Origin of the sequence: Streptomyces sp. NBC_01775 (genome assembly GCF_035917675.1) — a bacterium.
Taxonomy (GTDB): Bacteria; Actinomycetota; Actinomycetes; order Streptomycetales; family Streptomycetaceae; genus Streptomyces.
Window position 1 is genome coordinate 8,886,851 of the sequence record NZ_CP109104.1, and the last position, 54,382, is coordinate 8,941,232.

59 protein-coding genes and 1 pseudogene (2 of these 60 cut by a window edge) are annotated in these 54,382 nt (G+C 72.0%); 27 read left to right on the forward strand and 33 right to left on the reverse strand.

The annotated features are described in order from the left end of the window. On the forward strand, positions 1-577 hold the 3' portion of the coding sequence (locus OHB04_RS39395) for a hypothetical protein (RefSeq protein WP_326809320.1). Its footprint begins 140 nt before the window's first position; 577 of the gene's 717 nt are visible here — the last part of the coding sequence; its start codon lies beyond the left edge, outside the window; it ends in the stop codon at positions 575-577. 93 nt (positions 578-670) lie between these two features. Here OHB04_RS39395 and OHB04_RS42065 read toward each other — a convergent pair. After that, a pseudogene (locus tag OHB04_RS42065) lies at positions 671-834 on the reverse strand (diaminobutyrate--2-oxoglutarate transaminase); the annotation flags it as partial. A gap of 1 nt (position 835) precedes the next feature. Here OHB04_RS42065 and OHB04_RS42070 point away from each other — a divergent pair. From OHB04_RS42070 to OHB04_RS39410, 3 genes are all read left to right on the forward strand, one after another. Then, positions 836-1,024 carry a hypothetical protein gene (locus OHB04_RS42070; RefSeq protein ID WP_405802644.1) on the forward strand — a complete coding sequence of 63 codons (189 nt, stop codon included), beginning with the start codon at positions 836-838 and terminating at the stop codon, positions 1,022-1,024. Between the two features lie 38 nt (positions 1,025-1,062). After that, positions 1,063-2,253, forward strand: coding sequence for an MFS transporter (locus OHB04_RS39405; protein ID WP_326809602.1), 1,191 nt, complete (start codon positions 1,063-1,065; stop codon positions 2,251-2,253). A gap of 159 nt (positions 2,254-2,412) precedes the next feature. Next, positions 2,413-3,417: a metallophosphoesterase gene (locus tag OHB04_RS39410; protein WP_326809321.1), complete on the forward strand. Its 1,005-nt coding sequence runs from the start codon at positions 2,413-2,415 to the stop codon at positions 3,415-3,417. A 393-nt stretch (positions 3,418-3,810) separates the two neighbouring features. On the opposite strand, the gene OHB04_RS39415 is transcribed toward OHB04_RS39410, so the two are convergent. Next, entirely contained in the window at positions 3,811-5,418 is a 1,608-nt protein-coding gene (locus OHB04_RS39415) for an alkaline phosphatase D family protein (RefSeq protein WP_326692410.1), read from the reverse strand. A gap of 305 nt (positions 5,419-5,723) precedes the next feature. On the opposite strand from OHB04_RS39415, the gene OHB04_RS39420 reads away from it, so the two are divergent. Further along, positions 5,724-8,798, forward strand: a complete 3,075-nt coding sequence (locus OHB04_RS39420; protein WP_326809322.1) for a hypothetical protein — start codon at positions 5,724-5,726, stop codon at positions 8,796-8,798. 100 nt (positions 8,799-8,898) lie between these two features. Here OHB04_RS39420 and OHB04_RS39425 read toward each other — a convergent pair whose 3' ends face one another. Then, positions 8,899-9,777 (reverse strand): alpha/beta fold hydrolase, encoded by an 879-nt coding sequence (locus tag OHB04_RS39425; RefSeq protein WP_326692412.1) that lies wholly within the window; start codon positions 9,775-9,777, stop codon positions 8,899-8,901. A 147-nt stretch (positions 9,778-9,924) separates the two neighbouring features. Here OHB04_RS39425 and sigJ point away from each other — a divergent pair, with 147 nt between their 5' ends. After that, positions 9,925-10,845, forward strand: a complete 921-nt coding sequence (sigJ, locus tag OHB04_RS39430) for an RNA polymerase sigma factor SigJ (protein WP_326692413.1) — start codon at positions 9,925-9,927, stop codon at positions 10,843-10,845. A gap of 44 nt (positions 10,846-10,889) precedes the next feature. Here the strand turns inward: sigJ and OHB04_RS39435 are convergent, their stop codons facing one another. After that, on the reverse strand, positions 10,890-11,663 hold the full coding sequence (locus OHB04_RS39435; protein ID WP_326692414.1) for an SDR family oxidoreductase: 774 nt from the start codon (positions 11,661-11,663) through the stop codon (positions 10,890-10,892). Positions 11,664-11,856: 193 nt separating this feature from the next. Here OHB04_RS39435 and OHB04_RS39440 point away from each other — a divergent pair, with 193 nt between their 5' ends. Then, positions 11,857-12,615, forward strand: a complete 759-nt coding sequence (locus tag OHB04_RS39440) for a GntR family transcriptional regulator (RefSeq protein ID WP_326692415.1) — start codon at positions 11,857-11,859, stop codon at positions 12,613-12,615. An 82-nt stretch (positions 12,616-12,697) separates the two neighbouring features. Here OHB04_RS39440 and OHB04_RS39445 read toward each other — a convergent pair whose 3' ends face one another. Further along, on the reverse strand, positions 12,698-13,867 hold the full coding sequence (locus OHB04_RS39445) for an ROK family protein (protein WP_326692416.1): 1,170 nt from the start codon (positions 13,865-13,867) through the stop codon (positions 12,698-12,700). Positions 13,868-13,999: 132 nt separating this feature from the next. Between OHB04_RS39445 and OHB04_RS39450 the strand changes: the two genes are divergently transcribed. Beyond that, positions 14,000-14,410, forward strand: coding sequence for a hypothetical protein (locus OHB04_RS39450; protein WP_326692417.1), 411 nt, complete (start codon positions 14,000-14,002; stop codon positions 14,408-14,410). Between the two features lie 51 nt (positions 14,411-14,461). On the opposite strand, the gene mug is transcribed toward OHB04_RS39450, so the two are convergent. The 7 genes from mug to OHB04_RS39485 form a co-directional block, all read right to left on the reverse strand. Next, complete coding sequence (gene mug / locus OHB04_RS39455) at positions 14,462-15,016, reverse strand: G/U mismatch-specific DNA glycosylase (RefSeq protein ID WP_405807212.1); 555 nt, start codon at positions 15,014-15,016, stop codon at positions 14,462-14,464. Then, positions 15,013-16,443, reverse strand: a complete 1,431-nt coding sequence (gene purB / locus OHB04_RS39460; RefSeq protein WP_326809323.1) for an adenylosuccinate lyase — start codon at positions 16,441-16,443, stop codon at positions 15,013-15,015. The genes mug and purB overlap by 4 nt, the downstream gene beginning before the upstream one ends. A gap of 24 nt (positions 16,444-16,467) precedes the next feature. Continuing rightward, positions 16,468-17,259 carry an SGNH/GDSL hydrolase family protein gene (locus OHB04_RS39465; RefSeq protein WP_326692420.1) on the reverse strand — a complete coding sequence of 264 codons (792 nt, stop codon included), beginning with the start codon at positions 17,257-17,259 and terminating at the stop codon, positions 16,468-16,470. Between the two features lie 70 nt (positions 17,260-17,329). Further along, positions 17,330-18,340 (reverse strand): hemolysin family protein, encoded by a 1,011-nt coding sequence (locus OHB04_RS39470; protein ID WP_326692421.1) that lies wholly within the window; start codon positions 18,338-18,340, stop codon positions 17,330-17,332. Further along, a complete protein-coding gene (locus tag OHB04_RS39475) occupies positions 18,337-19,701 on the reverse strand; it encodes a hemolysin family protein (protein WP_326692422.1) in 1,365 nt (454 codons plus the stop codon). The genes OHB04_RS39470 and OHB04_RS39475 overlap by 4 nt, the downstream gene beginning before the upstream one ends. A gap of 224 nt (positions 19,702-19,925) precedes the next feature. Then, entirely contained in the window at positions 19,926-20,354 is a 429-nt protein-coding gene (locus tag OHB04_RS39480; protein ID WP_326692423.1) for a GNAT family N-acetyltransferase, read from the reverse strand. Between the two features lie 73 nt (positions 20,355-20,427). After that, positions 20,428-21,315, reverse strand: a complete 888-nt coding sequence (locus OHB04_RS39485; RefSeq protein WP_326693121.1) for an LLM class F420-dependent oxidoreductase — start codon at positions 21,313-21,315, stop codon at positions 20,428-20,430. 231 nt (positions 21,316-21,546) lie between these two features. On the opposite strand from OHB04_RS39485, the gene OHB04_RS39490 reads away from it, so the two are divergent. From OHB04_RS39490 to OHB04_RS39500, 3 genes are all read left to right on the forward strand, one after another. Next, positions 21,547-22,896 carry an MFS transporter gene (locus OHB04_RS39490; RefSeq protein ID WP_326692424.1) on the forward strand — a complete coding sequence of 450 codons (1,350 nt, stop codon included), beginning with the start codon at positions 21,547-21,549 and terminating at the stop codon, positions 22,894-22,896. 81 nt (positions 22,897-22,977) lie between these two features. Continuing rightward, a complete protein-coding gene (locus OHB04_RS39495; protein ID WP_326809324.1) occupies positions 22,978-23,229 on the forward strand; it encodes a toxin-antitoxin system HicB family antitoxin in 252 nt (83 codons plus the stop codon). Continuing rightward, on the forward strand, positions 23,226-23,597 hold the full coding sequence (locus OHB04_RS39500) for a fic family toxin-antitoxin system, toxin component (RefSeq protein WP_326692426.1): 372 nt from the start codon (positions 23,226-23,228) through the stop codon (positions 23,595-23,597). The genes OHB04_RS39495 and OHB04_RS39500 overlap by 4 nt, the downstream gene beginning before the upstream one ends. Positions 23,598-23,647: 50 nt before the next feature. Here the strand turns inward: OHB04_RS39500 and OHB04_RS39505 are convergent, their stop codons facing one another. The 4 genes from OHB04_RS39505 to bioB all read right to left on the reverse strand — a co-directional run bounded on the left by OHB04_RS39505 (position 23,648) and on the right by bioB (position 27,651). Beyond that, a complete protein-coding gene (locus tag OHB04_RS39505; RefSeq protein ID WP_326809325.1) occupies positions 23,648-24,316 on the reverse strand; it encodes a class I SAM-dependent methyltransferase in 669 nt (222 codons plus the stop codon). 140 nt (positions 24,317-24,456) lie between these two features. Beyond that, a complete protein-coding gene (gene bioD / locus OHB04_RS39510; protein WP_326809326.1) occupies positions 24,457-25,230 on the reverse strand; it encodes a dethiobiotin synthase in 774 nt (257 codons plus the stop codon). Between the two features lie 11 nt (positions 25,231-25,241). Next, positions 25,242-26,579: an adenosylmethionine--8-amino-7-oxononanoate transaminase gene (locus OHB04_RS39515; RefSeq protein WP_326692429.1), complete on the reverse strand. Its 1,338-nt coding sequence runs from the start codon at positions 26,577-26,579 to the stop codon at positions 25,242-25,244. Further along, complete coding sequence (gene bioB, locus OHB04_RS39520; RefSeq protein WP_326692430.1) at positions 26,572-27,651, reverse strand: biotin synthase BioB; 1,080 nt, start codon at positions 27,649-27,651, stop codon at positions 26,572-26,574. The genes OHB04_RS39515 and bioB overlap by 8 nt, the downstream gene beginning before the upstream one ends. 150 nt (positions 27,652-27,801) lie before the next feature. Between bioB and OHB04_RS39525 the strand changes: the two genes are divergently transcribed. After that, positions 27,802-28,953, forward strand: coding sequence for an 8-amino-7-oxononanoate synthase (locus tag OHB04_RS39525; RefSeq protein ID WP_326692431.1), 1,152 nt, complete (start codon positions 27,802-27,804; stop codon positions 28,951-28,953). 52 nt (positions 28,954-29,005) lie between these two features. Here OHB04_RS39525 and OHB04_RS39530 read toward each other — a convergent pair whose 3' ends face one another. Together OHB04_RS39530 and OHB04_RS39535 are read right to left on the reverse strand one after the other, a co-directional pair. Next, positions 29,006-29,269, reverse strand: coding sequence for a DUF397 domain-containing protein (locus tag OHB04_RS39530; RefSeq protein WP_326692432.1), 264 nt, complete (start codon positions 29,267-29,269; stop codon positions 29,006-29,008). 13 nt (positions 29,270-29,282) lie between these two features. After that, positions 29,283-30,218 carry a helix-turn-helix domain-containing protein gene (locus OHB04_RS39535; RefSeq protein ID WP_326692433.1) on the reverse strand — a complete coding sequence of 312 codons (936 nt, stop codon included), beginning with the start codon at positions 30,216-30,218 and terminating at the stop codon, positions 29,283-29,285. A 322-nt stretch (positions 30,219-30,540) separates the two neighbouring features. Between OHB04_RS39535 and OHB04_RS39540 the strand changes: the two genes are divergently transcribed. Continuing rightward, on the forward strand, positions 30,541-30,972 hold the full coding sequence (locus tag OHB04_RS39540) for an ATP-binding protein (protein ID WP_326692434.1): 432 nt from the start codon (positions 30,541-30,543) through the stop codon (positions 30,970-30,972). A gap of 33 nt (positions 30,973-31,005) precedes the next feature. Here the strand turns inward: OHB04_RS39540 and OHB04_RS39545 are convergent, their stop codons facing one another. From OHB04_RS39545 to OHB04_RS39560, 4 genes are all read right to left on the reverse strand, one after another. Next, positions 31,006-31,479: a DUF6328 family protein gene (locus OHB04_RS39545; RefSeq protein ID WP_326692435.1), complete on the reverse strand. Its 474-nt coding sequence runs from the start codon at positions 31,477-31,479 to the stop codon at positions 31,006-31,008. 173 nt (positions 31,480-31,652) lie between these two features. Beyond that, complete coding sequence (locus tag OHB04_RS39550) at positions 31,653-32,144, reverse strand: hypothetical protein (RefSeq protein ID WP_326692436.1); 492 nt, start codon at positions 32,142-32,144, stop codon at positions 31,653-31,655. Positions 32,145-32,655: 511 nt separating this feature from the next. Beyond that, entirely contained in the window at positions 32,656-32,976 is a 321-nt protein-coding gene (locus tag OHB04_RS39555) for a hypothetical protein (RefSeq protein ID WP_326809327.1), read from the reverse strand. 16 nt (positions 32,977-32,992) lie between these two features. Next, positions 32,993-33,628 carry an ATP-dependent Clp protease proteolytic subunit gene (locus OHB04_RS39560; RefSeq protein WP_326809603.1) on the reverse strand — a complete coding sequence of 212 codons (636 nt, stop codon included), beginning with the start codon at positions 33,626-33,628 and terminating at the stop codon, positions 32,993-32,995. A gap of 109 nt (positions 33,629-33,737) precedes the next feature. On the opposite strand from OHB04_RS39560, the gene OHB04_RS39565 reads away from it, so the two are divergent. After that, positions 33,738-34,046 (forward strand): type II toxin-antitoxin system Phd/YefM family antitoxin, encoded by a 309-nt coding sequence (locus OHB04_RS39565; RefSeq protein WP_326692439.1) that lies wholly within the window; start codon positions 33,738-33,740, stop codon positions 34,044-34,046. 97 nt (positions 34,047-34,143) lie between these two features. Here OHB04_RS39565 and OHB04_RS39570 read toward each other — a convergent pair whose 3' ends face one another. Together OHB04_RS39570 and OHB04_RS39575 are read right to left on the reverse strand one after the other, a co-directional pair. Then, the gene (locus OHB04_RS39570; protein ID WP_326692440.1) at positions 34,144-35,100 is read right to left on the reverse strand and encodes a M28 family metallopeptidase; all 957 of its coding nucleotides are present in this window, start codon (positions 35,098-35,100) and stop codon (positions 34,144-34,146) included. A gap of 174 nt (positions 35,101-35,274) precedes the next feature. Then, on the reverse strand, positions 35,275-36,279 hold the full coding sequence (locus OHB04_RS39575; RefSeq protein ID WP_326692441.1) for an ABC transporter permease: 1,005 nt from the start codon (positions 36,277-36,279) through the stop codon (positions 35,275-35,277). 108 nt (positions 36,280-36,387) lie between these two features. On the opposite strand from OHB04_RS39575, the gene OHB04_RS39580 reads away from it, so the two are divergent. The 8 genes from OHB04_RS39580 (at position 36,388) to OHB04_RS39615 (ending at position 43,792) form a co-directional block, all read left to right on the forward strand. Continuing rightward, positions 36,388-37,071 carry a TetR/AcrR family transcriptional regulator gene (locus tag OHB04_RS39580; protein WP_326809328.1) on the forward strand — a complete coding sequence of 228 codons (684 nt, stop codon included), beginning with the start codon at positions 36,388-36,390 and terminating at the stop codon, positions 37,069-37,071. 114 nt (positions 37,072-37,185) lie between these two features. Then, on the forward strand, positions 37,186-37,488 hold the full coding sequence (locus tag OHB04_RS39585) for an urease subunit gamma (protein ID WP_326692443.1): 303 nt from the start codon (positions 37,186-37,188) through the stop codon (positions 37,486-37,488). 13 nt (positions 37,489-37,501) lie between these two features. Next, the gene (locus OHB04_RS39590) at positions 37,502-37,813 is read left to right on the forward strand and encodes an urease subunit beta (protein ID WP_326692444.1); all 312 of its coding nucleotides are present in this window, start codon (positions 37,502-37,504) and stop codon (positions 37,811-37,813) included. After that, complete coding sequence (locus OHB04_RS39595; RefSeq protein WP_326692445.1) at positions 37,806-39,527, forward strand: urease subunit alpha; 1,722 nt, start codon at positions 37,806-37,808, stop codon at positions 39,525-39,527. The genes OHB04_RS39590 and OHB04_RS39595 overlap by 8 nt, the downstream gene beginning before the upstream one ends. A 201-nt stretch (positions 39,528-39,728) precedes the next feature. Continuing rightward, the gene (locus OHB04_RS39600) at positions 39,729-40,394 is read left to right on the forward strand and encodes an urease accessory protein UreF (protein ID WP_326809329.1); all 666 of its coding nucleotides are present in this window, start codon (positions 39,729-39,731) and stop codon (positions 40,392-40,394) included. A 97-nt stretch (positions 40,395-40,491) separates the two neighbouring features. Continuing rightward, entirely contained in the window at positions 40,492-41,187 is a 696-nt protein-coding gene (gene ureG, locus OHB04_RS39605) for an urease accessory protein UreG (RefSeq protein WP_326809330.1), read from the forward strand. After that, on the forward strand, positions 41,184-41,987 hold the full coding sequence (locus OHB04_RS39610) for an urease accessory protein UreD (protein WP_326809331.1): 804 nt from the start codon (positions 41,184-41,186) through the stop codon (positions 41,985-41,987). The genes ureG and OHB04_RS39610 overlap by 4 nt, the downstream gene beginning before the upstream one ends. Before the next feature lie 137 nt (positions 41,988-42,124). Then, positions 42,125-43,792, forward strand: a complete 1,668-nt coding sequence (locus OHB04_RS39615; protein WP_326692449.1) for an alpha/beta hydrolase — start codon at positions 42,125-42,127, stop codon at positions 43,790-43,792. Between the two features lie 158 nt (positions 43,793-43,950). Here OHB04_RS39615 and OHB04_RS39620 read toward each other — a convergent pair whose 3' ends face one another. Continuing rightward, the gene (locus OHB04_RS39620) at positions 43,951-44,691 is read right to left on the reverse strand and encodes a lysophospholipid acyltransferase family protein (protein WP_326692450.1); all 741 of its coding nucleotides are present in this window, start codon (positions 44,689-44,691) and stop codon (positions 43,951-43,953) included. Positions 44,692-45,062: 371 nt separating this feature from the next. Here OHB04_RS39620 and OHB04_RS39625 point away from each other — a divergent pair, with 371 nt between their 5' ends. Then, positions 45,063-45,551 carry a DUF6314 family protein gene (locus OHB04_RS39625; RefSeq protein ID WP_326692451.1) on the forward strand — a complete coding sequence of 163 codons (489 nt, stop codon included), beginning with the start codon at positions 45,063-45,065 and terminating at the stop codon, positions 45,549-45,551. Positions 45,552-45,585: 34 nt separating this feature from the next. Here the strand turns inward: OHB04_RS39625 and OHB04_RS39630 are convergent, their stop codons facing one another. After that, positions 45,586-46,209, reverse strand: coding sequence for a TetR/AcrR family transcriptional regulator (locus tag OHB04_RS39630; protein WP_326692452.1), 624 nt, complete (start codon positions 46,207-46,209; stop codon positions 45,586-45,588). Positions 46,210-46,277: 68 nt separating this feature from the next. On the opposite strand from OHB04_RS39630, the gene OHB04_RS39635 reads away from it, so the two are divergent. After that, on the forward strand, positions 46,278-46,928 hold the full coding sequence (locus tag OHB04_RS39635; protein WP_326809332.1) for a hypothetical protein: 651 nt from the start codon (positions 46,278-46,280) through the stop codon (positions 46,926-46,928). Here the strand turns inward: OHB04_RS39635 and OHB04_RS39640 are convergent. Beyond that, on the reverse strand, positions 46,897-47,268 hold the full coding sequence (locus tag OHB04_RS39640; RefSeq protein WP_326809333.1) for a DUF6204 family protein: 372 nt from the start codon (positions 47,266-47,268) through the stop codon (positions 46,897-46,899). The two genes, OHB04_RS39635 and OHB04_RS39640, sit on opposite strands and share 32 nt — an antisense overlap. A 2-nt stretch (positions 47,269-47,270) precedes the next feature. After that, the gene (locus OHB04_RS39645) at positions 47,271-47,909 is read right to left on the reverse strand and encodes a TetR/AcrR family transcriptional regulator (RefSeq protein WP_326692455.1); all 639 of its coding nucleotides are present in this window, start codon (positions 47,907-47,909) and stop codon (positions 47,271-47,273) included. Between the two features lie 74 nt (positions 47,910-47,983). Here OHB04_RS39645 and OHB04_RS39650 point away from each other — a divergent pair, with 74 nt between their 5' ends. Together OHB04_RS39650 and OHB04_RS39655 are read left to right on the forward strand one after the other, a co-directional pair. After that, complete coding sequence (locus tag OHB04_RS39650) at positions 47,984-48,838, forward strand: ABC transporter ATP-binding protein (protein WP_326809334.1); 855 nt, start codon at positions 47,984-47,986, stop codon at positions 48,836-48,838. Between the two features lie 65 nt (positions 48,839-48,903). Further along, positions 48,904-49,704, forward strand: a complete 801-nt coding sequence (locus tag OHB04_RS39655; RefSeq protein ID WP_326809604.1) for an ABC transporter permease — start codon at positions 48,904-48,906, stop codon at positions 49,702-49,704. A gap of 33 nt (positions 49,705-49,737) precedes the next feature. Here OHB04_RS39655 and OHB04_RS39660 read toward each other — a convergent pair whose 3' ends face one another. From OHB04_RS39660 to OHB04_RS39675, 4 genes are all read right to left on the reverse strand, one after another. Further along, positions 49,738-49,911, reverse strand: a complete 174-nt coding sequence (locus OHB04_RS39660) for a hypothetical protein (protein WP_326692457.1) — start codon at positions 49,909-49,911, stop codon at positions 49,738-49,740. A 203-nt stretch (positions 49,912-50,114) separates the two neighbouring features. Further along, the gene (locus tag OHB04_RS39665; protein ID WP_326692458.1) at positions 50,115-51,074 is read right to left on the reverse strand and encodes a cytochrome c oxidase assembly protein; all 960 of its coding nucleotides are present in this window, start codon (positions 51,072-51,074) and stop codon (positions 50,115-50,117) included. Between the two features lie 176 nt (positions 51,075-51,250). After that, complete coding sequence (locus tag OHB04_RS39670) at positions 51,251-51,979, reverse strand: type 1 glutamine amidotransferase (protein ID WP_326692459.1); 729 nt, start codon at positions 51,977-51,979, stop codon at positions 51,251-51,253. 68 nt (positions 51,980-52,047) lie between these two features. Then, positions 52,048-53,286, reverse strand: coding sequence for a MurT ligase domain-containing protein (locus tag OHB04_RS39675; protein ID WP_326692460.1), 1,239 nt, complete (start codon positions 53,284-53,286; stop codon positions 52,048-52,050). Positions 53,287-53,405: 119 nt separating this feature from the next. On the opposite strand from OHB04_RS39675, the gene def reads away from it, so the two are divergent. Further along, positions 53,406-53,984, forward strand: coding sequence for a peptide deformylase (def, locus tag OHB04_RS39680; RefSeq protein WP_326692461.1), 579 nt, complete (start codon positions 53,406-53,408; stop codon positions 53,982-53,984). A 31-nt stretch (positions 53,985-54,015) separates the two neighbouring features. Here def and OHB04_RS39685 read toward each other — a convergent pair whose 3' ends face one another. Beyond that, positions 54,016-54,382: the 3' portion of a TetR family transcriptional regulator gene (locus OHB04_RS39685; RefSeq protein ID WP_326692462.1), read on the reverse strand. Its footprint extends 278 nt past the window's final position; the window shows 367 of its 645 coding nt (coding positions 279-645); its start codon lies beyond the right edge, outside the window; it ends in the stop codon at positions 54,016-54,018.

The window sequence follows — 54,382 nt, forward strand, 5'->3', positions numbered from 1 at the left end:
CCATTACCACATGTATGTGGACCGAACGGATGGCAGACGCATTGGCACCCTGTGGCTGCTCGCAGCGCGATCGCCGCGATCGTTGGTCTACCTGCCGATGCGTACCACTCCGGTCGCCCCGGGTGTCGGCTGGGAAGACGAGCAGTCACTCGACCTCGTGCTGGCCCCCCGCACGGCGCAGCTGCGTCCTTCCCGCTGGAAGCGAATCCGGGAGCGTCTCAACGCGGGGAATGTCGCCCGCGAGCTACACACCGCGAGTGTGCCGGAGCGAGACCTTCCCGACCTTGAGGCCGACTGCGTCATTCCGGACAACCCGGAGGAGGCGAACGAATTCCTCCTCCGCAAGGACGTCTACGCCGAGACGCTGCTACTGACCGGCGGGACCGCGGCCTTCCGGGAAGGAGCGAAGGAGATATTCGCCGTCACGAAGGACGGGCCACCCGAGGCCGCGACCGGGCTTTACATTCCCGGCAGCTGCAACTATCACGTTTGCCGATCCATCTACGACTGGGAAACACCGAACATGCGCGACTGGGAACAATTGCATGTGGAGTTCTGCCCGCAATGGGCGAGATGATGACGTTCGGGCGACGGCTCTCCCACCGCCGCGCCGAATCCGGCAGGCGGGCGGTCACGTTGCGTCCCGGCAAGCGCAAGTACCTGTCGCCGGGATCGAGTCCCGGAAGGACACCGGGAAGGCGAGCTTGGCCGCGGTCGACATGTCCAAGCCGTGCACCACGCCGTCACGTTCCAGGCGGTCGATCAGCGCACGCTTGAGACCGGGTTGTTGTGCGCATAGCTGAGGGAGGAGAAAAAGCCCGGCGTCCCGGCGAAGGTGGCGGGGTTATTCACCCGGCAGGGCTGGAGCATCGACTCGCTCGCAGTCGGGGAGACCTCGGCCCCCGACATCTCGTGGATGACGATCGTGGCGAGGTGGATGCCGGAGAACCACGACCGGCAAGTACGGCACAAACGCGAGAAAGAAAGCGCATGTCCAGGCCTGTTGACGCGCAAAGTTCCGTAATTCCGCCCCGTCGCATGGTTTTCATCGGGCTCACCGCTATGTCGGTGCTTCCCGTGACCATCTATCTTCCAGCACTTCCTGACATCGCGAATGAGTTCGGCGCCAGTTTTACCCTGGTCAATCTTTCGGTTGCGGGATATGCGATCGCTACCGCTCTGACCGAAGCCATCTCCGGTGTTCTTTCAGATCGTTACGGACGCCGCCCCGTCGCGCTGACATCTGTTTCGGTCTTCATTATTGCGTCCATCGGCTGCGCGCTGGCGCCCAACATCGAGTTGTTCCTCGTTTGTCGGACCTTCCAGGCGGCGATCGCCGCGTGTTTTTCAGTTGCGATGGTCGTCATCAAAGAAACATCGAGCGGGCGCGATGCGGTAAAGGAGATCGGCTTCGCGGGCATGGGCTGGGCGCTTGCCCCTATGTTCGGCCCCACATTGGGTGGAACCCTGAACGAACTGTTCGGATGGCGTACGATTTTCGTCCTTCTCGCTCTCCTCGGCGGAGCGGTCCTTTTGGCGTCGAGGCGACAACTTCGGGAGACTTCGCAACCCTCGAGGGCCTCGAAAGGGAACCCGCTCACCTCGTTCCGGCGTTTGCTGGGTTCGTCCCGGTTCTGGGCCTACACTCTCTGCATGGTCTGCTCGACCGGGACGCTTTATGTTTTCCTGGGCGGAGCGCCCCTGGTCATGAGTAGTCACCTCGGCGGATCAAGTGTCGTGTTGGGGCTTTACATGGCCTTGGTCCCGGGTGGGTTCGTCATAGGCAGCTGTCTGACAGGAATCTGTGCTTCCCGCGTCTTCCGGAGCCACATTCTTGTCCATGCCCGCATCGCGACGTGTGGCGGGCTTGCCGCCGGCTTGGTCTTCGCGATGCTGCACGACATTCCCCCACTCCTGTTCTTCGTTTCATGCGTGTTCATCGGAATAGGAAACGGCTTGACCTCGCCGGTAGTCAATATGGGAGTGATGTCCGAACACGGCGATCTCGCAGGAACCGCAACAGGTCTGTCCGCTGCCCTGTCCATCGGAGGAGGCGCGCTGATCTCCTCGGCCGCAGGCCCCTCTCTCAGCGCCACGAGTTCGATCCGCATCCTGCTGGCCCTGTTGCTGACGTCGGCATCACTCGCCTTGTTGGCGGCCCTCTTCGCCGCCCTGGTGGACCGACAGCCCCACGCGCGTACCGCGGCTGGGGGGAGCCGAGAGGTTCGTGCGCGGGAAGAGGACCGAGGCTGACCTCGAAGAAAGGTCCTGCCCCGGGGAGGCCGGCGACCCACAACCGGTGCGACCCGTTGCCGGTCAAGTCGCGTTGCACCAGGTCAGAAGCACTTCTCTCGTTTTCGATCACACCTCGGACGCCGGCCCACGTGAAAGCCCGGGGTTAGAATCGCCCGCATGCGGCGCACGATCATCATCGGTGACATCCACGGCTGCTTCGACGAGTTGCTCGAACTGCTCGAGGACGTCGACCTCCGACCGGACGACCTGCTGGTCAGCGTCGGTGATCTGGTCGACCGCGGTCCAGCGCCCGGTGATGTGGTCAGGCTCTTCCGCGAGCGCCCGAACTCGGTCGTGGTCATGGGCAATCACGAGCGGAAGCATGTGCGCGGGATCTTCTCCTACGCACAAGAGATCACGCGCTTGCAGCTTGGCGACCACTACGCCGAAACGGTCGACTGGATGCGGACGCTGCCGTACTACTTCGAGAACGAGCATGTCCGTGTCGTCCACGCCGCGATGCTGTCCGGAATTCCGCTGGCCGACCAGAGGGAGGAAATCCTCTGTGGCTCGACGAGGGGCGAACGAGAGCTCGCGGCGCTGTTCCAGGACGGCCACTGGTACGACCACTACACCGATGCCAAGCCAGTGGTGTTCGGCCATCACGTAACCGGCCGGGAACCGATGATTCTCGACGGCAGGATCTTCGGCCTCGACACCGGTGCCTGCCACGGCTGGAACCTGACCGCACTGTGTCTCCCAGGATTCACGGTCCACTCGGTAACGGCGCGTGCGGACCACTGGTCGATCGCCAAGCGACAGTGGCAGTTGCCCGTCCTGAAGACCAAGCCGTGGCATGACTCCACCTGGCTGGAGCTGGCTCAGGCGATAGAGCGGTTCTCCTCGGGGCCTGACACCGCCACACACAGGTGGCTGGCGGCGCTCCAGGAGTGGGCCGCCGATCTGCGGTCGGCATTCCCCACCTTGGTCGCCACAGCGCACCGAGTCGCCGACGAGCTCACCACGGACGGACTACGCCGGCATCCTGCTGCGAAGGTTCTCTTCCAGGCCCGCAACGGCCGCCTCGACCGGACCAGCCTGGCCAGGCAGTGCCCAACACCGCGCCGAACGATCGACCTGGCAGCCGCGTTGGGGCTGGTACTGGACGAGCTGCCCGACTGAACCGCCGGGAGACGCTTATCCACGTCGAGGCGGAAGGTGCCCTCCGGGTTGATGTCCGACCAGAACAGCGCGGTCGGGCCGCGCCGGTCCTCGTCCGTCAGCCGCATCGGAGGCTTCGGACCGACCCACCTCGCAGGTCTGCTCCGTGCGCGGCGTCGAGGACGGCCGCAAACCCTGCGTGTCCGCGTTTGGACACGCGGGGCTCGCGGGACAGCCCTGGACCGGGACGTCAACCCTTCGGCCGACGTCTCCAAGGCCGCAGGACCGGCGGTATCAGTCTGTGGGGCGCGGGCAGGACCGGGACTCGTCCTGGCACAGCGCGGCGAAGCGGGAACCCACCGGGCCGGCCGGCCGTGGCAGGAATCCCCGCCCTTCAGGACGGGAAGCCGGAAGTCACTGACCCACCCTGCCGGGCTTCAGCACCTGCGTGAACAGCACCGCCCCGCCCTCCTCGCGCAGCCGCACCGTCAGCTCGCCGGTGCCGCCGTCGATATCGACCTGGCCGAAGTACTGGCCGCCCTCGGTCGGCGGGGTGTTCGCGCGGGTCGGCGCCTTGATGAACTTCTGGTCGGGTCCGAAGGTGCGGTCCAGCTTGAGCGCGGCGAAGCCGCCCGCGTTCATCGGCCCCGACACGAACTCCCAGAACGGCGCGAAGTCCTTGAAGGCGGCCTTCTCCGGGTCGTAGCGCTGAGCACAGGTGTGGTGCACATCCGTGGTGAACCACACCGTGCCGGTGATCTTGCGGTGCTTGATGTGGCGCAGCAGCTCCGCGATCTGGAGTTCACGCCCCAGCGGCGCGCCCGGGTCGCCCTGGGCGACCGCCTCCACGTCCGTCTTCCCGTCGGGGACGACGAGCCCCAGCGGCATGTCCGAGGCGATCACCTTCCACACCGCGCGCGAGCGCGACAGCTCCCGCTTGAGCCAGGCCAGCTGCCGCGCGCCCAGGATGCCTTGCGCGTCGTCGGGCTGGCGTCCCGGCGAGTTGGCGTTGCGGTAGGCGCGCATGTCCAGCACGAAGACGTCCAGCAGCGGGCCGTGCCGCACCACGCGGTAGACCCTGCCGTCCTCGTCCTTCGGCGGCAGCGTGCTCACCGGGAAGTACTCGCTGAACGCCCGCAGCGAGCGCGCCGCGAGGGTGTCCACGTCCTTGACCGTGTACCGCTCGTCATCCAGGATCTCGCCCGGATACCAGTTGTTGAGCACCTCGTGGTCGTCCCACTGCACGATCCACGGGATCTGCGCGTTGAAGCGGCGCAGCTTCTCATCCAGCAGGTTGTAGCGGAAGTTGCCGCGGAACTCCGCCAGCGTCTCGGCGACCTTGGACTTCTCCTCGGTGACGACGTTGCGCCACGTCCCGCCGTCCGGCAGGTCGACCTTCTCGACGATGGGGGAGTCGGCGTAGATGGTGTCGCCGCTGTTGAGGAAGAAGTCCGGGTCCAGGCGCCGCATCTCCTCGAAGATCGGATAGCCGCCCCGGTCCGGGTTGATGCCCCAGCCCTGCCCCGCCAGGTCGCCCGACCACAGGAAGCGCACTCCGCGCCGCCGCTCGGGGGCCGTACGGAAGGTGCCGTAGACAGGTTCACCGGTGCGTCTGGGGTCCTCCGGGTCTTCCAGGGTCACCCGGTAGTGGATCTGCTCGCCGGGCGGCAGGCCGTGCACGGGCATGCGTCCGGTGAAGTCGGTCCCCGGCCCGACCACCGGGCCGCCCCAGCGCTTCGGATTGCGGAACGCCTCGGTCGCCGCCGTCTCCACCACCATCCGGGCCCTGCGGTCCGCGCGCACCCACACCAGCCCGGAGGAGGTGGTCACATCTCCCGCCTGGACACCCCAGTCGGCCGACGGCCGTCCGCGCAGGGCCTGCGCGGGTGCCGCCGAGGCCAGCAGCGGCAGCGACAGCGCGGCGCCGGCGCCGAGGGTGCCGCGCAGCACGTCGCGCCGTGCGTGACTGGTGCCGTTCCTCGGAACGGGACCGGTGCCGTTCCTCGGATCGCCATGTGCCATGGAGGGGCCTCCTCGAAGCGTCGGGCTGTTGAGCTGTTACCTGTATCCGGGCCACTTGTATCCCGCCCGTGTGCCGCGCACACGAATCCACAGTGAACACCGACGTCGCACGGGACAGAAGGGTTCCAGAGCGACTGCGTGGTGTCACCAGGGCCCCGCCCCTAGGATGCCGCCGGACGGGGCGGGTACGGACATCCATACGAAGCCAGGACGCAATCGGTTCGCACAGCCGGTCGCGGCCTGGGCGCGCGCCACCCCGTGGCCCGTGCACGCACCGCCCGCCCGTCCGCCGTCCAGGAGGCCCGATGACCAGCACGCCCACCCGAACGCCCGAACAGATCCGCGAGGACATCCGGGCCCAGGGCGGGGCGGCACACGGCCCCGGCCGTCTCGCGCGCGCCGAGGAACTGCTCACCGAGGCCGAGGAGTCCGGCGAGACGGCAGCCCTCGCCGAGGCGCTGCTCCACCTGGTCACCGCCCGCCGCTTCGGCACGCAGGCCCGGACGACGCCCGCGCCGGTCGAATGGGCGCTGCGCCTGTGGGACGAGCACCCGCACGCCTTCGGCCCTACTGCCGAGCGCGACCTGCTCTGGTCGCTGCGCTGGGCCGCCGAGGACCTCATCGAGGATCCGGACGTGCCCACGGGCGCCGTCGAGGAGTGGCTGGCCATGACGGCCCGTCGCTACGCCGCGGCCGGGCTCTCCCAGCGAGCCGTACACATACGGGAGTTCATGGCGGCCCAGCGCTTCGGGGATACGGCGCGCGCGGCGCACGCGCTGGATTCCTGGCGTGCCGCAGCGAGGGACGAGAGCGCCGACTGCCCAGGCTGCGAGCTGGCCTGGCAGGGCATGGCCGTCGCGCGCCGAGCCGACGCGGCGGAGGGGGCCGACGACGCCGACGCCGCGGAGGCGCTGCGCCTGTGGGAGCCCGTTCTGCGCGGCGAGCACGACTGCCCGAGCCAGGCGCCGTTCCTCCTCGCCGCCTCTCTCGTCCCGCTGCTGCGCCTCGGCAGGGCCGACGAGGCCCGCGGCCACCACGTCGCGGGCTACCCCGCCGTGCGGGACGTCCCCACCGAACGGGGCGCGGTCGCGCACCACCTTGAGTTCTGCACCCGTACGGGGAACGAGCCGCGCGGGCTGCGGCTCCTGGCCGAGCAGGGCGCCCACCGCTGGCAGGCGCGCGAGGACCCCGCGAGCTACGGCGACTGGATGGCCGCCGTGGCCGGGCTGATGCGGCGGCTGACCGCCCTCGGCCACGAAGAGCTTCCCGTACCGGGCCCACCGGAGCGCCGGTGGACGGCGGCGTCGCTGCTGGAACACGCCACCAACGAGGCGCTGGCGGTGGCCAGGCGCTTCGACAGGCGTGCCCAGGACGAGAGCAACCGCAAGGCGGCGCTGGCCCGCATCGAGGCCGGGCCATTGGCCGGACATCTGCCCCTCGGCCTGGGCACGGGGCCCCTGCCGACCCGTACGGCGGAGTCGACGGCAGAGCGGGACGGCGACCCGCGCGCCCTGCTGGTCCGGGCCCGCGCGCTGAGCGAGGCCGGCCACCCCGGCGCGCTCGCCGCCTGGGCGGAGCTGGACGACGCCGTCGCCCGCACCGGCGTTCCTCTCGACAAGGGGGAGCGGGCCGAACTCCTCGACCACCGCGCCATGGAGCTGACCCGTACCGACCCGGCATCCGGCGCCGCCGCGTTCACCGAGGCGGCCGGGCACTATGCCGGGGCCGGTATGCCCGGCGAAGCCCTCGCCTGCCGGGCCCGCGCCGTTCTGGCGGCGAGCTTCGTCCCCGTACCCGGTGACGGCCCGGCCCGGGCCGGCGCACAAGCCGGCGCGGCGTGGAAAGCGGGAGGAGCACACGAACAGGCCGGGCAGCGGGCCGAAGCGCTGCTCGCCGAGGCGGAGGGCCTGTGCGCCGAGGCCGAGGCCCTCCACGCCGCGGGCCGGGCCGGTACGCGGCACGCCACGGCCGTGCTGCTGACCCGCGCCCGGCTGCGGGCCGGACGGCTCGGCGAGGCACGGTACGAGGGGGCGGACGAGGCGAGGGACGCGGCACTGGACGCAGCCGCCGGGGCACTCGACGCGGAACTGGACCGCCTCATCTCCTTCGCCGAGCCGGATGCCGACGCGCCCGCCGTCCTCGCCCGCATCGCCGAGGCCACCGAGACCCGGGGGCGCCTGGCGGCACAGTGCGGCGACCCGGCGCACGCCGAGCGTCTGCTCACCGAGGCGGCGGCCCTCTGCCACCGCGCCGAGCGCCCCTGGGCGGCCACCGGCCCCGAACTCGCCCTCGCCAGGCTCCTGCTGGAGAACGGCAGGCACACCCGGGCAGCGGAAGTGCTCGGCGCGGCGCTGGCGGACCCTGCGCGTGCCGCCGCCCGCGATTCCACCGGCCTCGCCCGCCTCCACTCCCTCCTCGCCGAGGCACACGCGGCGGCGGGCAGGCCGCAGGAGGAGGCCGAGGCGCTGCTGCACGCTGCCCGCTGGTGGGCCCAGGCGGACGGCGAGGCACCGGGCGCGCGCGTCAGACTGCGGCTCGGCGGCTGCCTGCTGGGCCTCGAACGCGCCGACGAGGCCGCGGCCGTCCTCGAAGCCGCGCTCCCGGACCTCTTCGACGCCGGCGACGAGCCCGGCACCGTACAGGCGTGCGTCTGGCTCACCCAGACCTGCCGCAGCTCCGGACAGCTCCTGGCCGCCTCCCGGCTGCTCCAGCGGACGGCCGAGGCGCCGCACCACTGGCAGGACGCGCACGGACACGCGGTCATCGCCCACCTCGCCGCCGACACCCTGCGCGGATCCGGCAGGTACGAGGCGGCGCGGGCGGCGTACGCCAGAGCCGAGGAACTGTGGCGCGACCTGGACGACATCCACGGGGTCGTCCGCACCCTGCATGCCCGCGCGTGGCTGATCGCCGAGGCGGGCGGCCGGCCTGCGGAATCGCTCGCGTTCATGGAGGCCGCCCAGCACGAGATCGAGGCCGCGCTGCGCGTCGGGAGCGGCGTGGAGGACGAGCAGCGGCGCCTCCAGCTGTGCCTGGAGACCGGTCACACCCACCGTCAGACGGCCGAGCTGCTGGCCGAGTACGATCACGCCCCCGAAAGCTCCGACGCGTCCGTCACCGCGGGCATCCTCGCCCACGTCGACCTGGCCGTCGCCGCCTTCCACGGCTGCGGGGAGGCGGGGCTGCACGACGCCACCGGGGCGGAGCTGCGCGCCGCGGGCCTGGAGGCCGACCTGGGCCGCTACGAGGAGGCCGTCGAACGGCTCACCAGGGTGCGCGTCACCTACCCCGTGGGCACCCCCGACCCGTACGGCACCGTCGCCGAACGCCTGGCCGAGGCGGGGGACATCGAGCTGCGGATCGAGAGCGCCCTGCGCTGAACGGTGACGGATGACGGCGTGCGGGCGGCGGGGGGAGTGCCCCTGTGGCTCGCGGCCTGTGGCTCGCGGCCCGCGGCCCGGTTCCGGGCCGCGCCTGCCCTCAGAGGCTCCCGAGCCGTGCCGTGTCCAGGACGATCCGCGCGACCGCTGCCGGGTCGTCGTTCATCGGCACGTGCCCGCAGCCGCGCAGTCGTACCAGCCGGGCGCCCGGGATGACCCGCTTCGCGCGCACTCCCTGACGCCGGAGCAGGATCCGGTCGCGGTCGCCCCAGCCAATGGTCACCGGCACGTCGGTGATGTCCTCGCGGAACGTCGAGCCGGGCCGCTGCCCCTCGGCCAGCACCGGCGTGAAGCCGGTGGCCCGCGCCAGCGCCCGGGTCTCGGCGACCACGGCGTCGGGGGAACGACGCCCGGGGCGCGCGTAGATGGTGCTGGTCAGTGCGGCCCGCCCGGCCGCACTGCGGGCCAGCAGCCCGACGACGGGGGAGGGCAGCGCCCGAGCGCCGACGCGCATGCCCTGTAGCACCCCGAAGGCGTAGCGGCGCTCGGCCCCGTTCCAGAATCCGGCCGGGGACAGCGCGGTGACCGAACGGGCGTGCCCGTGCAGCCCCATCTCCAGCGCCAGCAGCCCGCCCAGCGAGTTGCCGACCACGTGCGGGCGCTCGACCCCCAGTGCCGCGCAGGTCTCCGCCAGCAACGGCACGATGCTCTCCACCCCGTAGGAGACTCCCTCGGGCAGCGCGGGTGAGGCGCCGAAGCCGGGCAGGTCGACGGCGATGACGTCGTACCGCGCGGTCAGTACGGTCAACACCGGCTCCCACGCCTGCCAGTGGTGGCCTATGCCGTGCAGCAGCAGCACCGGCTCGCCGCTGCCGCGCCGCTCGTACGCCACGTCGAAGGCGGGCCGGGCGGGCGGCCTGACGCGGACGACGGAGGTGGAGACGGACGCGGGGGTCTGCGGAGTGAAGACGGTGGGCATGGCGACTCCTACGGTTCCGGTTGGCTGGACGGCTGGCGGACGAGCTGGCGGGCGGGCGGCTCCAGGTTCGTTGACACGATGTCAGCAAGCCTCCGCCGGAGGGAAGGCGATGGCGGTCGCCTTCGCCCCGGCTGGCATCATGGCGACGTGAGTGCAGACGGCGGCGTGAGTCCTGACGGGACCGAGATCTTCGAGGAGCACCGCCCGGTGCTCCTCGGCGTGGCCTACCGCATGCTCGGCCGTGTGGCCGACGCCGAGGACGTGGTGCAAGAAGCGTGGCTGCGCTGGTCGGCGGCCGACCGCGAGCAGGTGCGCGAGCCGCGCGGCTATCTCGTACGCGTCACCACCCGCCTCGCCATCGACCGCCTGCGCCAGCTGCGCGCCAGGCGCGAGGCGTACGTCGGCACCTGGCTCCCCGAGCCCCTGGTCACCGACCTGGCCCCGGGTGCCGCGCGGGACGAGCGGGAGGGCGCGGAGCGCGTGGTGCTGGCCGAGTCCGTCTCGCTGGCCGTGATGGTGGTGCTGGAGTCCCTCTCACCGCTGGAGCGCGCGGTGTTCGTGCTGCGCGAGGCGTTCGGCTTCCCCTACGCGCAGATCGCGGAGACGCTGGAGCGCGGCGAGCCCGCCGTGCGGCAGATGGCGTCGCGGGCGCGGCGCCATGTGGAGGAGCGCAGGACCCGCTTCGACGTCGACCCCAAGCAGCAGCGGGACCTGACGGAGCGGTTCTTGAAGGCATCCGTCGAAGGCGACCTCGAGGGTCTGCTCTCCCTGCTGGCGCCGGACGCCCGCCTGGTGTCCGACAGCGCGGGCAAGGCCAAGGCGCCCCGCCGGGTCATCGTGGGCGCGGACAAGGTGGCCCGCTTCCTGGCCGCCATCGGCCCCCAGGGCGGGGACGGCGTGTTCGGCTTCCGGTTCCTGGAACTCAACGGCGGTCAGGCGCTGCTGGCCACCTACGACGAAGCGCCCGACACGGTCTTCGCCGCCGATGTGGCCGACGGCCGCATCCAGTCCCTCTACCTGATCAGAAACCCGGACAAGCTGGCGCACCTCACCGGTCAGGGAAACTGAGCCGGCCCCGGATTCGCGTTCCTGCGTACCCCGGCTCCACGTCCCTACAGCCCTCCGGCGACCCTCAGCACCGCGCCGGAGGTGTAGGACGCCTCGTCCGAGAGCAGCCAGGCGACCGCGTCAGCGATCTCCTCCGGCTCGCCGGGCCGCCGTGCCGGGGTGATCTCCGCCTTCTTCCACGCCCGGTCCGGGTCCCCCATCCGCGCGTGCATCTCGGTCAGTACGGAACCGGGCTGGACGCAGTTGACGCGCACGCCCTCTCCGGTGAACTCCTTGGCCAGGCCCACCGTCATGGCGTCGACGGCGGCCTTGGACGCGGCGTAGTGCACGTACTCGCCAGGGGAGCCGAGGGTCGCGGCGGACGAGGAGATGTTGACGATGGAGCCGCCGAGCCCGCCGTGCACCGTGGACATCTCCCGCAGGGCGCGCCGGGCGCACAGCAGCGCGCCCACCACATTGACGTTCACCACGCGCCGCATCACCTCCGGCGAGGTCTCGGTGAAGCGGCCGAGCGGCCCGGAGACGGCCGCGTTGTTGACCAGGCCGGTGACGGGCCCGAGTGCTTCCCGGACCGAGTCGAACAGGTCGTCGACCGCGTGCTCGTCGCTGGTGTCCGCGCACACGGTCACCGCGGCGCCGCCCGCCTCGCGCACCGCGTCCGCCGTGCGCTCGGCCGCCTCCGCATCCCGCTCGTAGCCGATCCCCACATGGTGGCCGTCCTTGGCGAGCCGCAGCGCCGTGGCGGCGCCGATGCCGCGGCTGCCGCCGGTGATGACGGTGACGCGCTGCCGGGCGGAGGGGGTGACGGGGCGGGGCATGGATCCTCCCAGATTTTGATCGATGATCGATCATTGCAGCGTGTGCGGGGCGGGGCAAGGGGGCGGGGGGAGCCGATTGGTCTTGACCAAGGGTGGGGGCCGCCCTATGGTCAAGGAGGCATACGCAAGGACCTTTAAAAAACAAGCACACATAAACACCGCCCGCTGGGCGTACGGGGATTGCGAGGCAAGGGTGGGGACCACGCAACTGGAGACGGTGCCGGAGCCGAAGTACTGGCACCTGAAGACCGTGCTGTCGGACGCGCTCGACTCCGAGTTCGCGGTCGGCGAGATCCTTCCGAACGAGCGCGAGCTGGCGGCCCGCTTCGGCGTGGCCCGCGCCACGCTCCGCCAGGCTCTCGAACAGCTGGAGCTGGAGGGCCGTCTCCAGCGCCGCCGCGGAGTGGGCACCACGGTCGCCCCGCCGCGCGTCGGCGTCGGCGTCGGTCCCGAAGGCGGCCCCCACGTGTGGCCCGGCGCGCCCGGCGACGCCTGGCACACCGAGGACCACGAGGAGACGGAGCCCCCCGCCCCGGTCGCCCGGCTGCTGGGCACCGGCGGCGAGAGCGTCCACGCCGTGCGCCGCAGCCGCACGACCAGCGGCCAGCCGGTGGCCACCGAGGTGCTCTACGTCCCCGCCGCCGTGGTGTCCCCGCCTCCCGCCGACCAGGACGGACTCAGCTCCGCCGCCGGTGCCGCGCGTGCCCGCGCCGTCCTGCGCGAGCTCCATCGGCTCCCGCTGGCCGGGCAGGACCGCACGGTGGAGCTGGGCTCGGCCCGCGCCGACGACGCGCGCAGGCTGGACCGGCTGCCCGGCGCCCCCGTCCTCGTCGTCACCACCCGCTACCTCACCGACAGCGGCACCTCGGCGGTGGCGGTCTCCACCTTCCGCGCCGACACCTGCCGGCTGTCCTTCAGCGACTCGGACGCCGTCTCGCTGCTCGCCGGCTGACGCGCCGACTCCGGGAGTTGATAAGGCGCCTGCCCCCGCACGGGGCAGGCGCCTTATCGTTCCACCCCGCGCGCACCGCCCCTCAGATCGCCGCGGCGCCCTCGACGGTGAACAGCTCGCCCTCCACATGGTCCAGGGCCAGCCGCAGCGCGCCCGTCGCCACGGCCGTGTCGCCCAGCAGGGAGAGCGCGACCCTCGGAGGGCGCAGGCAGTAGCGCTCCAGCTCGCCCCGCAGCGGGTCGAGCACCCCGTCGAGGCCCGAGGCCCAGCCGCCCACCACCAGCAGCTCGGGATCCAGCGCCAGCACGAGCGCGGCCACGTCGTGCACGAGCCGCGCCAAGAACCGGTCCATCGCCCGCCTCGCCTGCTCGTCGCCGCCCTTGGCCTGCGCGAACACCCGTGCCACGGCGGCCTCGTCGAGCGGGTGCAAGGGCTCGTCCGTCGTCGAGAGCAGCCGCTCGGGGGTGGCCTCCCTGCCCAGCAGGTGCAGCGCCCCGATCTCCCCGGCCGCCCCGCCGAACCCCCGGTGCAGCCGCCCGCCGATCAGTGAGCCGGCCCCGGGGCTCAGCCCCGCCAGCACCATCACCACATCGTCCACGCCGCGTGCCGCGCCCTTCCAGTGCTCGGCCAGCACCCCGGCGTTGGCGTCGTTCTCCACCAGCACGGGGCAGCTGAACGAGCGTCGCAGCCGCTCGCCCAGCGGCAGCCCTGTCCAGCCCGGCAGCGCTGTGCCCAGCCGTACCGTCCCGTCCGCCTCCACGATGCCCGGCGTGCCGACACCGACCGCGCGCAGCGCGTCCCGCGCGACATCGGTCCTGCGCAGCAGCTCGGCCACCGTCCCCCGGGCCCGGTCCAGCCGCACCTCGGCCGTGGCCGTCTCCTGGACCTCACGCGCGACCGAGCCGGTGATCCGGCCCGTAAGGTCCGAGAGCACGGCCGCCACCCGGTGCGGGCCGATCTCCAGGCCCAGCAGATGGCCCGCCTCGGCACGGAAGCGGAACCGTCGGGCGGGGCGGCCCCGCCGGGCCGAGCCGCGCGCCTGGGCCGGCTCGTCCTCCGCCTCGGCGACCAGGCCCGACTCGATGAGTCCCTCGACCACACCCTCGACCGTCGGCCGGGACAGCTCCGTGGCGTGCACCAGCTCGGTCAAGGTCAGCGGCGAGGAGGTGCCGGACCCGCGCAACGTCCGCAGTACGACCGTGGAATTGATCCGCCGCAACAAGGACGGATCCCTTCCGGTGAGCCTGCCCAACGTCCGCCTCCCTGCGTATCCGCGTGGGGCGGATCGTAACCGCTCCCGGCGATCACGGCGAGTGCCCGGCGGACCCCGCCCGGCAGCCCCCCGCGTCAACCGGCTGTCAGTGGGAGCGGGTTGACTGGTGACATGTTCCTTACGCACCACCTCCCGGCCCTCGACCGCCTGCGCGCACAACCCGGGCCCGGCGTCGCGGAATTACGCACGAGCCACACCGGTCCGGACGACGACGCGGCCGACGTACTGGAGACCGGGCGGGAGTTCCAGGCCGAACACGAGGCGCTCGCCGCCCTGCTGTCCCGGCGGTGGGGCCAGGCGGAGACGGTGGACCTCACCGGGCAGCTGGTCGCCACGGCCGAGGGACGCGCAGTGCCCGAGCCGGAGCGGACCTTGTGCGGGCATGTCACCGAACTGAGCGTGTGGAGTGTCCAGGGGCGCTGGACGGGCATAGGCGTGGCCTGCTGGGGAGAGAGCGGGCCGCTGCAACTGCTCGCGGCGGCGGGGGAGGAGGGCAGGTCCCGGCCCTGGTCACCGGAGTGAGGCCCACGCCGGGGTGGCGGCGTACGGGCCGGTCACATCTGGTGCCGCCGCTCACTCCTGGTCCGAGGCCGCCTCCCGGAGGCGACGGAACTCCTCGGCCAGTCTGGGCGGCGGAAAGTGCGCGTTGAGCCCGCTGGGGTTGGGCAGCAGCCACACCCGGGAGCCGCCTATCCGCCGCTCCTGCGGGCCCACCGACGCCTTCCGCTCGTCGAACGCCGCGCGGTAGGCGGTGATCCCCAGCACCGCGAGCAGCCGCGGACGCAGCCGCGTCACCTTGGCCTCCAGCAGCCGGCCGCCCTCGGTGAACTCCGCGGGCGCCAGCTCGTCGGCCCGCGCCGTGGCCCGTGCGACGACATTGGTGATGCCCAGCCCGTAGGACAGCAGTTCCCGCTCCTCCTCGGGCGCCAGCCTGCGAGGGGTGAAGCCGGAGGCGTGCAGGGTGGGCCAGAACCTGTTCCCGGGGCGGGCGAAGTGGTGGCCGGTCGCGGCCGAGAGGAGCCCGGGGTTGATCCCGCAGAACAGGACCCGCAGCCCCGGGGCCGAGACGTCCGGCACCAGCTTGTCGCGCGCCGCCTCCAGCTCCTCCGCGGTGAAGCGCGGTGTCAGAGGATCGCCCCCGGCGCGTACGCCGCCGCCTGCGGGTGCGTCTTGGCGACCTCCTCGACGCGCGCCACGACCTCGGCCGTCTGCGCCCCGGCGGCGCCGGTGAAGGACAGCCGGTCGTCCATCAGTGCGCCCAGCGCCTCCCGGTCCAGGGGGATGCGGGAGTCGGCCGCCAGTCGGTCCAGCAGCTCGTTGTGCTCGGCGCCCTGGCGCAGCGCCAGCGCCGAGGCCACCGCGTGCTCCTTGATCGTCTCGTGTGCCGTCTCGCGGCCCACCCCGGCCCGCACGGCGGCCATCAAGACCTTCGTCGTGGCCAGGAACGGCAGATAGCGGTCCAGCTCACGGGTGACCACGGCGGGGAAGACGCCGAACTCGTCCAGCACCGTCAAGAACGTCTCCAGCATCCCGTCGAAGGCGAAGAACGCGTCCGGCAGCGCCACGCGGCGCACCACCGAGCAGGACACGTCGCCCTCGTTCCACTGGTCGCCCGCCAGCTCGGCCGCCATCGAGGCATAGCCGCGCAGGATCACCATGAGCCCGTTGACCCGCTCGCAGGAGCGGGTGTTCATCTTGTGCGGCATCGCCGAGGAGCCGACCTGGCCCTCCTTGAAGCCCTCGGTCACCAGCTCCTGCCCGGCCATCAGCCGGATCGTCTTGGCCAGCGACGAGGGCGCCCCGCCCAGCTGCACCAGAGCGCCGACCACCTCGTGGTCCAAGGAGCGCGGGTAGACCTGCCCGACCGAGGTGAACACCTGCCCGAAGCCGAGGTGCTCGGCGATCCTGCGCTCCAGGTCGGCGAGCTTCTCCCCGTCACCGCCCAGCAGGTCCAGCATGTCCTGTGCCGTGCCGACCGGGCCCTTGACGCCGCGCAGCGGGTAGCGGCGCAGCAGCTCCTCCAGCCGGGCAAAGGCCACCAGCAGCTCGTCGGCGCCCGACGCGAAGCGCTTGCCGAGGGTGGTGGCCTGCGCGGGGACGTTGTGCGAACGGCCCGCCATCACCAGCTCGGCGTGCTCGCCCGCCAGCTTTCCCAGCCGCACCAGCAGCGCGACGGTGCGATCCCGCGCCAGCTCCAGGGACAGCCGGATCTGCAACTGCTCGACGTTCTCCGTCAGATCCCGCGAGGTCATGCCCTTGTGCACGTGCTCGTGCCCGGCCAGCGCGTTGAATTCCTCGATGCGGGCCTTCACATCGTGCCGGGTGACCTTCTCGCGCTCCGCGATGGAGGCCAGGTCCACGTCCTCGACCACGCGCTCGTAGTCGGCCACCGCCTCGTCCGGCACACCGATGCCCAGGTCCCGCTGTGCTTTCAGCACGGCGAGCCACAGCCGTCGCTCCAGCACGACCTTCGACTCGGGGGACCAGATACGGACCAGCTCGGGGGAGGCGTAGCGGGACGCCAGGACGTTCGGGATACGCGGCTTGTCAGTCACGTCAGCCGAGTCTACGGGGCCGGACTATGGGGTGTCGCCGCAGGCCAGCGGGGCCAGCTCGGGCCGCTTGCACGTCCGCCCGTCCCCGGTGGAGCGGCCCGTCAGCCGACGGCCTATCCACGGCAGCAGATGTGTCCTGGCGAAGCGCGCGTCCGCCGCCCGGCGTGCCGCCCACGACGGCGGCTCGGACGGCGGGAGCGGGGCGTTCCAGTCCGCCTCCGACGGCAGGCCCAGGCGCTGCCAGACCGCCTCGGCGACCCTGAGGTGCCCCTCGTCGGTCAGATGCAGCCGGTCGTCCGCCCACAGCCTCGGGTCGCTCAGCGCCTCGGAGGCGTACAGGTCGACGACGAGGGCGCCGTGCCGCTCGGCCAGCTCGTCGATGAAGTCGAAGAGCAGCTCCATCCGCGGCCGGTAGCGCTCCAGCACCGGGCCCTTGCGTCCCGGGCTGCGCATCAGCACGAGCGTCCCGGCCGACGGCGCCAGCTTGCCCACCGCCTCCTCCAGCAGCGCGCACACCCGCCGGGTGTCGCAGTTGGGCCGCAGCACGTCGTTGAGGCCGCCGACCAGCGTCACCAGGTCGGCACCCATGGCGGCGGCCGGTGCGGTCTGGTCCTGGACGATCTGCCCGATGAGCTTGCCGCGCACGGCGAGGTTCGCGTAATGGAAGTCCGGCTCCAGGGCCGCCAGGCGGGCCGCCAGCAGGTCGGCCCAGCCCCGATAGGTGCCACCTGGGAGGAGGTCCGACATGCCCTCGGTGAACGAGTCACCCAAGGCGACGAAGGAACGGATGGGCCCGGTGGAAGCTGCGCTGGTCACGAAAGACCAGAATAGCCCCGTGCCCGGGGCGGCCGGCCGCCGCCCCGGGGCACGGGGCCACCACCGCGGGTCAGGCCTGGCCGACCAGCTCCCGCAGCACATCCTCCATGGTCACCACGCCCGCGGCCCGGCCGTCGGCGCCGGTCACGGCCGCCAGGTGTGTCCCGCTGGAGCGCATCGCGCCCAGCACGTCGTCCAGCGGCAGCGCGGCGCGCACCCGTGCGATGGGCCGCATCGCGGTGACCGGGAAGGGCTGCTCGCGCGGCGAGGCGTCCAGCGCGTCCTTGACGTGGAGATACCCCAGCACCCGCCCGTCGTCGTCGACGACGGGGAAGCGCGAGTAGCCCGAGTCGGCCGACAGCCGCTCCAGGCCCTCCGGGGTCACTCCCCGGCGCGCCGTCACCAGCTTCTCCAGCGGCTGCGCCACATCGCCGACCGGGCGCCTGCCCAGCTCCAGCGCGTCCCGCAGCCGCTCGGTCGAGCGGTCGTCCAGCAGCCCGGCCTCACTGGAGTCGGCCACCATCTGCGCCAGATCGTCGTCCGAGAACGCGGCCTCGACCTCGCTCTTGGGCTCGACCCGCAACAACTTCAGCAGCCCGTTCGCCACCGCGTTGATCGAGAAGATCACCGGCCGCAGGGCCCGGGTGAGCGCCACCAGCGGCGGGCCCAGCACCAGCGCGGCCCGCTCGGGACCGGCCAGCGCGATGTTCTTGGGCACCATCTCGCCCAGCAGCATGTGCAGGTAGGTCGAGACCGCCAGCGCGATCACGAACGAGATGGGGTGGATGGCGCCCTCGGGCACGCTCGCCGCGTGGAAGAGCGGCTCCAGCAGGTGGGCGATGGCCGGCTCGGCCACGACACCCAGCACCAGCGTGCACAGCGTGATGCCCAGCTGCGCCGCCGCCAGCAGCGCCGCCACGTGCTCCAGGCCCCACAGCACCTTGCGGGCCCGCTTGTCACCGGCCTGCGCGAGCGGCTCGACCTGTGCGCGCCGCACCGAGATCAGCGCGAATTCGGCGCCGACGAAGAAGGCGTTGACCACCAGGGTCAGCAATCCGATGAAGAGCTGTACCGCCGTCATCGCCGCGCCTCCGCCCCGTCGGCCCGGTCCTCGGCGTCAGCGGGATCGTCCCCCGGCGCCGGGCCGGTGAGCAGTGCCCGGGCTGCCCGTCTGCCGCTCGCGTCGGCCACCTCGATCCGCCAGCCGACGACGGTCACCGTGTCGCCCGTCGTCGGGATACGGCCCAGCTCGGTGGCGATGAGCCCGGCGAGCGTCTCGTAGGGGCCCTCGGGGGCGCGCAGGCCGATGGCCTCCAGCTGGTCGGTGCGCGCGGCGCCGTCGGCGTCGTAGATCCGCCGGCCCCGCTCGTCCTGGCCCGCCGGCGCCAGGTCCGGCGTCTCCAGCGGGTCGTGCTCGTCGCGGACCTCGCCGACGACTTCCTCGATGATGTCCTCCAGGGTGACGACGCCCGCGGTGCCGCCGTATTCGTCGATGACGACCGCGATGCTGCGATCCCCGCCCGAGAGCTGGTCCAGCAGCCGGTCGACGGTCAGCGACTCGGGCACCAGCAGCGCCTCCCGCATCAGGTCGGTCACCGGCCGCAGCCGCCGCTCGCCCGCGGGGACCGCCAGCACGTCCTTGATCCGTACGATGCCGACGACGGTGTCCAGGCTGCCCCGGTAGACGGGGAAGCGGGACAGGCCGGTGGCGCGGGTCGCGTTCGCGACGTCCTCCGCCGTGGCCTGCACCTCCAGCGAGGTGACCTGCACGCGCGGGGTCATCACGTTCTCCGCGGTCAGCTCGGCCAGGTGCAGGGTGCGCACGAACAGGTCGGCGGTGTCCTCCTCCAGCGCGCCCTCCTTCGCCGAGTGCCGCGCCAGCGCCACCAGCTCCTGCGGCGAGCGGGCCGAGGCCAGCTCCTCGGTGGGCTCCAGGCCCATCCGCAGCAGGATCCGGTTGGCCGTGTTGTTCAGATGGCGGATCAGCGGGCGGAAGGCCGCGGAGAAGACGCGCTGCGGCGTCGCCACGGCCTTGGCCACCGGCAGCGGCTTGGAGATGGCCCAGTTCTTGGGCACCAGCTCGCCCACGACCATCAGCACGACCGTGGACAGCGCCGTGCCGATGACCAGTGCGACCGACGAGGACGCCGAGGAAGGCACTCCGGCGGAGCGCAGCGGGCCGGCGAGCAGCTTGGAGATGGACGGCTCGGCGAGCATGCCGACGACCAGATTGGTGACGGTGATGCCCAGCTGGGCACCCGAGAGCTGGAAGGTGAGGGACCGTACGGCCGCCAGCGCGCTCTGCGCACCGCGCTCGCCGCGCTGCTCGGCCCGCTCCAGCTCGCTGCGCTCGACCGTCGTCAAGGAGAACTCCGCAGCGACGAACGCGCCGCACGCCACAGCCAGCAGCAGCGACACAAACAGCAGCAGCACTTCCGTCATCGGGCCTTCACCTCCCCACCATGGTCGGGCAGGGAGCGCGGGGCCGCGCGATGTCCGTGGCTGGTACTAGGAGGGTCGCCCATGGGCGGACGCTCACACCTTTCAGTTCCGACGCAGGCGCCGGGCCTGCTCGTGGCAGGTCCGGCGCGGGGGTCCATCGTAAACGGCCAGGGCACACCGCTTGTTCCCGGCACCGTCGGCGGGGGAGCGGGGGAGTGGCGCCCTCAGCCGTTGGCCAGAGATTTGACCCAGCGGCTCCACTGCGGCTGGGGAGCGTAGCCCGCGGCCTCCCAGGCGCGGTGCGCCTGCTCGTTGCGGTCCAGCACCATCGCGTCGCCCCGCCGGCCGCCCAGCGCCGCGAACCGCTCCTCGGCCGCGGCCAGCAGCGCCCGCGCGATGCCCTGGCGCCGCTCGGCGGGCAGCACGGCCAGCCGGTAGAGCGAGCACCGCCAGCCGTCCCAGCCCGCGATCACGGTGCCCACCGTCCGGCCCTCGCGCTCCGCGAGGAGCAGCGCCTCCGGATCGCGCGCGATCAACCGGGCCACCCCCTCGCGGTCGTCGCTGACGCTCGTCCCCTCGGCCGCCTCGCTCCAGAAAGCCAGTACGCCGTCGATGTCCGCCTTGCCCGCGGCCCGTATCCGAAGATCGCTCATGGCCGTATCCCAGCACAGCCCGCGCGCCCGCCACCAGCGCATTTCGCCTGGCGGACCGGGAGGGCTGGCCCCCTCAGCCGCCGGCCAGCTCCTCGATCACCGGCGCGAACGCCTCCATGTTCCGGTCCAGCACGGTGAAGTACGAGAGTCCGAAGCGCTCGCGGTGCGCACGCAGCTGCTCGGCCATCTCCTTGGGCGAGCCCAGCAGCAGCGCCGGGTGCTCCAGCAGCTCCTTCTCGCTCACGTCCGGTGCGTACGGGGTGAGTTCCGCCACCTTCGCGCGGCGGTCAGCGGAGTCGGCGACCACCTGGATGAGATAGTTCAGCTCGACCGGCTCGCGCCGTCCGCTCGTCAGTTCACGGAACGCCGAGGTGCGCCGCTCCAGGTCCGAGGGGGGCGTCAGCACCAGCGTCCCCTCGGGCTTCCCGGGTGCCTGCCGGGCGCCGGTGAAGCCCATGACGTCCGCCTCCCGCGCCGCCAGGTCCAGCACGCGCTCGCCGTTGCCGCCGATGACGACCGGCATCCGCTCCTGGAGCGGCCTGGGCCCCTGCTCCGGGTCGGCCAGCAGCCGCTTGACCTCCTTGACGGTGTGCTCCAGGTGGTCGACCCGTCCGCCGGGGGAGGCGAACGGCAGCCCGGCCGCGTCGTGTTCGGCCTTCACATAGCCCGCGCCCAGCCCCAGCTCCAGCCGCCCACCGGTGAGCTGGTCACAGGTGGCGGCCTCGCGGGCCAGCAGCGCCGGGTTCCAGAAGCCCGCGTTGAGCACGAAGGTGCCCAGCCGCGGCCGTTCTGTCACCTGCGCTGCGGCGACCAGCGCGGAGAAGGGGGCGGGCATGCCCAGATGGTCGGGTACGAGGATCGTGTCGTAGCCCCGCTGCTCGGCGAGGCGGCAGCGGGCCCGGAAGTCCTGGCCGCTGTCGAAGGTGAGCATGTTGACGGCGAAGCGGAACGGGCGCGGCATGCCAGCCTCCTGGGTCCCACGGCAGTTGGCGGGGAGCCTACCCAGCACCCGGGCGGTCCGGGAGACCGCGATGACGTCCATTTCCACCACGGCCGCCGGCGCCGCGATGACCGCGATGACCTCCGCGAACGCCATGAACGCCGCGCATGGGGCCGTGCGGTGGGGTCACCGGGCCGTGATCTGCTGTCACCAGCAGGCCCTCGCGCCCCGAACCGCTACCCCAGGACAGCCGTGGACACCAGGAAGAGCCGACCCGACGACAACACGGTCCCACCGCAGCGCGGCGCGCCCGGGGCCCCGCACGAGCCGGGAGCGGGCCGACGGCGCCGCTGGGCGATGGACACGCGCCCGCTGCGGCGGCCGGCCTACCGCCGCATGTGGTCCTCGACCATCGCCACCTCCGTGGGCAGCCAGCTGACCGCCGTCGCCGTGCCCAAGCAGGTCTACGACATCACCGGATCCTCGGCATGGGTCGGCTACGCCAGCCTGGCCGGGCTGCTGCCGCTGATCGTCTTCGCGCTGTGGGGCGGCGCGGTCGCCGACCGGATGGACCGGCGCAAGCTGCTGCTGATCACCGACGCCGGTCTCGCCACCACCTCGGTGCTGCTGTGGGCACAGGCCCTGACCGGGCTGGATTCGGTGCCGGTGCTGATGGTGCTGCTCGCGGCGCAGCAGGCGTTCTTCGGGGTGGGGTCGCCCACGCGCAGCGCCTCCATACCCCGCCTGGTGCCCGCGGGTGAGGTGCCCGCAGCCAGCGCGCTGGGCTCGACCGTCTCGCAGACGGGCATGCTCGTCGGACCACTGCTGGCCGGCGCCCTCATTCCGCTGATCGGCCTGGCCGAGCTCTACCTCCTCGACTCGGTGGCCCTGTGCGCGGCGGTGTGGGCCGACTGGCGGCTGCCGGCACTGCCGCCGCTGACCGATTCCGGGTCCGCGGCAGGGACCGGGGGCGGGGCCGGGACCGGCTCCCCGCGCTCGGGATGGCGCGAGATCGTGGCGGGCTTCCGCTATATGTCCCTGCACAAGGTGCTGCTGCTGTCGTTCCTGGCCGACATCATCGCGATGGTCTTCGGCATGCCCCGCGCGCTGTTCCCGCAGCTCGCCTCGGAGACGTTCGCACCCTGGGGGACGGGGCTCGCGCTCGGGCTGCTGTTCGCCGCCATTCCGGTCGGGGCCGTCCTGGGCGGGCTGATGTCCGGCACGTTCTCCCACGCGCGGCGGCACGGGCTCATGGTGCTCTGCGCGGTCGCGGCGTGGGGCGTGGCCATCACCGGGTTCGGCCTCAGCACCGGCTTGTGGGTGGCGCTGGCCTTCCTGGTCGTCGCCGGAGTGGCCGACATGGTCTCCATGGTCTTCCGCCAGGCCATCTTGCTGTCGGCCGCGACCGACGCGATGCGCGGACGGCTGCAAGGCGTCTTCACGATCGTGGTCGCCGGAGGCCCGCGCCTGGCGGACGTCCTGCACGGCTCCACCGGCGCCGCCCTCGGCCCGCGCCCGGCCATCGCGGGCGGCGGCGTGCTCGTCGTCGTCCTGACGCTCGCGTTGGCCTCGGTTCCCGCGCTGCGCCGCTACAAGGTCTGAGCGGCCGGATGGGAGATCCGGGGAAGTCCGGGGAGTCCGCGAGGGTGGCAACTGCTAGCGCGATAGTGCTAGCTTTATGGAGTGGCGAAGACACAGATGAATGTGCGGGTGGATGAGACCACCGCGCAGGCAGCCAGAGAGCGCGCACTCGCCCAGGGGGTCAGTGTGAACAGGTACATCGAAGAGCTGGTCCAGCGGGACGCGGCCGAGGTCGGCCGCGCCTTCGTGGACGCGGCGGCCGACTTCATGAAGAGCTACGAGCACCTGTTCGCCGAGGAGTTCGGCCCCTCGGAGACCGGTGGAAGCGGGTCCGGAAGCCTGCCGAAGGCGTGAGCGTACGCATAGACCTCGCCTGGCTGCTCATCCTGGCCGAGGAGCAGACCCCCGGCGACCCCCGCGTCAGCGACTACGGCGCGCTCGTGGCCGCCATCAGCCGCCACGAGGCGGCCATATTCGACCGCCCCGTGTACGCCGAACCCCACGACCGCGCGGCGGCGCTGTTGCAGATCCTGCTGCACGTCCCCGCGCTGGAGCGGTCCAACGCGCTGTTCGCCTCGGCCGTCGCCTACGGCTATCTCGTCGCCAGCGGCCTGAAGGTCGTCACCTCGCCCGAGCGGATCCGCGACCTGGCGCGCCTGGTCAAGGACGGTACGACCGGGCTGCCCGACATCGCCGCCGAGCTGCGCACCTGGACGCTCTGACCGGGAGGCACCCTCGGGGCAGGTGCGGACCCGTTCACCTGCGGACCCGTTCAGAGACTGCGGGCGCGGCCCAGCACGTGGAAGGAATGCGGCAGCGCCGGGCCCCGCTCAGGAATCCGCACCCGCCTGAAGTCGGGATCCGTGAAGCCCGCCTGCGCGATGCCCCCGAGCGGGTCACGCCCCGTGTGGCAGCCACCGAACAGCAGGGGCCAGACCGTCTTGTCCACCAGCCGCTGCGCCGCGGCCATTCCGGGGCGCCCGTCGGCCACCCCGTGCTCGAAGAAGCGCAGTTCACCGCCCGGCCGCAGCACCCTGCGCAGCTCGGAGAGCGCGCGCGGCACGTCCCCCAGCGAACACAGCACCAGCGAGACCACCGCCGCGTCGAAGGAAGCGTCCGCCACCGGCAGCGCCTCGGCCGTGCCCGCCAGCACATCCACCGGCACCCTGGCGCGCAGCGCGGCCTCCGCCGCCAACTGCCGCATATGGCGCTCCGGTTCGACGGCCACCACCTCGCCGACCGTCTCCGGATAGCGTGCGAAGTTGAGTCCGTTCCCCGCGCCGATCTCGATCACCCGGCCGGAGAGCCCGGCCAGCAGCTCGTCTCGGAGCGAGCCCACCCCGCCGCGCTCGTCGTTGAGGATGCTCAGCCGTGCGTAGAACCGTGCGAAGAGCGGGTGCCGCACGGCATCGTGCGGCCGGACCCCGGGCTTGGCTGCCATGCCCTCTCTCCTTCCCGTGGTGTGGGGCCGCCCGTGGCGGCCACGGGCGGCGCGGATCCCCGTCAGCCTGCCGCGCGCCCGGGCCGGGGCCAAGCCCCCGTGGGCGCGCGTCCGTCGTACGGCCCAACGGGCGACGGCCGTCAGCCCCGGGAGCCGCCCGTCATGGAACCCGCCAGGCCCTGGGGGCCCTGCCATACGCCGCCCAGCTCCGGTGCCAGCCAGCCGGGAGCGGCGGACCGGAAGCCGTCGGGCGCGAGGGAGCCGGCGCCGTCCGGGATCGCGCCCACCACCGGCAGCCCCGAGGTCTGAGGCAGATCGGTGACGTTGCAGCGCGTCGCCAGGTCCGGCGTCGCCGGCATCCTGCCGATCACCATCCCGGCACAGTCGATCCGCCGGGCCCGCAGCGCCTCGGCCGTCAGCTCCGTGACGTTGAGCGTGCCCAGGCCCGGCTCGGTGACCACGAGCACCGGCGCCGCCAGCAGCCGTGCGGCGTCCGCCAGCGTGGCGCCCGCCTCGTCGAACCGCACCAGCAGGCCGCCCGCGCCCTCGACCAGCACCAGGTCGTGCGTCATGGCGAGCTTCTCGGCCGCCTCGGCGATCTGCTCGAGCCGCACACAGGGCCTGCCCGCACGCCCGGCTGCCGTCGCGGGCGCCAACGGCTCGGGGTAGCGGGCCAGTTCCACGCCGGTGACCGAAGTGCCCGGACGGCCGCCGGCCCCGGTCAGCCGCCGCACCCGCGCCACATCGCCGGGCTCGTCCCCGCCGACGCCGGTCTGTGCCGGTTTGAGGACCGCCACCGAATGTCCGGCCCGCAGCGCACAGGCCGCCACGGCCGCCGTGGTCACCGTCTTGCCGATCTCCGTGCCCGTCCCGGAGACGACCAGCACTCCGCGCACCCCGCACACCCCAGTCATCGTTCGGCTCCTCATCCTTCGCGCGCCACCGCGCACATGGCGGCGGCGATCCGTGCCACGTCCTCGTCCGGGGTGATGTACGGCGGCATCGCGTACACCATGTCGCGGAAGGGCCGCAGCCACACGCCCGCCTCCACGGCGGCGCGGGTGGCGGCCGTCATGTCCACCTCGTGGTCGAGGCGTACGACACCGATCGCGCCCAGTACGTTCACCTCCCGCACCCCCGGCAGCGCGGCGGCCGGTGCCAGGCCGGTGCGCAGGCCCCGGCCGACCCGCTCGACCTCGGCCCGCCAGTCCTGCGCGAGCAGCAGGCCGAGCGAGGCGTTGGCCAAGGCGGCGGCCAGCGGGTTGCCCATGAACGTCGGCCCGTGCGCCAGCACCGGCACGCTGCCGCGCGCGATCCCCTCCGCCACGCGCGGCGTGCACAGCGTCGCCGCCATCGACACATAGCCGCCGGTCAGCGCCTTCCCCAGGCACATCACATCCGGGGCGATCCCGGCGTGCCCGGCGGCGAACAGCGAGCCGGTGCGCCCGAACCCGGTGGCGATCTCGTCCAGCACCAGCAGCACCCCGTGCGCGTCGCACGCCTCGCGCAGCGCCCGCACATAGGCGGGGGAGTGGAACCGCATCCCGCCGGCGCCCTGCACCACGGGCTCGACGATGACGGCGGCCAGCTCGTGCGCGTGCCGGCCGATCTGCTCGTCCAGGGCCCGGATGTACTCCGCGTCAGGGGCGGCGTCGAAGCCGGTGGGCGGCGCTGGGGCGAACACCTGCTCGGGCAGGGCGCCCGACCACAGGTGGTGCATGCCGCCGTCCGGGTCGCACACCGACATCGGCTGCCAGGTGTCGCCGTGGTAGCCGCCGCGCCACGTCAGCAGCCGCCGCTTCCCGGGCCGCCCGAGCGAACGCCAGTACTGGAGGCTCATCTTGACGGCGACCTCGACCGAGACCGACCCCGAGTCCGACAGGAACACATGCTCCAGGTCGCCGGGGGAGATCTCGGCGAGCGTGGTGGCCAGCCGCACGGCGGGCTCGTGGGTGAGCCCGCCGAACATCACATGGCTCATCCTGCCGAGCTGCTCGCGTGCCGCCTCGTCGAGCACCGGGTGGTTGTAGCCGTGGACGGCCGACCACCACGAGGACATCCCGTCCACCAGTTCCCGCTGCCCGTACGCGGGCCGCGCCAGCCGCAGCCGCACCCCGGCGGCCGACTCGACCACCAGCGGCTCGGCCGTCCCCGGCATCGGCGCGTACGGATGCCACACGTGCTGCCGGTCCAGCGCCAGCAGTTCCCCCGGATCCATGCCCGTGTGCCGCCCGCCCGGCGGGGCCAGGGTGTGCTCAGGCATTGGGCGGCAGCTCCGTTCCCGCACCGCGCAGCCGGACGGACACCCGCTCGTGGGGCCGCTCCTCGCGCCGGTGTGCCGGGAGCGTGGTCTCCTCGGTGCCTTCGACGACGAAGCCGGCGTCGGCGATCATGTCCAGGTCTGCCTGGCCCGCCTGGCCCTCGCTGGTCAGGTAGTCGCCCAGGAACATCGAGTTGGCCAGGTGCAGCGCCAGCGGCTGGAGCGAGCGCAGATGCACCTCGCGACCGCCCGCGAGCCGCACCTCGATGTCCGGGCACACGAACCGCACCATCGCCAGGATGCGCAGCGCCCGCTGCGGCGTCAGGTTCCACTCCTGGCCCAGCGGGGTGCCCTCGAACGGGATCAGGAAGTTGACCGGCACCGAGTCCGCGTCCAGCTCGCGCAGCGCCAGCACCACATCGACCAGGTCCTCGTCGCTCTCGCCCATCCCCGCGATCAGCCCCGAGCAGGGCGAGAGCCCCGCATCCCGCGCCCGCTCGACCGTCTCCACCCGGTCCGCGTAGTCGTGGGTGGTGCAGATGTCGCCGTAGGTCGCCTCGGAGGTGTTGAGGTTGTGGTTGTAGGCGTCGGCGCCCGCCTCCCGCAGCCGGCCGGCCTGCCCCTCCTTGAGCAGCCCGAGGCAGGCGCACACCTCCACGCTCTCGTTCTGCTCCTTGATGGCCGAGATGGTCCGCGAGACCCGGTCCACGTCGCGGTCGGTCGGCCCGCGCCCGCTGGCCACCACGCACACCCGCTTCGCCCCGCCCCGCACCCCGGCGGAGGCGGCGTCGGCGGCCTCCTGGGGCTTGAGCCACGTGTAGGTGAGGATCCCGGTGTCCGAGCCGAGCCGCTGCGAGCAGTACGAGCAGTCCTCGGGGCACAGTCCGGACTTGAGGTTGACGAGATAGTTCAGCTTCACGCGCCGGCCGAACCACCGGCGGCGCACCTTCCCCGCAGCCGCGACCACGTCGAGCAGTTCGTCCTCGGAGGTACGCAGTACGGCCAGCGCCTCCTCCCGTGTCGGCGTCTCGCGCCGCAGCCCCTTGTCCACCAGTGTCTTCAACAGGTCGTCCATGGGCACGATCCTTGCCCATGGCACCGGGCGAGGTAATGGAGGAAGCCTACAAGTCCGCTTGAGTCGGATGTGGATGTTGTCACACGTCGAGCTCGACCATGGGACGTTAGGTTCTATGCACTGCCTACAAACAATGTGAAGAGAGCAGCCATGTCCCAGGATCCCTTCGCGTGGACCGTGACGGCGCTTGAGACCCGCCGTGCCGCGGGCCTGCTGCGCACCTTGCTGCCCCGCCCCGCCACCTGGGGGCTGCTCGACCTCGCCGGCAACGACTACCTCGGCCTCACCCGCCACCCCGAGGTCACCGAGGCGGCTGCCGAGGCCGCCGTGCGCTGGGGCGCGGGCGCGAGCGGCTCGCGGCTGGTGACCGGCTCCACCGAACTGCACGCCCGGCTGGAGGAGGAACTGGCGGAGTTCTGCGGCTTCGAGGCGGCCCTCGTGCTGTCCTCCGGTTACGCCGCCAACCTCGCCGCCGTCACCGCGCTCACCGCGCACGACGGGCTGATCGTCTCGGACGCGTACAACCACGCCTCCCTCATCGACGGCTGCCGCCTGTCCCGCGCCGCCACCGCCGTCACCGCACACGCCGACCCGGATGCCGTGGCCAAGGCCCTCGACGGGCACATGGGGGAGGGGCCCGCGCTCGCCGTCACCGACTCGGTCTTCTCCGTGGACGGGGACGCCGCGCCGCTCACCGCGCTCGCCGATGTGTGCCGCGGTGCGGGCGCCGGGCTGCTCGTCGACGACGCGCACGGCCTCGGCGTGGTCGGCGAGGGCGGACGGGGCGCCCCGCACGCCGCCGGTCTCGCCGGGACGCCGGGCACGGTCGTCACCGTCACCCTCTCCAAGTCCCTGGGCAGCCAGGGCGGCGCCGTGCTCGGGCCGGCGCCGGTGATCGCCCATCTGCTCAACACAGCGCGCACCTTCATCTTCGACACCGGCCTCGCGCCCGCCGCCGCCGGCGGGGCACTGGCGGCCCTGCGGCTGCTGCGCCGCGAGCCGGAGCGGGCCGGGCAGGTGCGTGCGGCGGCCACCGCGCTGCACGGGCGGCTGACGGCGGCCGGTCTGGAGGCCTCGCGCCCGGACGCCGCCGTCGTCTCGGTGCGGGCGCCCTCGCCGGAGGCGGCCGTGCGCTGGGCCGCCGACTGCCGGGCCGCCGGGGTGCAGGTGGGCTGCTTCCGGCCGCCGTCGGTGCCCGACGGCATCTCCCGGCTGCGGCTGACGGCGCGCGGTGACCTGACCCGGAGCGCGCTCGCGGAGGCGGCCGGCACGGTGATCGCCACCGCCCCGGCCGCCCGTTGAACTCTTCCGACCGCCCCGTTGCCCCCGTTGCCCCCGTTGAACGTTCCGTCGCTCAGCTCCTGCCGACGGGCGACCGCCCGCCGCTCAGGTGTCCCGCCCCGCTCGGCTCCTTGACCACGGCGACGAAGGACGTCCACGCCGCGCCGCCGACACTCAGCGCGCCGCGTGCGGGGTCCTTGCTGTCGCGTACGGCCAGGCGCCCGCTCCCCCGGGCGGCCTCCAGGCAGTTGTTCGTTCCGGTGCTGTAGCTGCTGCGGATCCAGCGTGGTGTGTACGACGGGCCGGGTGCGTGCGAGTGGTGAGGCGATGCCGACATGCTGCTGTTCCCCTCATGTGCCCTCAGCGGTCCTGGCGATGAACGCCAGCGAGTCCTCGTACGACAGGGCATGAGCCCGCAAGGTGTCGAACGCGGCGCAGTACGCCCTGAGTTCGTCGTGCTCCTCCAGGTAGAGGCTACTCGTCAGATGGTCGAGAACAACCACATCCAAGTCAGAAATGCTCGAAAATGAGAAGATGACGAAAGGGCCTGTGACGCCTATGTGCACACCGCTGGCAAACGGCAGTACTTGAAGCCGCACATGTGGTAGTTCCGCCGCCCGCGCCAGCGCCCGCAGCTGCTCGCGCATCACCGCGCAACCGCCCACCTCACGGCGGAGCACGGCCTCATCCAGCACCACGTCCAGCGCCAGCGGCGGCGAGCGCCACAGCACGCTCTGCCGCGCCCCGCGCACCTCCACAAGCGACTCGATCCTGGCCCGCGGCCCCACCCCGCCCAGCGCGGCGCGCGTGACCTCACGCGCGTACGCCTCGGTCTGTAGCAGCCCGGGGACGACGGTGGTCTCCAGCGTCCGCTCCCGTACAGCGTCCGACTCCAGCGAGATGAAGTCCCGGTAGGCGGGCGGCAGCAGGTCCCGGTACGCGTACCACCAGCCCCGCCGCACCCCTCCCGCGCCGCCCGTACGCCGCCCGTTGTGCGGCGCGTGGCCCTGTCCGGGGCCGGGACCGACGTCCGTGGCGGGCGCGTCGGCGCCCGCCAGCGCGGTCAGCATCGCGCACAGCTCCGGATCCGTGACGTCGTACGCCTCCAGGAGCATCGACAAGTCCCGCAGCTTGATGCCGCTGCGGCCCGTCTCGATCCTGCTCACCTTCGACTGGTGCCAGCCCACCAGTAAGGCGGCCTCCCTGCTCGTCACCCCGGCCTTGTCGCGCAGCCTCCGCAGCTCGGAGCCCAGCTTCTTGCGCCGTACCGCAGGAGCGTGTCGCATCGTCCCTCCCTCCGCTCCCCGTCCGTTCCCCGGTCCCCGTGGCTTGCGCCCTGCTCCCTGCCACCGGCCGCCCCGGCACAGTTACCACCCCCACCCTCCCTTCCGGAACCGATCCGGGCGCCTGGCGTCCAAATGTGCGCTCGCCCCGCAGAGTTCACCGGTTCGAGCGACAGATATATGCACAACCCGGGGGATCGCCCGCGCGGCGGCCCGGGGGATGGCACTGTGTCGCGCAGCGGCGATCCGGGCCGCTCCGTCTCTCCCAGAAGCTCGCCGCAGCGCGACGGAGCACCGGTCCCGGCGGGAAAGGGACGGCCTCGCCATGGCTGACACTCAGGAAGCGACCATGACCCTGCCGAGCGCGCCGGCCTCGGTAACCGCGGCCCGCAGATACGTCACCGAGGTGCTCCAAGAGTGGGGCCTGCCCGGCGACGCCGAAACGGTGGACACCCTCCGGCTGATCGTCTCGGAGCTGGCGACCAACGCCGTGCAGCACACCCGGGGCCGGTCCCCGGACTTCACCGTCGAGCTGCGTCTGGACGGCGCCGAACAGCTGAGCCTCGGTGTGACCGACAGCGACCCCCGCGGTCCCCAGCGGCTCCCCGCCGCCGTGCGGCAGGACAACGGGCGCGGACTCATCATCATCCGCGCCCTCACCTCCGAGGCAGGCGGCCGGCTGACCGTCACGCCCACCCCCGAGGGCGGCAAAACGGTCCGGGTCACCCTGCCCTGGGTGCCCGTCCCCACGGGCTGACCGACGGCCGCCCGGCACCCACCCTCGCCGGGTTCACCATCGGCGAGCCGCGCGTCTGCGCAGCTGCCAGGGCATCGCGGCCCACAGCCCCACACACCCCGCCAGTACCCCGCCCGCCACGGCGAGCCCGGCGGCCCGCCCCACGACCACGTCGGCTATCAGCAGTACGGAGCCGGTGAAGGCCAGCGCCAGCAAGCCCATCCCGCACCCGGCCAGCCGCGAGGAGACTTCCACGATCAGCCGCTTGACGCCGCGCCCGAACAGCACCCGGTGCACGGCCGCGGGAGCGATCAGCAGCATCGCGGCGGAGACTGTCAGCAGCAGCGTCACCACGTAGATCCCCCGCTGCACGGTGTCCAGCGAGGGGAAGCGGGGAGTGAAGGCGAGGGTCAGCAGAAAGGCGAAGAGAATCTGAACGCCTGTCTGGAGCACGCGCAACTCCTGGAGCAGCTCGGCGAAGTTGCGGTCGGCGCGTTCCAACGGCGTCTCGTTCCGGGTGTCGTCCATGTCCGACCGGGTAGCCAGCCGGCCCCAGGTCACTCCCCGCGCACGCCCCCGCCGCGCCCCGGCGACCAAGCGACGCTGCTCATGGTCGGTGAAGGGGGCGGGAGCGTCGAGACGTTGCAGCATCTCCCCGGACGCCTCCAACACCCGAGTTCTCAGGGCTGGAACCCACTGGGTCACGGTTCAGAAGGAGCGGACGGCAAACTCCCCAGGTCGGCTGCGACGATCTTCTCGAAAGCCTTCTTGTCGGTCTTCTTGAACGTGTCTGTCTGGGCGGCCAGGTCACCATCGAGGGTCAGCGTGTCACCGCTGATCTTGCCGTGCTCGGGCCCGCTGGAAGACGACCCGGAGATCGTGAACTCGATGGTGTTGCCGTCCTGGGATCCACTGATCCGGTGCGTCTGCTGAGTCCGAGGGCGGGCGCTGCCCGGATCCTTCGACAGCCCGACGGCAGTCCACGTGCCGGAGAGTTCGCCACTGGAGCCGGTGCGCCAGTCGAGCAGGTCGAGCTGCTCCGAGCCCAAGTCCCGGTGAACGCGGTCAACGGCGTAGTAAACGAAGTGGCCGCCTCTGGCGTCACCTCGGGTGCCGGCAGTGGAACTGCCGAGGTCACCATCAGGTTGCTCGTCACTGCCGGAGCAGCCGGCGGTCGACACCACCAGCAGCACGGCCAGACTTCCGAGAGCGGAAGCGCGCCTCCGCACACGCAGGAGCGGACGTTGTAATGAAGTTACCCGACCCACCAGACCCCCCCCGGGAGTTGAAGTCGCTGGAGCGACGTCCACGGGCCCAGCAAAATAGCAGCGCCGCTGACTGGCGTCGACATACCCCTGGCGTCAGCCGGACTGGACATCGGACTGCGTATCAGCCTGGATAGCGGCGACGAGTTTCTTCGCCGCCGCCAAGCTTGGGCCCATATGCCGCGGGATCCGCGGCGTTGAGCGCGGTGAAGATGTCCACGGCTTTCCGCGCCCGCGTGAGCGCCTGGTCCCGCCGGCCGGACTGCCGCAGGTAGGGGATCGCCGGAAACATCAGCCAGTCGCCTTTGCCCCGCGAGCCCCCCCATTGGACACCCGCTCCGGGCGCTGGATTTCGGACAGCGTTCGAGGTGAACGCCTTGCGGTCGCACGCACCGGACTACGCTCCTTGACGGGCGATCATTGCCGGTCACGGCACTGGCTAGCCCGGTTCTCCCTCCGGACCGGCACCCGGCAGCCCCACGAGCGCGGCCCGCCGCTCCCCGTCCAGCACGCGCAGGGCCCTCGCCAGGGTGGACGCGTGCACCTGGCTCTCGCCCCGCTCGTGCATCAGGGTCAGCGCGTCCCTCAGCCGGGCCGCCTTGCTGACCAGGCCCTGCGCGGCGCGCAGGCCCCGGTAGGTGTCGTGCCCGCGTGCCGGGTTGATCCTGGCCAGCAGGTCGACCACCTCCAAGTACGCGTCCACCACCTCGCTCTCGGCGCGCGTCAGCGCGGGCAGCGGCGGCAGTTCCGGCGGCATCATCCGGCCCACCTCCGGGTCAGCCGCGCGTGGGGGACGCGGTGCGCTTGCGGCTGGTGGTGATCCGGTCGATCAGCCCGTAGGCGATGGCCTGTTCGGCATCGAAGATCTTGTCACGCTCGATGTCCGCGCTGACCTTGTTCCTGGGCTGACCGGTGTGCCGCTCGTACAGCTCCTCCAGCATCTCGCGGGTGCGCAGCATCTCCCGGGCCTGGATCTCCAGGTCGTCCGCCTGACCTTGCACCGGCTCGTTGAGCGAGGGCTGGTGGATGAGGATGCGCGCCCCCGGCAGCGCGAGCCGCTTGCCCGGGGTGCCCGCTGCCAGCAGCACGGAGGCGGCCGAGGCCGCCTGGCCCAGGCACACCGTCTCGATGTCGCAGGAGACGAACCGCATCGTGTCGTAGATCGCGGTCATGGCCGTGAACGAGCCGCCGGGGGAGTTGATGTAGAGCGAGATGTCCTGGTCGGGCGCGCTGTGTTCGAGGTGGATGAACTGCGCCATGACGTCGTTGGCCGAGGTGTCGTCGATCTGGGTGCCCAGGAAGACGATCCGCTCCTCCATGAGCTTCGAGTACGGATCCATCGTGCGCAGGCCGCTGCTCGTGCGCTCCGTGAACTCGGGCAGGACGTAGCGGGCTGTCGGCTGATTCCGCATCGGCATCGCACTCCACTGTCTCGTCTTTCTCGCGAGGGCCTGTGCGCTCGCGCATGAGCCGTGCGTCTGTAAAAAATGTACAGGACGTACGGAACGTATGCTGGGGAGCATGGCTTACGAGATTCCGGTGACGCAAGCCCGGGCCGAGCTGGCCGACCTGATCAACCGCGTCGTCTACGGAGGCGAGCGCGTGGTGGTGACCCGCCACGGCAAGCCGCTCGTGGGGCTCGTATCCGCCGCTGACCTGGAGCGACTCGACGCGATGGAGGAGCAGGAACAGGACGCGGTCATCAGCACCGTCTCCGGTGTCCGCGAGCTGGACTCCGCTGCGGGCGAACGGGAGCGCCGGCGTTTCGGCATCGCCGCGGAACACCGCGGCCCGGCCGCGGGTGACCGGCGGCCGGGCCGGGAAAGCTGAGCCCGGATCAGCGGGCCGGGGAGCGCGAGGGCTCAGGGACCGACGCGGGGCTCAGGGGCTGAGCTGCGGATCCGGGCTCAGGGGTTGACGCGAGGGCTCAGGAGCTGAGCTGCCAGACCGCGTGCGCGATCGCGTCGCTGTGCAGGTCCAACGCCTTCTCGTCGATGTTCGAGGTGTCGTCGCAGGCCGAGTGGTAGCACTCGTCGTACGGCTCGCCCGCCGTGCCGCCCCACTTGCGCGCCTGTGCCTGGGTCTTGGTGGCCCCGGCGCCGGTGAAGCTGCCGCCGACGGTGACACCCGCGTCCTTGAACGAGGCGTGGTCGCTGCGCCCGGCCGTCTCCTCGGAGGGCTCCGTCTCCACGCCCTTGGCGGCGAACCAGTCCTTGAAGACGGCCTCGGTGGAGGCGTCGTCGTTGTAGACGAAGTGACCCGCGTTGGGTGAGCCGATCATGTCGAAGTTCAGATACGCGTCGATCTTCCCCAACTCGCTCTGGGGAAGGCTGTCGACGTAGTGCCGGGAGCCGACCATGCCCTGCTCCTCTGCGCCCCACCACGCGAAGCGCAGATGCTTCGCCGGGGCCAGGTCCGCCTTGGCGACGGCCAGCGCGGTCTCCAGTATCCCGGCCGACCCGGAGCCGTTGTCGTTGATGCCGGGCCCCGAGCGCACCGAGTCCAGATGCGCGCCGGTCATCACGGTGCTGCCGGTGCCGCCCTTGGGCCAGTCGGCGATCAGGTTGTAGCCGGTGGTGCCGCCGCTGGTGAAGTTCTGGACCGTGGTCTTGAACCCGGCCGCGTCCAGCTTCTCCTTCAGGTGGTCGAGCGAGGCCCGGTACCCGGGCCGGCCGTGCGCGCGGTTGCCGCCGTTGGCCTCGGCGACCGCCTGGAGGTCCTTGAGGTCCTGCTGGACGTCGGCCACGGATATGTCCGGGGCCTCGGCCGCCGCGCCCGCGCCGTCGGGGCCGGCCTGTGCCCCGGTAGCGGTCAGGAGGGTTACGGCGAGTGCGGCGCTCGCCGAGGCGGCCAGGGCCGCACGGCGCTGATGTCTGCGTGTCACTGGGGCTCCGATGCTGGAGGGGGGTGGGTGGGGGATCGCCCGGAGCGGCGGAATGAATTGACGCGGACATGAGACTGGTGCGGGGGCGAGACCTCGTCAAGAGCGCATACAGGACAGCGGGTTGCGCGGAGCGGAGAACGCCGCAGCCGGAAAGGCCGTCGGCCGCGGCGTCGCTCAGCCCACCGCCACCGGCTCCGGCGCCCGTTCCGCCGGCCTCGCGCGTGCTCCCTCGGCGCGCAGCCCGCCCACCGTCACCGCCAGCAGACCGAGGACGGCCCAGAGGGTCAGCACCAGCACGGGAGCGTCCACCGCGTGGCCGTCGAAGAAGGCGACGTTCCGCAACAAGGTTCCCCCGGCGCCCGGTGGCAGCCACTGGCCGAGCATGCCCACTGGCTCCGGCAGCATCTCCGGTGCCGAGGAAACGCCGGAGAAGGGGTTGCCCAGCAGCACCGCCACCAGCGCCCCCACGGCGATGCCCCGGACGCCCAGCAAGGTACCCAGCCCCGCGACGAAGGCGCTCACCGCCAGGACGGTCAGCCCCACCGAGGCGGCCTCCGCCCACCAGTCGCCGGCCAGCACCCCCAGCCAGCTGTCCGCGACAGCCGTCGCCACCAGACCCGCAAGGGCCGCCGTGCCCAGCAGCCCGGCCACGCCACGGGTCCCGCGCAGCCGCAGTATCGTCACCAGCGCGCCGGTCGCGACCCCGGCGATCGCCAGCGGGAGCACGCTGGCGCTCAGCGCCGCGCCCCTCGGGTCGCCCGGGGGAGCGGCGACCACGTCCGTTGTCGGCGGCGGGGTGCCGTGCGGCGCCGCCTTCGCCGCTGCCTGCTGGAGGAACTGGGCGACCACGGGGCTCGCCGCGCTCGCCGTCAGCGTCGCGGGGCCCGAGGGGGTGGCGACCACGGCGCCGTAGACCTCGCGCTCGCGGATCGCTTCGCGGGCGCGGTCCTCGTCGGCGTAGCGGTGCAGCTCGAACGCCCCTTCCCGCTGCCGCAGTTGGTCCGCGACGCGCTCGGCGGCGGCCGGCGGTCCCGCGACGCCCAGCGGCAGGTCGCGGGGGGCGGTGCGCGCGGCGGGCCAGGCGAACGCCCACAGGGCGAACGCGATGAGCAGGGGCACCCCGAGGGCGAGGATGAGCGGACCCCGCGAGGCGGGGCGGGGGGAGGGGGCTGCGGACATGGGAATGTCCCTCCAACCAAAGAGAAGGATCGTTCGTTTTGGCCGGGAGAACCGTCCCGCGCCGTGTGTCGCTTGTCAAGAAGGAACGTTCGTTTTAGATTTGCCGTCATGGCCCGCGTATCTCCCGAGCACCTCGAAGCCCGCCGTCGTCAGATCCTCGACGGTGCCCGTCGCTCGTTCCTGCACAACGGCTTCCACGCCACGTCCATGCAGGACGTGCTCAAGGAGACGGGGCTGTCCGCAGGCGCTGTCTACCGCTACTTCCGCAGCAAGGAGGAGATCGTCGCGGTCGTCGCCGTAGAGGCACTGGACACCATCCGGGCCTCCTTCGACCGGGCCGTCGCAGCCGAGGTGCCGCTCCGGCCCGACGAGCTGTTCACCGAGGTCTTCGGCAGGCTCGAGCAGTCCATGGGGGTGGGTGAGGACCGGAGGGAGCTGCCCCGGCTGCTCCTCCAGGTGTGGGGCGAGGCGTTGCGCAACCCGGAGCTGGGCGAGGTCGTCGCCGAGGCGTACGCGCACCTGGGTGTCCAGTGGGCCCGGGTCGTCGAGGAGTACCAGGCGCAGGGCTGGGTCGACCCGGAGGCCGACACCGTGCATGTGGCCCGCGCCCTGATCGGCTCCGTGCAGGGCTACTTCGTACAGCAGGCACTCTTCGGCGGGTTCACACCCGAGGAGTTCGCCAAGGGTCTGCGTGCGCTGGTGTCGATGTCGCTGCCCGACGCCCGCGGTCAGGAGGCGGGCCCGGTCGACTCCACCGGCCGTGTTAACTCCACCGAAACGGCACGGCCTTAATCTCCGGGTCAGTTGGGGCCCGACTTTCACGTGCGTGATACATCTATCTGGTGTGTGTCGCCGCGGGTGACGAGGGCAATCCCGGCCCCGGCGCGACGACGTGAGGTGGAGAGTATGCAATTGACCCCGCACGAGCAGGAACGGCTGCTCATTCACGTGGCGGCCGATGTGGCACAGCGGCGCAAGGACCGAGGGCTGCGCCTCAATCACCCCGAGGCCATCGCGCTGATCACCGCGCACGTCCTGGAGGGCGCCCGCGACGGGCGCACCGTCGCCGAGCTGATGAACTCGGGGCGCACGGTCCTCACCCGCGACGACGTCATGGACGGCATCCCCGGGATGATCCACGACGTCCAGGTCGAGGCCACCTTCCCCGACGGCACCAAGCTCGTCACCGTCCACGAGCCCATAGCCTGATGAGGAGCGCGCCGTGATTCCCGGAGAGATCCTCTACGCCGAGGAGCCCGTGCCCGTCAACGAGGGCGCCGAAGTGACCCGGCTGACCGTGCTCAACGCCGCCGACCGGCCCGTCCAGGTCGGCTCCCACTACCACTTCGCCGAGGCCAATCCCGGCCTCGAGTTCGACCGGGAGGCCGCACACGGCAAGCGCCTCGACATCGCGGCGGGCACCGCCGTGCGCTTCGAGCCCGGCATCCCCGTCGACGTCGCTCTCGTGCCCATCAGCGGCAGGCGCGTGGTCGCCGGGCTCCGCTCCGCCACAGGAGGCCCCCTCGATGCTTGAGCTCTCCCGCGCCGCCTACGCCGACCTGTTCGGGCCCACCACCGGCGACCGCGTCCGGCTCGCGGACACCTCACTCGTCGTCGAGATCGAGCAGGACCTGTCCGGCGGGCCCGGCCGCTCCGGCGACGAAGCGGTCTTCGGGGGCGGCAAGGTCATCCGCGAGTCCATGGGCCAGGGGTCGGTCACCCGCGCCGAAGGCGCCCCCGACACCGTCATCACCGGCGCGCTCGTCCTCGACCACTGGGGCGTGGTCAAGGCCGACGTCGGCATACGCGACGGCCGCATCGCCGCGCTCGGCAAGGCCGGCAACCCCGACACCATGGACGGCGTCCACCCCGACCTGGTGATCGGTCCCGAGACGGAGATCATCGCGGGCAACGGCAAGATCCTCACCGCCGGCGCCATCGACGCACATGTCCACTTCGTCTGCCCGCAGATCGCCGACGAAGCCCTCGCCTCGGGCATCACCACCCTCGTCGGCGGCGGCACCGGCCCGGCCGAGGGCTCCAAGGCCACCACCGTCACCCCCGGCGCCTGGCACACGGCCCGCACCCTGGAGGGTATGGAGGGCCTGCCGGTCAACGTCGGCCTGCTCGGCAAGGGCAACACCGTCTCCCGCGACGCGATGCTCGCCCAACTGCGCGGCGGCGCCGTCGGATTCAAGATCCACGAGGACTGGGGCGCCACACCGGCGGCCATCGACGCCTGTCTGTCCGTCTGCGACGAGACCGGCGCCCAGGTCGCCATCCACACCGACACCCTCAACGAGGCCGGGTTCGTCGGCGACACCCTCGCCGCGATCGCCGGACGGGGTATCCACGCCTACCACACCGAGGGTGCGGGCGGCGGGCACGCGCCCGACATCATCACCGTCGTCAGCGAGCCGAACGTCCTTCCCTCGTCCACCAACCCGACGCGGCCCCACACCGTCAACACCATCGAGGAACACCTCGACATGCTGATGGTCTGCCACCACCTCAACCCGGCCGTGCCGGAGGACCTGGCCTTCGCGGAATCCCGTATCCGGCCCGGCACCATCGCGGCCGAGGACACCCTGCACGACCTCGGCGCCATCTCGATCATCTCCTCCGACTCGCAGGCCATGGGGCGCGTCGGTGAAGTGGTCCTGCGCACCTGGCAGACCGCGCACGTGATGAAGGAGCGGTACGGCGCCCTCGCGGGCGACGGGCGCGCCGACAACCTGCGGGCACGTCGCTATGTCGCCAAATACACCATCAACCCCGCCGTCGCGCAGGGCATGGACGACGAGATCGGCTCGGTGGAGCCCGGCAAGCTCGCCGACGTCGTGCTGTGGAATCCCGCGTTCTTCGGCGTCAAGCCGCTGACCGTCATCAAGGGCGGACAGATCGCCTACGCGCAGATGGGCGACGCCAACGCGTCCATCCCCACCCCGCAGCCGGTCCTGCCCCGCCCCATGTTCGGCGCCAAGGGCCGTGCGCCCGGCGCCAACTCGGTCAACTTCGTGACGCCGACCGCGCTCCACGACGGCCTCGCGGAGCGGCTGGCCCTCACCAAGCGGTTCGTCCCCATCCGCGACACCCGGCCCGTCACCAAGGCGGACATGCGGCGCAATGACGCCCGCCCCGATGTGCGGGTCGACCCCGACACCTTCACCGTCACGATCGACGGGACGCCGGTCGAACCGGCGCCGGCCGCCGAACTGCCCATGGCTCAGCGGTACTTCTTGTTCTGAGCCGCCCTGGCCCGGCCCCCTTTCCCGCCGCAGCGGCGCGCGACTACGACGGCGTGGCCCCGCGGTGCCGAACCGGCCCGCACGGCCGGGGGACGGGTGCCGGCCCCGAGGGCCGGCTTGGCACCGGCGGATACGGCCGTCGGGGGTGCGCAACGTCGCGCGGGAAAGAAACGTCGCGCCGGAGAGATGTGTGGAGGTCCCATGAACGCCTCGGCCGCACTGCTGTTGCTCGCCGACGGCCGGTTCCCGGCCGGTGGGCACGCCCACTCGGGAGGAGTCGAAGCAGCGGTCAAGGCCGGCCGTATCCAGGACGCCGCCGGGCTGGAGCGGTTCTGCACGGGCCGGCTCCACACGGCGGGGCTGACGGCGGCGTCCCTGGCCGCAGCCGCCGCCGCGGGTCACGACCCGCTCGCCCTCGACGAGGCCGCCGACGCGCGAACCCCCTCTCCCGCGCTGCGCCGCACGGCCCGCAAACTGGGCCGCCAGCTGATGCGCGCTGCCCGCGCCACCTGGCCGGGGCCCGAACTCGACGCGCTGGCGGCAGCCCTGCCCAAGGGCGCCCACCAGCCGGTCGTGCTGGGCCTGGCCGCGCGCTCGGCGGGGCTCCGGCCGCTGGATGCGGCCTACGCGGCGGCGTACGAGAGCGTCAGCGGGCCGGCGACGGCGGCCGTACGCCTCCTGAGCCTCGACCCGTTCGACGCCACCGCCGTGCTCGCCCGCCTCGCCCCCGCGACGGACGACGTGGCACAACGAGCCGCCCAGGCCGCCGAGGGCGACATCGCCGGCCTGCCCGCCGCCTCGGCGCCGCTGCTCGACATCACCGCCGAGCAGCACGCGGCCTGGGACGTACGCCTCTTCGCCTCCTGACCCGACACCGGCCGCACCTCCACCAGCCGGACCTCCACGGACACCCGCGCCCCTACGGACACCCGCACCCCCACAGCACCACCCCTCCGGAGGAACCATGCACCTCGACCACGGCACCACCTATCCCGAGCGCCACAGCGCCTCCAGGACGCGTCCGGACGGCAGCCGCCGCGCGCTCCGTGTCGGCCTCGGCGGGCCCGTCGGCTCGGGCAAGACCGCGACGGTGGCGGCCCTGTGCCGTGCCTTGCGCGAGAGGCACTCGCTCGCCGTCGTCACCAACGACATCTACACGCGCGAGGACGCCGCCTTCCTGCTGCGTGAGGCCGTGCTGCCGCCCGAGCGCATCACCGCTGTCGAGACCGGGGCCTGCCCGCACACCGCGATCCGCGACGACATCTCCGCGAACCTGGAGGCCGTCGAGGACCTCGAAGACGAGGCCGGCCCGCTCGACCTGATCCTCGTCGAGTCCGGCGGCGACAACCTCACCGCCACCTTTTCCAAGGGGCTGACCGACGCGCAGATCTTCGTCATCGACGTCGCGGGCGGCGACGACATCCCCCGCAAGGGCGGCCCCGGCGTCACCACGGCCGACCTCCTCGTCGTCAACAAGACCGACCTCGCCCCCTACGTCGGCTCCGACCTGGAGGTGATGGCCCGCGACGCGAAGGAGCAGCGCGGCGAACTGCCCGTCGTCTTCCAGTCCCTGCGCAGCGCTCCGGGTGTGGAGCCCGTGGCCGACTGGGTGCGCGCCCGGCTCGCCGACTGGACCGCCCCGGCCGCGCACCACGCATGACATCCACGGCACTCACCGAAGATCCCGGGCCGGCCGCACCCGGTCCCGCCGGTGTGCGCGCACACGCGCGCGTGACCGCCGCACCCGACGGACGGGGCGGCACCGCGCTGCCGGTGCTCAGTGGCGAGGCCCCGTTCGCCCTGCGGCGCACCCGCTCCGCCGACCCTGCCCGGGCCCGGGTCACCCTCGTCGGCGCCATGAGCGCACCCCTGGGCGGCGACCGGCTCACCGTCGAGGCCCACATCGAGGCGGGCGCCGCGCTGCGGCTCGACGGCAGCGCCGCCACCATCGCGCTGCCCGGCCGCACCCGCGAGCCCGCCTTCTACGATGTACGCCTCACCGTCGGCGACGGGGGAGAGGCACACTGGCTGCCCGAGCAGCTGATCTCGGCGCAGGGCAGCGACCTTCGCCAGACCCTCCGCGTCGACCTGGCGGCCGGTGCCCGGCTGGTGCTGCGCGACGAGCAGGTGCTCGGGCGCACCGGCGAGGAGCCGGGCCGCCTCAGCAGCCGTCTCACCGTGCACCGCGCCGGCCGCCCCCTGCTCGACCAGCAGCTCGACTACGGGCCCGGCGCGCCCGGCTGGGACGGCGGAGCCGTGCTGGGCGGCCACCGGGCTGTGGGCCAGCTCCTGGTCGTCGACCCGGAACCGGCCCAACTCCCCGCGGAGACGACGGTGTTGGGTTCGACCGCCGTGCTGACGCGGCTGGCGGGACCCGCGCTGTTGGTCAGCGCCGTGGCGCCGGACGCGTTGCAGCTCAGACGGCTGCTCGAGCAGGCGCTCACCCTTACGTCTTGGTAAAGAACGCTCCTCTGCCCTGTCCCTTACGGAGGGCGAAGGACAAAGATCCTCGTGACACCACCGTGGTCACCGACCACCGCCGTCACACACAGCGTCAGACAGAGGCACACACGCAGCGTCAGACAGAGGGGGGAATCGTGAACAGACGGAAGGCGGCCATAGCCGCAGCCGGCACCATCGCCGCCGGAGCCCTGACCACGGGCCTCATAGCCGTCCCGTCCGCGTTCGCGGGCGGCAGCGCGGCCCCGCAGGACACGTCCGCCAAGCAGCGACCCGGCTCCGCCGAAGCACACGGCGTCAAGAAGGCCGCTGCCCGCGCCGCGCGCGCGGGCATCGACTGGAAGGACTGCCCCGCCGACTGGGACATCAAGGCACCCGTCCAGTGCGGCTGGGTCACCGTCCCGCTCGACTACACCAAGCCCGACGGCAAGACCATCAAGATCGCCGTCGACCGGGCGCGCAGCACCGGCGGCAAGGACAAGCGGCAAGGCTCCCTGGTCTACAACCCCGGCGGTCCCGGCGGCTCGGGGATGGCCTTCCCCAAGCGCATACCCGACAAGAACCCCCTGTGGGCCAAGGCCGCCACCGCCTACGACTTCGTCGGCTTCGACCCGCGCGGCGTCGGCCACTCCGCGCCGATCTCCTGTGCCGACCCCCAGGAGTGGGTCAAGGCCCCCAAGGCCGACCCGGTTCCCGACAGCGAGGCCGACAAGAGCGCCCAGCGCAAGCTCGCCAAGGAGTACGCGGACGGCTGCAAGGAGCGCAGCGGCGCCCTGCTGGCCCAGATGACGACGCCCAACGCGGCCCGCGACCTCGACGTCATCCGCGCGGCTCTCGGCGACAAGAAGCTGAACTTCCTCGGCGTCTCCTACGGCACCTACATGGGGGCCGTCTACGCCGAGCTGTTCCCCGGCCACGTCCGCCGGATGATCACCGACAGCGTGGTCAACCCCTCGCCGAAGAAGGTCTGGTACGACGTCAACCTCGACCAGGACATCGCCTTCCAGACCCGTTGGGAGGACTGGAAGAAGTGGGTGGCCAAGCACGACGACGTCTACGGCATCGGCTCCACGCCCGACAAGATCGAGGCCAAGTGGCGCGAGCTGCGCGCCACCGCCAAGAAGGACCCGGTCGGGGGCGTCGTCGGCCCGTCCGAGCTGCTGGGCTTCTTCCAGAGCGCGCCCTACTACGACTCCGCCTGGGCCGAGGTCGCCTCGGTGTGGTCGGCCTACCTCAAGGGCGACGAGAAGCCGCTCATCGAGAGCGCCGGCCCTGACATGTCGGACGTGGCGGGCAACAAGGCCAGTGAGAACAGCAACGCCGTCTACACGGCCGTCGAGTGCAACGACGCCCAGTGGCCGCGCGACTGGAAGACCTGGGATCGCGACAACACCAAGCTGCACGAGAAGTATCCGTTCCTCACCTGGTCCAACGCCTGGATGAACTATCCCTGCGCCGTGTGGCCCCTCAAGCAGCACAAGGCCACCGACGTGCACGCGAAGACCTCGCACCCCGTGCTGCTGATCCAGGCCACGCGGGATGCCGCCACCCCGTACCCGGGCGGCGTGGAACTGCACAAGCGCCTCAAGGGCTCCCGCCTGATCACCGAGAAGGACGCGGGCTCCCACGGCATCACCAACCTGAAGAACGACTGCATCAACAAGCGGGTCGACGCCTACCTCCTCAAGGGAACCGTCGACTCCAAGGACGTCACCTGCGACCCGCACGCCACCCCCGAGCCGGAGAAGTCCGCGGCCAAGGCGGCGGCGGAGTCCAAGGCCGCGTCCGTGCCCGCCGTCAAGTGACCGCTAAGGCACCCCAGGGCGGCTGACGCCCGCCCGGCACAGCGAGGGGCGGACCGGAACCCCGGTCCGCCCCTCAGCCATGTGCCGCTGTGCGTCCGACGTGGATGAGGTCCCGCGTCCGAGGATTACGTTCAGACAGGCCGGGCTCGGGCGCGGTGTCAGACCGTACGACGGCCGCCCTTGCCGCGCGCCTTCTCCTGCGCCTTTTCCTGCGCCCTCTCCTCGGCCTGCGCCGCCTTCGCGTCGGGCGCGTACATGTCCACGTACTCCTGGCCGGACAGCTGCATGATCTCGTGGATGATCTCGTCGGTGATGGCCCGCAGCGCTGTGCGTTCCTTCTCCATCCCCGCGAACCGGGAGAACTCCAGCGGCTTGCCGAACCGAATGGTCACGCGGCCCATGCGGGGCATCTTCCGCCCGGGCGGCTGGAGTTCGAAGGTGCCGACCATCGCGCACGGCACCACCGGTGCCCCGGCACCGAGCGCCATCGCCGCGACCCCGACCCTGCCCTTGTAGAGGCGGCCGTCGTGGGAGCGGGTGCCCTCGGGGTAGATGCCGAGCAGCTCGCCCTTGCGCAGGACGCCGAGGCCCTCGTCGATGGCGGCCTGCCCCGCGCCCTTGCCGGAGCGGTCGACGGGGATCTGGCCCACGCTGTGGAAGAACGCCGCCGTCAGCCGTCCCTTGAGGCCGGGGCCCGTGAAGTACTCCGCCTTGGCCAGGAAGGTGATGCGGCGCGGCAGGATCGCCGGCATCACGAAGTGGTCGGAGAAGGAGAGATGGTTGCCCGCGACGATCGCCGCACCCTCTTCGGGTATGTTCTCCAGCCCCTCGATACGTGGCCGGAACACCAGACGCAACAGCGGCCCCAGGACCACGAACTTGAGCAGGTAGTAGAACACGGGGGTCACTCCTCACGTTAGCGCGATCCCCCTGAGAGGGGAGGCGTCCTGGCAGGTCACACGACGTGCGAGAGGCCCTCAGCGTAAGTGCATGCCGGGCCGCCTGCGAGCCGCTCGGATCGACTCGATGCCGAGCCGTTGCCGAAGGTGCCGATGAGGCGTCAGCGACGGCCCAACCCGCTCCGCGCCGCCATCGGTTCGCGCGCCCTGATGTTCGCCCGGAATGGCCGACGTCGTACTCGGTCAGCTGGCCGGCCGCCGCGTGGGCCCTGCCGCCTTCTGTCTCCCGGGTGGGTGTCGGGTCCGGATGGGGGACGGCGGTGAGGGGCCGATCCCATCGGCCGTCCCCGGCCCATGGGAATAATGGAGGCATGGTCCGCGAGTCTGTGCCCGAGGGAGCCCCGCGCCGCTTGTACCCCGTCGCTGACGTGGTCGGGTACCTCGTCGGCCGGTGGAGCGTCGAGCGCGCCGTGTACGACCGGAGGGCCGGGGTGGAGGGCCGCTTCCTCGGGACCGCCGACTTCCGGGCCGGGGCCGGGCCCCACGCGCCCGAGGGCGTGGTGCTGCACGAGGAGGAGGGGCAGCTGACCTGGGACGGCAGGGTGTATCCGGCGAGCCGCTCGCTGCGTCTGCGTCCTCGCGCCGACGGGACCGCCGAGGTCGAATTCGCCGACGGTCGCCCTTTCCACGATCTCGACCTGCGCACCGGTGTCTGGACCCCCGTCCACCCCTGTGCCGCGGACCGGTACGAGGGAACCTTCGTGGCCTGCTCGGCCGATGAGTGGCACCTGGAGTGGCGGGTCTCCGGCCCGGCCAAGGACCAGCTCTTGCGGTCGGTGTACCGGAGGCTCGCCGACTGAGCGGTGTGGGACCGGGAGGCGACCGGGTGGCGCGTCAGGGGGCGAGCAGTTCCCGTGCGAGGGTCCGGGTCCACCAGCGCTCGACCCTCTCGGGCCCCCAGCCGCGCTCCTGGGTGAGTGTGGTGTAGACGTCGACGCTGCACAGGGCCGCGTAGATGTCCACCGCGGTGGGGAGATCCAGGCCCTCGGCGAGGGTGCCGTCGGGCCATGAGGAGAACACCCGCGCCCGGGTCCCGTCGGCCTTGCGCCGGGCGGCCTCGTAGAACGTCGCGAGATCTGGCTCGGTGCGGCCCGCCTCACGGATCAGAGCGATGAGGTCTCCCGAGCGTTCGAACAGGCGCCGGTCGTAGGCGGCCATCGCGAGAAGCTGGCGCTCCGGATCGGCGGAGCCCTCCAGCTCGTCCAGCATGAGGGCCAGGTCGGCGCTCAGGTCGGCCGCGTCCGCCAGCGCCCAGACGAGGTTGGTCTTGTTCTGGTAAGCGGCGTAGACGGTGGGAACGGCGACCCCCGCCTCGCGGGCCACGTCGCGCACCGTGGTCGCGGCCCAGCCCTGTGAGACGAACAGCCGCCGGGCGGCGTCCGCGATCTCCGCGCGGGTCTGCTTGGCCTGTTCCTGTCGGCGCAGCGAGTCGTACCGGCGTCCGGAGTCACTTCCCATGGGTGTATCTTCCTCTCCGTATATTCAATATATTACCCGTAAGGTCAATGTTGATGGAGGCGGCTGGCATGAGCTTTTCCGGTACGGCAGGTCTCGGCGGTCTCGGCTTCGTGGTGATCGCGGTCGTCCTCAACGTGCTCTATACGCGCGGTCGGCTTCCGCTTCCGACGTCCGGGCAGTCGGTGGACGAGGTCGCCGACGTCATGTCAGGCATGGGCCGGAGCCTGAAGCGGCCGTCCGTGCTGGCTCCCGCATCCTGGCTGTTCCTCACTCTCTTCGCGGCCGGGCTGCTCTCCGAGCTGTGGCAGCGTGATGGCGGGGCCCGTGCCTGGGCGTTGACCGGTTTCGCGGGAGTGCTGGTGCAAAACGCCGTCTTCACCGTGGTCGAGGCCCTACGGTTCGGCACCGCGTCGGCCGCCGCGCACAACAGGGGCTCGGTGCCCGGCCTGTGGGCGACGACCCGGGTGCTCTTCGGCTTCAACCAGGTGTTCCTGGCCACCGCGCTGATCGGTTTCACCGCCGCAGGAACCGCCGCCGGCCTCATGCAGCCCTGGCATGCGGGGGTCGGCTACGTCAGCGCCGCGCTGCTCTTCCTCTCGGCCTCCGCCAGCCCCTACGGCGCCGACGGCACGCATCGGCTGGCGCCCGCCGGCCTGATCGGCTGGCTCGGCTGGGCCACCTGGCTCGTCACCTGGAGCGTCGTTCTGCTCGGCCTCTGACGCCGGCCGCCTTGCCGCTCTTGCCGCCCGTGCCGCTCTTGCGGCGGATCTTGATGTCGCGCATGTCCGTGACCGCGAGCCGCAGTATCCGGTGCGGATGGCCGTGCGCCTCCAGCGCGTCGGTGGCGCGCAGCGCGGCCCAGCCCTCCTCGTCGGCCTCTTCGCCTTCGGCGGGCGGGGGTATCTGGCAGCGGAAGGTGAACGCCGACAGGCTGCTGTCACATGTGAAGGTCCCGGCCTCCGTGAAAGAAGCGCCGAACCCCTCCGACTCCTTCAGCAGCGCGGCCCGCCCGGCCTCGTCCAGCTCCCCGAAGGTCCCCCGGATGGTCACTCGGAACACGGTCAGTCCTCCCGTACGGCGTAGGTGAAGGCGCGCCCGCCCAGCAGCTGCTCGACGGCGTCCAAGAGTTTGAGCAGGTCGGCGGCGATCTCGTCGGGCGTCTTCCCGGCCACGATCCGGCGGCCGATCTCGGCGAAGACGAGCGAGTGGAACCAGCCGATCTGGCTGACGGCGGCGCACAGTTCGGGGTCGTCCCGCCCGGCACCGGTCTCCTCGGCGAGCAGTTCGGCGAGCGCGTCGTTCATCTGCCCGCCCAGATCCCCCAGGCGGGCGGTGAGTGTGGGGGCCGCGCGCATCATCTCGAAGACCGGCCCGAACCCTTCGGTGAGGCCCAGCTTCTTCTCCCGGCGCCGCAGTTCCTCGCGCAGCCGCTCCAGTACGGCGCGGGCGGGAGAGGCGCCGGAGGGGCGCTCGCGGACGATCTCCGCGAGCCGGCCGGGGGAGGCTTCGTCGGGTGGCAGGACGAGGTCTTCCTTGGCCTCGAAGTAGTTGTAGAGGGTGTTGACCGACACCTCGGACTCGGCCGCGACCTCGGCGATCGTCACCTTGTCGAAGCCCCGCTCGACGAACAGCCGCATCGCCACCTGGTGGATCCGCTGTCGCGTCTGCCGTTTCTTGCGCTCCCGCAGCCCTTCGCTCATGCCTGAAAGTCTAACTCGACTATAAAACTGAACTGCATTGCAATTTCGTAATGCGCTGTGCTTCTATCGGGGCCATGTCCACGACCCCGCCGCCCGGCGCGACCCCCTCCCGCACGCCCTCTCCCGCTCACTCCCGTACGCCCTCTCCCGATCGCCCCCCGGCCCTCGACATCCGGGGCCTGGCCCGCACCTACGCCCTCGCCTCGGGGCAGGTGCACGCCGTGCGCGGCATCGACCTGAGCGTCGCGCGCGGTGAGATCCTCGGCTTCCTCGGGCCCAACGGGGCGGGGAAGACCACCACCTTGCGGATGCTCGTCACGCTGCTGCCGCCCAGCGGGGGAGAGGCTCGCGTCGCCGGACACGATCTGCGGGCCGACCCCGGGGCCGTACGCGCCCGCATCGGTTACGTCGCCCAGGCCGGCGGCCTCGACCCCGCGTGCGGCGTACGCGAGGAACTCCTCACCCAGGCCCGGCTGCACCGTATGTCCAAGCTTCAGGCCCGGCGGCGCGCCGAGGAACTCGCCGGGGAGCTGGGCCTGGCAACGCTGATGGACCGGCCGACCGCCGCGCTCTCCGGCGGTCAGCGGCGCCGGCTGGAGATCGCGCTCGGCCTCGTCCACCGCCCCGAGGTCCTCTTCCTCGACGAGCCCACCACGGGCCTCGACCCCGCCAGCCGGGCCGAGCTGTGGGACCTGGTGCGCCGTATCCGCCGCGACCACGGCACGACCGTCTTCCTCACCACCCACTACCTGGACGAGGCCGACGCGCTCTGCGACCGCATCGTCGTCATCGACGAGGGCCGCACCATCGCCGAGGGCACCCCCGAGGCGCTCAAGCGGCGGTACGCCCCCGGCCCCGCCGGCACCCTCCAGGACGCCTTCCTCGCCCTCACCGGCCGCGGCCCGGCCGACGAGCCCGTGGCCGTCTGAAAACCCTCCGCACCGCCCTCTCCTCCATGGCCACCAGGCCGCCCGACTACCCGACGGGTACCACCATGACGACCAGCATCCCGACCCCCGCCCCGCCTGCGCCCGGCACCCACCGGCGCCTGTACGCCGACACCGGAATCGTCTTCGGCCGCTGCCTGCGCGCCACCTTGCGCTCCAAGACCAACCTGCTGTTCGGCATGCTCCAGCCGCTGCTCTTCCTCGCCCTCTTCGGCCCCCTCCTCACCCGTCTCGACCTGGGCGTCTCCGGCTCCTCCTGGCAGACCCTGGTGCCGGGTGTGCTGGTCCAACTAGCGCTGCTCGGCGGCTCGTTCGTCGGCCTGGGCATGCTGGTGGACCGCAACCTGGGGGTCACCGACCGGATGCGTGTCACTCCCGTCAGCCCCGCCGCGCTGTTGCTGGGCCGCACCCTGCGCGACGTCGTCCAGCTCACCGCCCAGGCCGTGCTGCTCGTCCTGCTCGGGCTCGCCCTGGGGCTGCGTGCCTCACCGGCCGGTGTGCTGGCGGGCCTCGTCTTCGTCGCCGTGCTGTCCTGCGCGCTGTCCGCGCTCTCTCACGGACTGGCCATGCATGTGCGCACCCCGCCCGAGTTCGCCGCCGTCGCCAACACCGCCGTCATGCCGCTGATGCTGCTCGCCGGATTGCTGCTGCCCATGAACCTCGCCCCCGGCTGGCTCGACGGTGTCTCCCGCGCCGTCCCCTTCCGCTACACCGTCGACGCCGTACGGGAGGTCTTCCGCGGCCACTTCACCACCGGGACGGTCGTCGCGGGCGCCGTGGTCACCCTGGCCTTCGCGGCGGTGTGTCTGCTCGCCGCCACGCGCCTGTTCACCCGCGCCACGCGGTGAGTTCCGGCCGGCCCTCGGTCGGCCGGTCTTCGGTCAGCCGCGTGACGAGATCACGCCCAGCGTGACCAGCCCCAGCACGACCCACGAGAACCACAGCCATCCGCTGCCCCCCAGCGCCGCCGTGTAAGCCGTCACCACCACCAGGGCCACCACCGTGCCGACGGTCATCGCCTTCGCCGAGGCCGTCATGCGTGTCGTCCCAGGCATCACAGCACCACTCTCCTCCCGGCGGCCCTGGGACGCACGGGGCGCGCACGCACAAGGGCCGCGGCCAGGTTCCCATCGTCACCCGGACGCGGCCCCGCGCGCTACTGCACGACGGCACTACACGACCCTCACGCCGGTTTCACACCCCTACGCTCCGAAGCCCGCGCGACCCGCCGGCCCGGCACGCCCCGCTCACAGCCCGCTCACTGCCCCCGTGCCTGGAGCGAGGCGAGATACGCGTTGTAGGCGGTCAGCTCCTTGTCGCCGTCCCGGTCCGCCTGGCGGTCCGTGCGGCGGGCCTGCCGCTGCTCGGAGAAATACCACTGGAAGACGAGCGCCACCAGCACGATCACCGACGGGATCTCGCTGAACGCCCAGGCGATGCCGCCCGCCGCCGACTGGTCGGACAACGCGCTCACGCCCAGGGAGGCGGGCGGATGCGCGTAGGTGCCGACCATCGGCTCCGATCCCATCATCAGCGCGATGCCGAAGAACGCGTGGAACGGCATCCCCGCGAACAGCTCCAGCATCCGCATCACATAGCCGGGGCGATGCGGGCCCGGGTCCACGCCCATGATCGGCCAGAAGAAGACCAGGCCCACCGCGAGGAAGTGCACCATCATCGCGATGTGGCCCGCCTTGGAGCCCATCAGGAAGTCGAACAGCGGGGTGAAGTACAGCGCGTACAGGCTCGCGATGAACAGCGGAATGGTGAACGCCGGATGCGTGATCACCTTCATGTAGCGGCTGTGCAGCAGCGCCACCAGCAGCTCGCGCGGCCCCGCGCGGCCCCCCTGGGAGCGGTTGCCCGACGGCAGCGCCCGCAGCAGCAGCGTCACCGGCGCGCCCAGCAGCAGCAGGATCGGCGACAGCATGCTGATCACCATGTGCTGCACCATGTGGACGCTGAACAGGACCATCCCGTAGTCGTTCAGCGCCGTGCACATCACCAGGGCCACGGTCAGCACACCCACGACGAAGGCGGCCGTGCGGGCGGGCGGCCACGCGTCCCCCCGCCGGCGCAGCCGGACGACGCCCCACCCGTAGAGCGCCAGCGCCAGCAGGCATCCCACCAGGAAGAACGGCTCGCCCGAGAACTCCAGCCCGCGCGCGAGCGTGAAGGGCGGCAGATCCATCATCGTGCCGTGCCCGTCGTGATCCATCCGAACTCTCCCGCAACCGACCGATACGCCCGCACCAGACTAGAACCGCCCGTGCGGGCCGCCCTCGCCGGGGCGGCCCGCACGGGCGGTTCTCCCCGCGGAATCCCTGTGAAACCAGTGGTACGCGAAACCAGTGGTACGGCCGGTAAGCGCCTCCGGCGGGTACCGGCCCCGGATCAGGCGGGCTGCGTCGCCGCGGAGATGCGCTCTTGCCGCAGTGCCTCGTACCACCGGTCGTCGGTCGGCGGCAGCGCGTTCACATCGAGGGACAGCTTGATCAGCAGGTCGGCGATCTGCGGATTGCGCGCCAGCACAGGGCCGTGCATGTACGTACCGAAGACGGTGTCGTTGTACGCGCCCTCGGTGCCGTCCCCCGTCCCGTTGCCCTTGCCCAGCCGCACCCGCGCCAGGGGCCGCGCGGTCGGGCCCAGGTGGGTGACGCCCTGGTGGTTCTCGAACCCGGTCAGCTGCGGCAGCCGCAGGTTCTCGTCCATGTCGGCCAGCACGTCGCCCACGCACCGCTCGGCCTCGCCCCGGGTGCTGGTCACATCCAGCAGCCCCAGGCCCATGGAGCGTTCGCCCAGGTCGTTGACGAACTCGTGCCCCAGGATCTGGTAGCCCGCGCACACCGAGAAGACGATCGCGCCGTTGGACACGGCCCGGTTCAGCCCGCCGTCGCGCAGCAGCCGCTCGGCCGCCAGCCGCTGCGGCCTGTCCTCGCCGCCGCCGATCAGATAGATGTCGCCGGACGTGGGGATCGGCTGGTCCGAGCGGACGTCGACGCGCTGGACATCCAGCCCGCGCTGCTGCGCGCGCCGCTCCACCACGAGCGCGTTGCCCTGGTCGCCGTACGTGCTCAGCAGGTCGGGGTAGATCCACACCAGACGCAGACTCGTGTCACTCATGCCGCCAGCTCCTTGAGCGGATCGATGGTTCGGAAGACCGATGGTTCGGAAGAGGGGACAGCCTCGGCTCAGTTGCCGACGGCACGGCGCAGGTCCTGGAACGCGGTGTAGTTGGCGATCGTCTCGATGCGTCCCGGAGGGCACCTGCGCACCGCGTCCTGGGCGTTCTCGCACACCTGGAACTCGACACCCGCTACCTCCAGCCGCACTGCCAGATCCAGCTTCCGGTCACCGATCACACAGATCGGGTGCCCGGCCAGCCGGCCGTAGTCGACATCCCACAGCCACGAGGTGTCGGTGCCGTCCGCGCCCCGCGCGTTCACCGAAAGGATCACCGGCGTCGGGGGCGGGTCGATCAGCGAGAACGTCTCCAGCCACCCGGCCGGGTTCTTCGCCAGCAGCAGCCTCATGTCGCGGCCCTGGAACTGCACCACGTCATAGCGCCCGGCCACAGCCTTGACCGCGTACATCCGCTCCAGCGCGGTCTGCGGCGGCACCCCGAAGGCCGCGGCGACCGCCGCCGAGGTCGCGGCGTTCGCCTTGTTGGCCCGCCCGGGGAGCTGGAGGTGGATGGGCCAGGCGGAGCCGTGCGGGTCCAGCACGTGGTCGCCGGACAGTGCCCAACTGGGGGTCGGGCGGCGGAAGCCGCACTCCCCGCAGAACCAGTCGTCGCCGGGCCGCTGCATGACGCCGCCGCACGCGGGGCAGGACCAGGCGTCGTCCTTCCACTCCTGGCCCGCGGCCACCCACACCACGTTCGGTGAGGAGGAGGACGCCCACACCACGAGCGGGTCGTCGGCGTTGGCCACGATCACGGCCTTCTGCCCCGAGAGGCCCTCGCGCCATCTCTCGGCCAGCATGCGCGTCTCCGCGGCACGGTCGAGCTGGTCACGGGAGAGGTTCAGCAGCGCTATGGCCTTCGGCGTCACATCCCTGGCGACACCGGCCAGGTATTTCTCGTCGACCTCGATCACGCCGTAGCGCGCGTCCGAGCCGCCGGCGAGCGCGGAGGTGATACCGGCGGGCATGTTGGCGCCCAGCGCGTTGGAGACCACCTCGCCGTTGGCCCGCAGCGCCTCGGCGATCAGCCGCGTCGTCGTCGTCTTGCCGTTGGTCGCGGATACCAGGACCACGTCCAGATGCTGGGCCAGCCTCTGCAGCAGGTCGGGGTCGAGTCTTAGTGCTACCTTGCCGCCGATCACCGACCCGCTGCCGCGGCCCGCCGCCCGCGACACCGCCGCGGCAGCCCTGCCCGCCGTCACGGCCAGCTTGGACCGCGGCGACAGCGGCTCCGTGTTGCCTGCCATCGTGTCTGAACCTCCTTGCCCCTCGCGTAGAAGAGAAGCCTACCGAGATCGCGCGCCGGCCCCGACCGCGCCACCCCTGGGAAGATCATCGACGTGGACGCGCGCGTAGGCTTACGCCCATGCGACGCGGCCCCATTCCCGGCGGAACCGGCGCCGTACACCCTCTCCGGACGTACGGCGACCCGGCCTTGCACGCGCCCAGCCGCGAGGTCACCCCCGCCGACCGGCCGCTGGCCGGCCTGGTCGAGGACCTGTTCGCGACGATGTACGCGGCGCGCGGGGTCGGCCTGGCCGCGTGCCAGATCGGCGTGCCGCTGCGGCTGTTCGTCTACGACTGCCCCGACGACGAGGACCACCGCCACCGCGGCCACGTCATCAACCCGCGCCTGGTGAGCACCGATGGCGTCACCGTCCGCGGCCCCGAGGGCTGTCTGTCCCTGCCGGGCCTGGAGGCCCCCACCCCGCGCGCGGACCTGGCCGTCATCGAGGGCGAGGACCTGCACGGTGCCCCGGTGCGGGTCGAGGGCAGCGGCTTCTTCGCCCGCTGTCTCCAGCACGAGTACGACCATCTCGACGGCGGTCTCTACACCGACAGGCTCACCGGACTGCGCCGTCGGCGCACCCTGCGGGCCGTGCGCCGCGCGGAGTGGTCGCGCCCCCTCCCGGCGGAGGCCCGGACCCGCCCGCCGGAGGGCTGAGGCGCTCAGGTCCCGTCGGAAGGCCGAGCATTCAGAATCCGGGGCCGCCCACCCGGTCGCCCGCCGCCGCCAGCCTGCCCCACAGCAGGTCGGCCAGGTGGCGCACCAACTGCTTGCGGTCACAGGGCTGTTCGCGCAGCCACCAGTCCCCGGCGGCGTGCATCATGCCGACGATGCCGTGCCCCCACACCCGGGCCAGCTCCTCGCCCTCGGGGCCCAGGTCCAGCCGCTCGGCGATCACCTTGGCCAGTTCCTCGCCCAGCCGCCGCAGCAGCGGTGCCGTGTGCTGCCCGGCGGCGAAGCCCCGCTCGCTGCCGGGGGACTCCTCGGCCGGATGCATCAGGAACCGGTAGACCTGCGGGCGGGCCTCGATCGCCGCCAGATAGGTCTCCAGCGTC

Bases quoted from the DNA above. Each gene is read 5' to 3' on its own strand.
- OHB04_RS39405 (WP_326809602.1), top strand. From the start codon at position 1,063: ATGTCGGTGCTTCCCGTGACCATCTATCTTCCAGCACTTCCTGACATC.
- OHB04_RS39410 (WP_326809321.1), top strand. From the start codon at position 2,413: ATGCGGCGCACGATCATCATCGGTGACATCCACGGCTGCTTCGACGAG.
- OHB04_RS39415 (WP_326692410.1), bottom strand. From the start codon at position 5,418: ATGGCACATGGCGATCCGAGGAACGGCACCGGTCCCGTTCCGAGGAAC.
- OHB04_RS39420 (WP_326809322.1), top strand. From the start codon at position 5,724: ATGACCAGCACGCCCACCCGAACGCCCGAACAGATCCGCGAGGACATC.
- OHB04_RS39425 (WP_326692412.1), bottom strand. From the start codon at position 9,777: ATGCCCACCGTCTTCACTCCGCAGACCCCCGCGTCCGTCTCCACCTCC.
- OHB04_RS39435 (WP_326692414.1), bottom strand. From the start codon at position 11,663: ATGCCCCGCCCCGTCACCCCCTCCGCCCGGCAGCGCGTCACCGTCATC.
- OHB04_RS39450 (WP_326692417.1), top strand. From the start codon at position 14,000: ATGTTCCTTACGCACCACCTCCCGGCCCTCGACCGCCTGCGCGCACAA.
- OHB04_RS39470 (WP_326692421.1), bottom strand. From the start codon at position 18,340: ATGACGGCGGTACAGCTCTTCATCGGATTGCTGACCCTGGTGGTCAAC.
- OHB04_RS39475 (WP_326692422.1), bottom strand. From the start codon at position 19,701: ATGACGGAAGTGCTGCTGCTGTTTGTGTCGCTGCTGCTGGCTGTGGCG.
- OHB04_RS39480 (WP_326692423.1), bottom strand. From the start codon at position 20,354: ATGAGCGATCTTCGGATACGGGCCGCGGGCAAGGCGGACATCGACGGC.
- OHB04_RS39485 (WP_326693121.1), bottom strand. From the start codon at position 21,315: ATGCCGCGCCCGTTCCGCTTCGCCGTCAACATGCTCACCTTCGACAGC.
- OHB04_RS39505 (WP_326809325.1), bottom strand. From the start codon at position 24,316: ATGGCAGCCAAGCCCGGGGTCCGGCCGCACGATGCCGTGCGGCACCCG.
- bioD (WP_326809326.1), bottom strand. From the start codon at position 25,230: ATGACTGGGGTGTGCGGGGTGCGCGGAGTGCTGGTCGTCTCCGGGACG.
- OHB04_RS39515 (WP_326692429.1), bottom strand. From the start codon at position 26,579: ATGCCTGAGCACACCCTGGCCCCGCCGGGCGGGCGGCACACGGGCATG.
- bioB (WP_326692430.1), bottom strand. From the start codon at position 27,651: ATGGACGACCTGTTGAAGACACTGGTGGACAAGGGGCTGCGGCGCGAG.
- OHB04_RS39525 (WP_326692431.1), top strand. From the start codon at position 27,802: ATGTCCCAGGATCCCTTCGCGTGGACCGTGACGGCGCTTGAGACCCGC.
- OHB04_RS39530 (WP_326692432.1), bottom strand. From the start codon at position 29,269: ATGTCGGCATCGCCTCACCACTCGCACGCACCCGGCCCGTCGTACACA.
- OHB04_RS39535 (WP_326692433.1), bottom strand. From the start codon at position 30,218: ATGCGACACGCTCCTGCGGTACGGCGCAAGAAGCTGGGCTCCGAGCTG.
- OHB04_RS39540 (WP_326692434.1), top strand. From the start codon at position 30,541: ATGGCTGACACTCAGGAAGCGACCATGACCCTGCCGAGCGCGCCGGCC.
- OHB04_RS39545 (WP_326692435.1), bottom strand. From the start codon at position 31,479: ATGGACGACACCCGGAACGAGACGCCGTTGGAACGCGCCGACCGCAAC.
- OHB04_RS39555 (WP_326809327.1), bottom strand. From the start codon at position 32,976: ATGATGCCGCCGGAACTGCCGCCGCTGCCCGCGCTGACGCGCGCCGAG.
- OHB04_RS39560 (WP_326809603.1), bottom strand. From the start codon at position 33,628: ATGCGGAATCAGCCGACAGCCCGCTACGTCCTGCCCGAGTTCACGGAG.
- OHB04_RS39565 (WP_326692439.1), top strand. From the start codon at position 33,738: ATGGCTTACGAGATTCCGGTGACGCAAGCCCGGGCCGAGCTGGCCGAC.
- OHB04_RS39575 (WP_326692441.1), bottom strand. From the start codon at position 36,279: ATGTCCGCAGCCCCCTCCCCCCGCCCCGCCTCGCGGGGTCCGCTCATC.
- OHB04_RS39580 (WP_326809328.1), top strand. From the start codon at position 36,388: ATGGCCCGCGTATCTCCCGAGCACCTCGAAGCCCGCCGTCGTCAGATC.
- OHB04_RS39585 (WP_326692443.1), top strand. From the start codon at position 37,186: ATGCAATTGACCCCGCACGAGCAGGAACGGCTGCTCATTCACGTGGCG.
- OHB04_RS39595 (WP_326692445.1), top strand. From the start codon at position 37,806: ATGCTTGAGCTCTCCCGCGCCGCCTACGCCGACCTGTTCGGGCCCACC.
- OHB04_RS39600 (WP_326809329.1), top strand. From the start codon at position 39,729: ATGAACGCCTCGGCCGCACTGCTGTTGCTCGCCGACGGCCGGTTCCCG.
- ureG (WP_326809330.1), top strand. From the start codon at position 40,492: ATGCACCTCGACCACGGCACCACCTATCCCGAGCGCCACAGCGCCTCC.
- OHB04_RS39610 (WP_326809331.1), top strand. From the start codon at position 41,184: ATGACATCCACGGCACTCACCGAAGATCCCGGGCCGGCCGCACCCGGT.
- OHB04_RS39625 (WP_326692451.1), top strand. From the start codon at position 45,063: ATGGTCCGCGAGTCTGTGCCCGAGGGAGCCCCGCGCCGCTTGTACCCC.
- OHB04_RS39630 (WP_326692452.1), bottom strand. From the start codon at position 46,209: ATGGGAAGTGACTCCGGACGCCGGTACGACTCGCTGCGCCGACAGGAA.
- OHB04_RS39635 (WP_326809332.1), top strand. From the start codon at position 46,278: ATGAGCTTTTCCGGTACGGCAGGTCTCGGCGGTCTCGGCTTCGTGGTG.
- OHB04_RS39645 (WP_326692455.1), bottom strand. From the start codon at position 47,909: ATGAGCGAAGGGCTGCGGGAGCGCAAGAAACGGCAGACGCGACAGCGG.
- OHB04_RS39650 (WP_326809334.1), top strand. From the start codon at position 47,984: ATGTCCACGACCCCGCCGCCCGGCGCGACCCCCTCCCGCACGCCCTCT.
- OHB04_RS39655 (WP_326809604.1), top strand. From the start codon at position 48,904: ATGACGACCAGCATCCCGACCCCCGCCCCGCCTGCGCCCGGCACCCAC.
- OHB04_RS39660 (WP_326692457.1), bottom strand. From the start codon at position 49,911: ATGCCTGGGACGACACGCATGACGGCCTCGGCGAAGGCGATGACCGTC.
- OHB04_RS39665 (WP_326692458.1), bottom strand. From the start codon at position 51,074: ATGGATCACGACGGGCACGGCACGATGATGGATCTGCCGCCCTTCACG.
- OHB04_RS39670 (WP_326692459.1), bottom strand. From the start codon at position 51,979: ATGAGTGACACGAGTCTGCGTCTGGTGTGGATCTACCCCGACCTGCTG.
- OHB04_RS39675 (WP_326692460.1), bottom strand. From the start codon at position 53,286: ATGGCAGGCAACACGGAGCCGCTGTCGCCGCGGTCCAAGCTGGCCGTG.
- def (WP_326692461.1), top strand. From the start codon at position 53,406: ATGCGACGCGGCCCCATTCCCGGCGGAACCGGCGCCGTACACCCTCTC.